Source organism: Streptomyces massasporeus (assembly GCF_014648995.1).
Taxonomy (GTDB): Bacteria; Actinomycetota; Actinomycetes; order Streptomycetales; family Streptomycetaceae; genus Streptomyces; species Streptomyces massasporeus.
On sequence record NZ_BMSE01000012.1, the window covers coordinates 57,555 to 113,456 of the forward strand.

The window sequence follows — 55,902 nt, forward strand, 5'->3', positions numbered from 1 at the left end:
CCCCCGGCTTCACGCTGCTCGGGATGCCCGCCACGCGCTTGCGGAACGCCGTGGGCGGGAGTCCCGTCGGGCAGCCTCGGCACACCACGCGGCGGCGTGCCCCCGGCGACCCGGGGCGTCCCGTGCGCGGGCGTCCCGTCCGGCAGCCGGGGAACGCCCTGCGCGGGAGTCCCGTCCGGGAACCGCGAAACGCCGCGCGCCGGAGTCCCGTCGGCCATCCGGGGAACGCCCTGCGCCGGAGTTCCGTCAGGCAGCCTCGGCACACCGCGGGCCGGAGTCCCGTCCGGCATGCGCGGAACACCCCGTGCCGACGTGCCGTCGGCAAGGCGGGGCACCCCCCGCACGGGCGTGCCGTCGGGCAGGCGCGGGAGGCCCTGGGCCGGTGTGCCGTCCGGGTGCCAGCCGTCGGGCAGACGCGGCATGCCGGGCGGCGGCGTGCCCGGGGGCCGCGTGCCGTCCGTCGGTGCGGGCCGCGGCCCCGGCATCCGGCGCTGGCCCGGCTGCGGCCAGCCGCCCTGCGGTACGCCGGGCGGTGCGGTCCGGGCTCCCCGGCCGGCGTCCGGCGCCTGGCCCGGCCTCGGCCCCTGCGCGGACCCGGCCCGGCCGTCCCGTACTTCTGTTGTGTCCGCGCTGTCGCCCTTGGCGACCGGCCCGCGGCGGCTGTGGCGTCCCACGTCGCGCCTCAGCCCCCCATGCTCTCGTCGGTGCCTTCTCTGTCGACGGCGTCGCCCCCGGCTCCCGCCCGGTCGGCCCATCTCGCGCGCTGCGCGCCCAACTCTCCCGCATCTTGCAGGAGTTCACGAAACGCCATGGCCACGGTCTCGGGATACTCCATCATCGCCACATGACCCGCATCGGGCAACGTCACCAGCCGGGAGTCACGGAAGGCACGGGCCGCCTTCTGGGCCATGCGGAAGCCGACGAGCTGGTCACGGCCGCCGTAGACGAGGAGGGTCGGCGCGAGAACGCGTTCGGCCTGGCGCCACAGCCCCTGCTGGCCGCCGAGCGTGTAGGCGTTGACGATCCCGCGCGCGGAGCGCGCCATCGCGTCCCAGAAGTACGGCAGCCGCAGCCGCCGCTCCATCTCCTGCACGGCGTTGCGGAATCCTTCCGGCGTCACCCTCCCGGGATCCCCGTAACACAGCGCCATCACGCCGCGGACCCGCTGCTCCGCCGTCCACTCCCGGGTGAGCCGCGTGAAGAGCAGGGCGACACCCGGCACCGCCAGCAGCCCCGTGGGCACGGCGGCGCGCTGCACTCGGATTTCCGGCAGAGCGGGCGACACAAGCGTGAGCGTACGGACCAGATCGGGCCGAACCGCGGCGACACGGGTGGTGACGGCGCCGCCGAGCGAGTTCCCGAACAGGTGCACGGGGCCGCGGCCGGAGGCGTCGAGGTAACGGATGACCGCGCGCGCGTGTCCCGTGACGGAGTAGTTGCCGTCGTCCGGTGGCGGGGAGTCGCCGAATCCGGGCAGGTCGAGGGCCTCGCCGTCGACGTCGCCGTCCAGCAGCGCCATCAGCGCCGACCAGTTCTGCGAGGAACCGCCCAGCCCGTGCACGAACAGTGCGGCCGGCAGATCCTCACGCGCGGGTGGCCTCGACCGGACCGTCAGGGTGACCCCGGGCAGCTCGACCGACCGCAGGCGCTCGCCCTCCGCGACCCGGACGGTCCCCACCTTCGGCAGCACATTGGCGGGCGGCACGAACGGCAGCTCGGTCGAAGACATGCGGCAATGTTACGAGACGATCACGCAGTGACTCATGTGTTCGCCTGTGTTCGCCGTCACAGGAATCGGCCAGTTGAGGTGCCGGAAAGGGAGGCACCCGGGCGCGCATGGGTAGCAGTCAACGGGATGAGCACTGCGTCACGTCCCGGACGCGGATCGCATAGCGTCCGGATCGGGTGTCTCCTAGGCTCGTAGGGAGGGCACCCGCGTGTGGCCCCTGCATTCCCAGGGACGTTCGTAGGAAGGGAGCCCAGCATGGCCGTAGACCCCACCGACCCGGAGACGTTCGAGGCCGAGGACGCGCCCGAGGCGCAGGAGTTCGACGTCGAGGCCCCCGAGGTCGACGCGGCCGAGCAGCAGGCGGATCTCGCGCCGGATCGCGACGACCCGCTGACCGGCGTCGACCCGGACCGCGCCAACGAGGCCGATCTGGTGGAGCAGGCCCGGATCGTCTCGCTCGACGAGGACGACTACCGGTGAGGTTCGCCGCCGACGGGCGACGAACAGCTCCATCGAACGGGAAAGGGGCAGCATTTTGCCCGCTCTGACCCTGTTTGAAACTTTCGCAACCGCTTTCGTAACCGTCCGGTCCGTGAAATTCTGCGGTCTCACCGCGCGCACCACGGTTACCGAAAAGTACGATGTCGACGCGGCCAGATCCGCACATGGACGAACATGGGAGGCGGCGTGACAGCCATCGAGCAGACAGAGGCGGTTCGCCCGCGGGGCACTCGCCTGCCGCGCCGTGCCCGACGCAACCAGCTCCTGGGCGCCGCCCAGGAGGTGTTCGTGGCCCAGGGCTACCACGCGGCCGCGATGGACGACATCGCGGAGCGCGCGGGCGTCAGCAAGCCGGTGCTCTACCAGCACTTCCCGGGCAAGCTCGACCTCTATCTCGCGCTGCTGGACCAGCACTGCGAGTCGCTCATCCAGTCCGTACGGAACGCGCTCGCGTCGACGACCGACAACAAGCAGCGCGTCCGGGCGACGATGGACGCCTACTTCGCCTACGTCGAGGACGACGGCGGCGCGTTCCGCCTGGTCTTCGAGTCGGACCTGACCAACGAGCCCGCCGTGCGCGAGCGCGTCGACAAGGTCACGAACGAGTGCGCGGAGGCGATCTGCGACGTCATCGCCGAGGACACCGGCCTGTCGCGCGCGGAGTCGATGCTGCTCGCCTCGGGCATGGGCGGCCTCGCCCAGGTGGTGGCGCGTTCCTGGCTGCACAGCGACCGCAGCGTGCCCCGCGACCAGGCTGTGCAGCTGCTCACCTCGCTGGCGTGGCGCGGCATCGCGGGCTTCCCGCTGCACGGCATGGACCAGCCGCAGCACTGACGGCACTTTGTTCCCGCCCGATGTTCGCTCGTGGCGTTCTCGGGCGGAGCATGTACGTCCCCTCACCGGGCTAATGTGTGCTGCGTACGGCGCGGAAGGTCGCGCACATCACTGACCGTCGGAGGGACATAGCCGTGGAGGTCAAGATCGGCGTGCAGCACGCGCCCCGCGAGATCGTTCTGGAGAGCGGTCAGACTGCCGAGGAGGTCGAGCGCGTGGTCGCCGAGGCGCTGGCCGGTAAGTCGCAGCTGCTGAGCCTCGTGGACGAGCACGGCCGCAAGCTCCTCGTCCCGGCCGACCGTCTCGCGTACGTCGAGATCGGTGAGCCGGCCCCGCGCAAGGTGGGCTTCGGCGCGCTGTAGGCGCATGCGCGGAGCGGGGCGGGACGGCATCGGCCGACCCGCCCCGTTTGCGTGTCTGCCGCGTTTGCGCGGCCGCCTCCGCTCGCATGGCTGCCGCCGTTTGCACGGCTCCCCCCTGTTTGCGTCGCCCTCTCTCGGACACCCCTCCCGCGTAGCCCTCGGCTTCCCCTTGCGGCGCACCGGTTCCTCCACGGATGGAGCACAAGTCGCCCACAGGGGTGGATTGGATTCCGCAGGTCAGGGGTAAGACGGGCTACGACCGATTTGGGCAGGCCGGCCATGTGGGAGGGACCCCGACATGCTCCTGGAAGCGCTGAGTTCCGCGATCCTCGGCCTCGCTCTGGCGTGGGCGGCGACCCAACGCCTGCCGCACCGTCTCCCGGCCCGCCCCATGGTCCTGTCGACCGGCGTCGCCGGTGCCCTCTTCGGGGCCTTCGTCATGCACAGCGCGCTGGACGCGGGGCACGTGCTGCTCGTCCTGCTCGGCGCGACCATCGTCTCCGTGGCCTCGCTGTCGCTGCTGCTGCGCCCCGCGGGAAGACTGCGCCGCCGATCGGCGACCGCGTGACGGGCCGCCGATGGTGGCGCTTGTGACGGTGTGGACCGGCCGGATCGGCCGGACGGCGGAGGACTAGGCGGCCAGCCCCAGTGCGGCCATCCGCTTGGTGTGGGCCTCGGTGATCCGCGAGAACATCTTGCCGACCTCGGCGAGGTCGAAGCCGTCCGCTACACCGCCCACCAGCATGGTCGACAGCGCGTCCCGGTCGGCGACCACCCGCTGGGACTGCGACAGGGCCTCGCCCATCAGCCGCCGCGCCCACAGCGCGAGCCGCCCGCCGACGCGCGGATCGGCGTCGATCGCCGCCCGTACCTTCTCCACGGCGAAGCCGCCGTGCCCCGTGTCGTCGAGCACGGCCAGCACCAGATCGCGGGAGTCGGAGTCCAGCCGGGCGGCGACCTCGCGGTAGAAGTCGCTGGCGATGGAGTCGCCGACGTAGGCCTTGACCAGTCCCTCCAGCCAGTCCGAGGGGGCCGTCTGCTTGTGGAACCCGTCGTACGCGGCGACGAACGGCTCCATCGCCCGCGTCGGCTCCTCCCCGATCTCGGCGAGCCGGTCGCGCAGCCTCTCGAAGTGGTGGAACTCCGCCGACGCCATCTTCGCCAGCTCTGCCTTGTCCGCCAGCGTCGGCGCCAGTTTGGCGTCCTCCGCGAGCCGCTCGAACGCCGCCAGCTCCCCGTACGCGAGCGCACCGAGCAGGTCCACGACCGCGGCGCGGTACTGCGGGTCGGCGGAGGCCGTCGCCCAGTCCCGGGCGGCGACTGAGGTGGGTTCGGCGGCGGCGGTGTCCGAGGCGTTCTCAGGCTTGTCAGAGCTCGTCATGAAGCGCACAATAGCCCGCCCGCCGGGAGGCGTAAGGTCCTGGTCAATCACTGTGACGACGACTACGTGACCGAATCGGCCATCGCATGTGCGCGAATCCGGGGTATGGTGGTAATGCGCCTGCTGGTACGTCGACGTACCTCGACAGGCCGCACGTATGAGGATGCCCGGTCGGTGGCCCGATCGGCTCCGACCCGACAGCCCTCCCCGGCCGTCCGCCACAGTGCGTACGAGACCCGGAGGGGGACACCCTCAGCGGCACGAGCGCTAGAGCGTCGGCGCGGTCCCGTGCTCTACGGTCCGCCCGTAGGCAGCCGACGTCCCCGGCACGGTCTGACACGACCCCGCGCTCGCCTCGCGCCGCCCACACAGAAGAGGCAGCACCCTGACTACGTTCCGAGAGCTCGGAATCCTCCCCGAGACCGCCGAGGCCCTTGAGGCCGTCGGCATCATCACTCCCTTCCCCATCCAGGAGATGACGCTCCCCGTGGCCCTGTCGGGCAAGGACGTCATCGGCCAGGCCAAGACCGGCACCGGCAAGACGCTGGGCTTCGGCCTCCCGCTCCTCGAGCGCGTCACCGTCCCCGCCGACGTCGAGGCCGGACGCGCCGAGCCCGAAGACCTCACCGAAGCCCCGCAGGCGCTCGTCGTCGTCCCCACGCGCGAGCTGTGCACGCAGGTCACCAACGACCTGCTGACCGCGGGCAAGGTGCGCAATGTGCGCGTCCTCGCCATCTACGGCGGCCGGGCCTACGAGCCCCAGGTCGAGGCCCTGAAGAAGGGCGTCGACGTGGTCGTCGGCACCCCGGGCCGGCTGCTCGACCTCGCCGGGCAGAAGAAGCTGAACCTGAAGCACGTCAAGTCGCTGGTCCTCGACGAGGCCGACGAGATGCTCGACCTGGGCTTCCTGCCCGACGTCGAGAAGATCATCAATATGCTGCCGGTGCGGCGCCAGACCATGCTGTTCTCGGCGACCATGCCGGGCGCGGTCATCGGCCTCGCCCGCCGCTACATGTCGCAGCCCACGCACATCAGTGCCACGTCGCCGGACGACGCGGGCGCGACGGTCGCGAACACCAAGCAGTACATCTACCGCGCGCACAACATGGACAAGCCCGAGATGGTCGCGCGCATCCTGCAGGCCGAGGGCCGGGGACTGGCCATGGTCTTCTGCCGCACCAAGCGCACCGCGGCCGACCTCGCCGACCAGCTCAAGCAGCGCGGCTTCGCCTCCGGCGCGGTCCACGGCGACCTCGGCCAGGGCGCCCGTGAGCAGGCGCTGCGGGCGTTCCGCAACGGCAAGGTGGACGTGCTCGTCTGCACCGACGTCGCCGCCCGCGGTATCGACGTCGAGGGCGTGACGCACGTCATCAACTACCAGTCGCCGGAAGAGGAGAAGACGTACCTGCACCGCATCGGCCGTACGGGCCGCGCGGGCGCCAAGGGCATCGCGATCACGCTCGTCGACTGGGACGACATTCCGCGCTGGCAGCTGATCAACAAGGCGCTGGAGCTGGACTTCAACGACCCGCCGGAGACGTACTCCACGTCCCCGCACCTCTACTCCGACCTCGGCATTCCCGAGGGCACCAAGGGCCTCCTGCCGCGCTCGGAGCGCACGCGCGCCGGGCTGGACGCGGAGCAGCTGGAAGACCTGGGCGAGCCGGGCGGCCGCGGGCCGCGCGGGCGCGACGGCCGAGGTGGCCGAGGGGGCCGCAGCGACCGGGACGAGTCCCGCTCGGCCGACCGCGAGCGGTCGTCGCGTACTCCGCGTCGCCGTCGCCGTACGCGCGGCGGGGCCGCGCTGGACGGCGCACCCGAGCCCGCCGGCACCACCGCACCGGACACCACGGCCACCGGCGGTGCCGCCGAGGCGGACACCGTGACGGCTCCGCGCACTCCGCGTCGCCGTCGTCGCACCCGCGGCGGGGCGCAGTCCGAGCAGGCTCAGGTCGCGGCGGTCGAGTCCCCCGCGTCCGAGCAGGCGGAGACCGCCGTCGCCACGGCGGAGGGCACGGCCGCGGAAGCCGTGGAGACGGCTGCGAAGCCGCGTCGGCGCCGTACCCGCCGGTCGGAGACCCCGGCGGTGGCGACCGAGACCGCGGTGACACCTACGGTGCAGACCGAGGCATCCCCGATGACGCCGTCGGCCGTGGAGCCGGCGACCGTCGCGGAACCCCCGACCGCCGAGGAGTCGGCGCTGCCCGAGGCAGCCCCCGCCAAGCCGCGCCGCCGCACCCGCAAGACCGCGGCGTCCGCAGCCGAGGTTGCGGTCGACACGGCCGAGGGGACCACCGAGTCCGCGCCGGAGCCGACCGAGACGAAGCCGCGCCGCACCCGCAAGGCAGCGGCCGCGGTGGAGGACACCGCCGCCGAGACGGTCGAGGCGAAGCCCCGGCGTACGCGCAAGGCGACGGCAGCGGCCGAGACCGCGGTCGACACGGCGGAGGCCACCGAGGCCAAGCCGCGCCGCCGCACCCGCAAGGCCGCCGAGAGCGCCGAGGCCGCCGGCACGGCCGCGGTCGAGGCCGCGGAGGCCAAGCCGCGTCGCACCCGTAAGGCGGCCGCCGCCCCGGCGGAGGCCGCCGTCGACACGGCCGAGGGCACGGAGGCCAAGCCGCGCCGGACACGGAAGACGGCCGCCGCTGCCCCGGACGCGGAGGCCGTGGAGGCCAAGCCGCGCCGGACGCGGAAGACCGCCGCGGCGGCCGAGGCCGCCGCCGACACGGCCGAGGGCACGGAGGCCAAGCCGCGCCGCCGCACCCGCAAGGCCGCCGAGGCCGCCCCTGCCGTCGCCGAGATCCCGGCTCAGACGGTCCAGGAGCCGGAGGCCGCCGAGGCCAAGCCGCGCCGGACACGGAAGACGGCCGCCGCTGCCCCGGACGCGGAGGCCGTGGAGGCCAAGCCGCGCCGGACGCGGAAGACCGCCGCGGCGGCCGAGGCCGCCGCCGACACGGCCGAGGGCACGGAGGCCAAGCCGCGCCGCCGCACCCGCAAGGCCGCCGAGGCCGCCCCTGCCGTCGCCGAGATCCCGGCTCAGGCGGATCAGGAGCCGGAGGCCGCCGCCAAGCCGCGCCGTACGCGCAAGGCGACCACGGCCGCCACGGCTGCCGTTTCGGAGGACGCGGCGGAGGCGAAGCCCAGGGCTCGCCGCACCCGCAAGGCCGCTGCCACCGCGGAGCCCACGGAGGGCTGACCCACCCACCCCTCCGCGACGGCCCGGCTCCCCCTGAGGGGGAGCCGGGCCGTCGGCGTTCCCCCAGGAGACGGTGCCCGACCCCGCCGAGTCGCCTCGGCACGGCGCCGGTGCCGGCCGATGTCGGCCGGGGCGCAAGCCCCGGTCCCGCCCGGGCACAGCTCCAGTCCCCTGCCGAACCCCACCCGGCGCACTACACCGCTTCCCACCGAACCCCACCCGGACACAGGGCCCGACCCCGCCGAACCACCGGAGCACAGCTCCAGAGCGCTCAGGGCAGGCCAGCCACCCCACCCCCACCCCCAACGCCCACCCGCTACCCTCGCCCCGTGACCAGCCACCCCGCCTTCCCCCCGCCCCCGGGCGCCCGTGCCTACCCCCTGCACACCCCACGCGGCCAGTTCGCCGTCGTCGACTCGTCGGCGTCGCCGGAGGGGGGCAGGCAGGAGCGGGGAGTCGTCCTGATGCTGCCCGGATTCACCGGCAGCAAGGAGGACTTCAGGCTGCTCCACGCGCCGCTCGCACAGCGGGGGTACCGGGTCGTCGCCGTGGACGGACGGGGGCAGCACGAGTCGGGCGGCCCGCTGGAGGACGAGTCCGCCTACGCCCAGCGGGAACTCGCGCGGGACGTGCTCGCGCAGGCCGAGGCCCTGGGCGGGCCCGTGCACCTCGTGGGGCATTCGCTCGGCGGGCAGATCGCCCGTGCGGCCGTGCTCCTCGACCACTCCCCGTTCGTCTCGTTCACCCTGGTCTCGTCCGGCCCGGCGGAGATCTCCGTCTCCCAGCAGCAGCGCGTGAAGCTGCTGCGGGACGCGCTCGCCGTGCTGTCGATGGCGGAGGTGTGGGAGGCCATCCAGGCCATGGGACCGCCGGAGGAAGTCGGCGGGCCCGCCCGCGGTCTCGGCGACCAGGACCAGCTGCGCCGCCGCTGGCTGTGCCACAGCCCTGCCCAACTCCTGGCGACCGGACGTCAGTTGTGCACCGAGCCGGACCGCGTGGCCGAACTCTCCGCGATCCCGTTGCCGTTCCACGTCCTGTCGGGCACGCACGACGACACCTGGCCGGTGGCGATCCTGGACGACATGGCCCAGCGGCTGGACGCGCACCGCACGGTCATCAGCGGAGCCGAGCACTCCCCCAACGCCGACCAGCCGCTCCCGACGGCCCACGCCCTCGCCGACTTCTGGGACGGCCTCGGCCGGATGTAGTCACCTGTCCGACGTCCAGACCGGTCCGGTCCGGTCCGGTCTGGACGTCCCAGAGCACTCCGGACCGCTCCCGCCTAGTACTGCGTCCGCAGATGCTCCCAGAAGCCGTCACGCAGCGCCCGTCTGAGATCCGCCTGGCCACGCAGCGAGTACTGCAGCAGGCCCTCCGCCTCCACGAGCAGGTCCTGGTCCACCGACCCGGGCAGGTACGGATGCCCGGGCAGCAGCTCCACCAGCGTGTCCCGGCCGCGTGCCGCCAGCCACTTCGCCGCGATCTGCGCGCCCACGAACCGCACGTCCTCGCGGGTGGGCCGGTTCGCGGTCGTCTCGTAGCCGGGGGCTGTGCGGCGGGAGACGTACGGCTTGAAGAAGTCGAGGTCCAAGGTGCGCTGGCTGTCGACCTCCCACAGGAGGGGTTCGGCCTGGTTGCGGCCCTCCGGCGCCTCGATGCCCCAGAGGTGGACCCGGGCGCCGTACCCCTGGGCCGCCTCCACCGCCGAGACCAGGTCCTCGTCGCCGCCGAGCAGGGCCGCGTCGCTGATGGCGCGGTGCCGGGCGAGGGACTCCAGGTCGGAGCGGATGAGTGAGTCGACGCCCTTCTGCTGGTTGTTGGCGTTGAGGTTGCCGAGGCGCACCTTGACGTCCGGCAGTTCCGCGATGGTCTGCTGCTCGGCCGTGTGGATGCGGCGCCGGGCGCCGTCGTACCAGTAGACGCGCAGCAGCCGGCTGTCCGCGAAGATCGTGCGGGCCCGGTCGATGAGTGCGTCGATCAGGCCTTCGGCGTCCAGGTCGAAGGCGCGGCGGTCCTCCGTGCCGGCGACGAGGCGTCCCGCGGCCGCGTACAGATACCCGGCATCGACGAAGATCGCGTGGGTCGAGGGTGTCTTCGCCACCTCGGCGAGCATGCGCTGGAGCAGCTCGTTGGTGCGGTCGATGCGGGTGTGGAGGGCCGCGAGGTCGTCGTTCATCACCCCCATTGTCCCGGCGGTCACGCTGCGAACACAACTGGTCCCGGTCGGTCCCGTAACGACACTCTTACGACTTAGTAATTAGCCGTTCGAAAAATTTCCTTAGCGTAGGGAATGTTTCACCCCCGCGTCCCTGTTGACCCATATGGAACACCGGGCACGGACCTGGTGGGCCGCACACCCAAGTAGTTCTCCTCAGGAGGATGACCAGACGAAGGGAGAAGCCCTTGCGCTTCGAAATCATGCGACTCGACGACGTCGACGGCACACCTGTGGACTCGACCGTTGTGGACGCCGCCTCCGTCAACCGCATCGTTCAGCAGGCGGCCGCCATAGGGCAGCGCCTCTGGATCCGCCCGGCCGAGACCACGGCCTCATAACGCGCGCAGCTCTCCCACACTTCGCAGCCCCCGCCCGGCATCGGCCGTGCGGGGGCTCCGCTGTTGCGGGAGTCCCTGGTCGGGGGCGTACTGGCTGAGGGGGCACGGCGCGAACCAGAACAGGACGGTGGAGCATGTCGGTGACGGACCGGTCGCACAAGGAGCTGCACCAGCAAGCCGCCGACGAGGCCGCGCGGCGCTACGAGGACTCGGCCGCGGAACGCGAGCGGGTCGAGGGCCGGCTGGCGGCCGGCGTGCGGTTCCCGGACTCCCCGGACGCGCTGGCGGTGCGCGCGGACCGGATCCTCGACCGGGGCGGTCTGTCGCCCTCGGCGGTGGTGGCGGACATCCACCGCGAGGCCATGGACCTGCCGGACGCCAACGAGCGGATCATCGACCTGTCCAACGAGCTCCAGGCCTGGAGCTTCCTGCCGCGCGGGGTCAGGGCCGGAGCCACGGTCGCCCGGATCACCCTGCGTCGCGACGGCCGGGAGCTGCCGCACGGCACCGGCTTCCTGGTCTCGCCGCGGCTGCTGATGACCAACCACCACGTCCTGCCCGACGAGGCCTTCGCCCGCACCTGCTTCGCCGAGTTCAACGCCCAGGTCACGGCCGACAACCTGCCCGACACCGTCGTCCGGACGGAGCTCGACCCCGGGGCGTTCTTCGCCGCGGACCGGCGGCTCGACTTCGCCCTGGTGGCGGTGAAGCCCGCCCAGGACGGCCCCGCCCCGGGCGAGATCTTCGGCTGGAACCGGCTGAGCGTGCAGATCGGCAAGCTGGTGCTCGGCGAGAAGGTGAACATCATCGGCCATCCCTCGGGGCGGCTGAAGGAGATCGCGCTGCGTGACAACGCGGTGCTGGTCCGCCTGGACGACTTCGTCCACTACACGACCGACACCGAACCGGGCAACTCCGGCTCCCCCGTCTTCAACGACCAGTGGGAGGTCGTGGCGCTGCACCACAGCGGCGTGCCGAAGAAGGACGACCAGGGCCGCGTGCTGCGCAAGGACGGCCGGCCCTGGCAGCAGGGCGACGGCGACGACGCCATCGAGTGGGTCGCCAACGAGGGCGTCCGGATCAGCTCGATCCTGAAGCACCTGGCCGGACTGGGCCTCGACCCGGCTCGGCGTGCCCTGCTGGCCGAGATGGGCCCGGACACGGGTCTGGACCAGGCCATGGCCTCCGCACCGGCCGTCCCCGCGGCGGCCCCCGGGGGCCGGCCCGAGCGGACGGGCGCGGTGCCGGGCGTCACCACCCCGCCGGTCCCCGGGGTTCCGGTGACGGTCCCCATGACCGAGAGCGAGACCGGGCCCCAGCGGCCCAGGGTCGGGCTCCGGGCCCGCGGTACGGCTTTCGGCGGCCGTCAGCACCTGGTCTTCCTGCACGGCCGGGACCAGCAGGAGAAGTACCCCGACCTGCTCCGCGTGTCCTGGACGGCCGGCCTGAACCGCGGTCTCACCCTCGCGTCCATGCCCACGCTCGACCCGGAGGACGTGTGGTTCCCGTTCTACGGCACGAGACTGAACGACCTCGTGAGCGGCAGGGAGAGCACGGCGGAGCCCATCGGTCTCGACCGGGTGAGCGCCGCCGCTGCCGCCGAGGTGTTCGCCGCGGAGTCCCCCACGGGCTCCTACGAGCAGCTGCTCTACGAGGCGGCCGCCCGGGCCGGCATGCCCCAGAACGGGCCGGCGGCCACGGAGGGCTTCGGTTCGGGCCTGGTCGGAGCTCTGCACCGGCCGCTGAGCTGGCTGGCCGCCCGGTCCGACCTGGACGAGTGGACCATCGCCACGTTCCTGCGGGACGTCGACCTGTACCTCGGCGACAGCGCCGTGCGGGAGGCGGTGCTGGACACCGTCATGGAGACGATGCCGACCAGCGGCGAGCTGGTGCTGGTCACGCACAGCCTGGGCACGGTCGTGGGCATGGACCTCCTGACCCGGCTCCCGGACGGCCTCGACCCCGTCCTGCTCGTCACCGCGGGCAGCCCGCTCGGCCTGGACGGCGTCAACGAGCGGCTCCTCACCCGAGGCCCGCACCAGCCGCCCCGGGTGCGTGCCTGGGTGAACGTCTGGTGCCCCACCGATGCGGTGGCCATCGGCTGCCCCCTGGAGGACGAACGGTGGGGGAAGCTCACCCAGCCGCCCGTCTCCAACGGCCGCGACCGCGCGCACAAGATCGAGGAGTACCTCGGCCACCCCCAGGCGGCCCAGGAGATCGGCGGCGTCCTGCGGCCCTGACGGGAAGCCTCAGCTCCCCTGGATCACCTGTGTGACGCCGTTGATGATCTGCTGCACGGCGATCGCGGAGAGCATCATGCCGGCGAGGCGGGTCACCAGGACCACACCGCCGTCCTTGATGATCCGGATGATCACCAGCGAGTAGCGCATCACCATCCACAGCACGACGTGGATGGCGAGGATCGCCGTCCACACGGACACCTGCGTGGCGACGCTGTGGGCCTTCTGCACGGCGAGGATGACCGACACGATCGCCCCGGGCCCGGCCAGCAGCGGCATGCCCAGCGGTACGAGGGCGACGTTCACGTCCTTGGTCTGCTTCGGCTCGTCGGTCTTCCCGGTGAGCAGATCCAGCGCGATCAGCAGAAGGAGCAGACCGCCCGCGATCATCAGCGCGGGCACGGACACGTGCAGATAGTTGAGGATCTGGTGCCCGAGAAGCCCGAACACGGTGATCACACCGCCGGCGACACAGACGGCCTGGAAGGCCATCCGCTTCTGCACCTTGCCGGGCCGGCCGGCGGTGAGCGCGAGGAAGATCGGTGTGATCCCGGGGGGATCCATGATGACGAAGAGGGTCAGGAACAGGGAGCCGAAGACGGCGAGGTCGAACATGAGTGAGCCTTGCGGGATTGCTGAAACGCGCGGTGGGCAGCAGCGAGCCGCGACCGCTGTGGGCAGGCGTTCCGCACGGCGGAACGGGGTGGCACGGCCGGCGACGCCGGGTGCCTGACAAGAGATCTGGGGAGAGAAACCTCAGTGAGCCCCGCCGGCCCCCGGCACGGGAAACGCCCCGAAGGCCCGCCGGGTGATCTCCCCGTAGACCTCGGGATCCGTCGTGTACTCCCCGAGCACGCACGTCTTGCGACTGCCGTGGTAGTCCGACGACCCGGTCACGAGGAGCCCGAGCTCCTTGGCCAGCCCTCGCAGCCGCGCCCGGGTGTCCGCGTCGTGGTCCATGTGGTCGACTTCCAGGCCGTCCAGCCCGGCCGCGGCCATCTCGGCGATGGCGGCCTCCGGCACCGTGAGCCCCCGCTTGCTCGCCCCGGGGTGCGCGAACACCGCGACCCCGCCGGCGCCCTTGATCAGCCGGATCGCCTCGAAGGGGTCGGTCTCGTGCTTCTCCACGAAGACCCGGCCTCCGTCGGCGAGCCAGTCCTGCGTGAAGGCGTCGTTCACCGTGGGCACGACACCCAGCTCGACGAGCGCGCTCGCCACGTGCGGGCGTCCGACGGACCCCTCACCGGCGATCCGCGCCACCTGCTCCCACGTCACCGGCACGCCCAGCTCCTGGAGCTTGGCGATCATCCCCTGGGCGCGCGGAACCCGGTCGTCCCGGACCAGCTCCCGCTCGGCGAGCAGCGCCGGCTCCTCGGCGTCGAAGAGGTAGGCCAGCATGTGCATGCTGATCCCGTCGATCCGGCAGGAGAGCTCGGCCCCGGTGACCAGCGTGACGCCCTCGGGCAGCGCGGCGATCGCCTCGGCATGCCCGCGGGTGGTGTCGTGATCGGTGAGTGCGACGACGTCGAGCCCGGTCACAGCGGCTTTCCGCACCAGCTCGGCGGGCGAGTCCGTACCGTCGGAAGCGGTGGAGTGGGTGTGCAGATCGATACGCACGACACGAGCTCCAGACACAGACGGCACGAACAGGGCTGCTCAAGGATAACCGCATTTTCAACGCCCGATGTCATACCTGAATGCGGCAAGCGCCCCCTACACCCCCGCAGGCGCTACGGCTGGAGCAAGCGCGGCGACAACGCCCCACAAGGCACCAGCTCCACCTCCGCCCCCGCCTCCCGGAGATCCGCCAGCACCAGCTCGTCGTACATCAGCAGCCCGGACTGCTCGGGCCACACCACGGCCCACAGCCACATCCCGAGCGCCTCCCCCGCGAACACCGCCCGGTCGTCCGGCGCCCCGGCCACGTGCCACAGCGGTGTGGGACGCCCGGCGGCCAGCACCTTCGCCTGGGGCGGCTTCTCGACGTTCATGTGCGGCCCCGGGTCGGGACCGTCCATGCCGGCGTAGCGCGCCCCGAGCCCGACCCCGAGCTCCTCGGCCACCAGGATCAGTTCACCCATGCCGCCGAGCGGCCCGGGCCCCGTGCAGGCGACGGCGGTCGCACGGCCGCCCGTGCGGTCGTCCCCCGCGCAGGCCACTCCCGTGAACAGCCATCCCACCGGCAACGGCCACGGCATCCACAGCGGCACCTGGGTGCGGTGCACCACGACGTTGAGGGCGTCGACGCTGGGCGGTATCACGGGCTGCACCGGATGAACGGTGCCGTGCACATCGCACTGCCACGAGTCGGAGAAGAGGCCGGGAGCCCTGACCCGGCCACCGCACTTCGGGCAACTGGGTTCGCCCCTCATAGGGCCCCACGGTCCTACCCCCGCCCCGCCGCGTCAAGGACGATCACCCATCCGGACGGAACCCTTCACCACCCCATATTAGATGTAGCTTGCATTAATTAGCTCGTCTAACTTAGTATGTGTATATACCAACTATCTACGTCTCGGGAAAGGGAGCAAGCAATGGACCCCTTCGACGCCGGAGCGGGCGGCCTCCTGAAGCAGCCCAAGTCCGTGTGGGCCACCGCTGGAGCATCGGTCGTCGCCTTCATGGGCATCGGGCTCGTCGACCCGATCCTGCCGTCCATCGCCCAGGGCCTGAACGCCACGGCGAGCCAGGTCTCCCTGCTCTTCACCTCGTACTTCCTCATCACGGCCGTCGCGATGCTGGTCACCGGCTTCGTCTCCAGCCGGTTCGGCGGGAAGAAGACGCTGCTGCTCGGCCTCGCGTTCGTCGTGGTGTTCGCCGGGCTCGCGGGCACCTCCGGATCCGTCGGCGAACTGGTGGGCTTCCGGGCCGGATGGGGCCTCGGCAACGCGCTGTTCGTCTCGACGGCCCTCGCGGTCATCGTCGGTGCCGCGGCCGGCGGCAGTGCCGCGGCGATCCTGCTGTACGAGTCGGCCCTCGGCCTCGGCATGGCCTGCGGCCCGCTGCTGGGCGCCCTGCTCGGCGACGCCAGCTGGCGCTACCCGTTCTTCGGCACGGCGTTCCTGATGGCCGTCGGCTTCCTGTGCATCACGGTGTTCCTGAAGGAGCAGCCGAAGCCGGCCCGCAAGACCTCGCTGCTCGACCCGCTCAAGGCCCTCGGCCACGGCGGCCTCGCCTCCGCGGCGGTCTCGGCGTTCTTCTACAACTACACGTTCTTCACCGTGCTGGCCTTCACGCCGTTCGTGCTGAACATGACCCCGTACAAGTCGGGTGCGGTGTTCTTCGCCTGGGGTGTGCTGCTCGCCGTCTTCTCGGTGATCGTGGCGCCCCGGCTCCAGAAGCGGTTCGGTTCGCTGAAGGTGCTCGGCGGTTCGCTGGTCCTGCTCGCGGCCGACGTCCTGGTGCTCGGCTACGGCTCCCACACGACCGCCGTCGTCTGCACGATCCTGTCCGGTGCCTTCATCGGCGTGAACAACACCGTCTACACCGAGCTGGCCCTCGGCGTCTCGGACGCGCCCCGGCCGGTGGCGAGCGCGGGCTACAACTTCGTGCGCTGGTTCGCCGCGGCGGCCGCTCCGTACTTCGCGCCGAAGATCGAGGAGTGGACCGACATCCACATCCCGTTCGTGGTGGCGGCGCTCACCGCGGTCGCGGGCGCGGTCGTGGTCGTCGTACGGCGCAAGGCCCTCACCTACGAAGCCGAGGAGCTGGAGCCGAAGCACGCGACCGAGGACGGTGTCACCGTGTTCGCCAACTGACGCCGCACAGCCTGGGGTTGGTGAGCTTGCTCACTCCAGCGGGACGGACTTCCGGGACGGATCCCGGAGGTCCGTCCCCTGGTTCAGCCACCGCTCCTGAAGCGCCTGCGCGCCGTGCACCCGCTTCCAGGCAGCCTCGTTCGGGGTCATCGGCAGCAGCGGCAGGAAGCGCACGGGGTCGAGGGGTTCGTCGAGTTCCAGGTCCTCCACCAGGCCGCCCGGCTCGGCGACCAGGACCGAGGTGAACGGGGCGCCGGGCCACAGCGGCTCACCGACGTCGAGGGAGGCGCCGGGGGCCACGACCAGCCCCTCCACCTGCGGAGACGCCGCGAGCACGGCGAGCGGCCGGAGCACCTTGTCGGTGTCGGCGATCCCGGCACGGACCGAGAGCACCAGCTCGGCGCGCGGACCCTTGACCGGGTCGGCGACCACGGACGTGGGGTCCGTCATGGGGTGCGCGGACATGCCGAGCGAGGCGTAGCGGGCGATGCCGCCCTCCTGGAAGCGGAGCACCTCGATGCGGTCCGTGCCGAGAAAGGTGACCGCCGCGCGCGCGTCCGGTTCGCCCAGCGCGGTGCGCAACCGGGCTTCGACCAGAGGAAGAACATCTGCCATGCGGCGAGCATAGAACTCGCCAGTAGCGGGCAAAGCAGCACCTTGACAGTTGTGTCGGCTGCTACTCTTGCCCGGTGGTTCGGGGCAGCACGCAGAAGCGTCGCGATCAAGCCCCGACGCCGAAGGAACTCCCTTACGAGGGACCGGCCGGAGGAGGTGGGGCTGCAATGGATCGAAGTCGACCGTGCAGTAGCACCACGCTCTTCGCGCCGCCGATGTAGCTGCTTCTGTCTCCGGCTGCCACCTCTCGCACTCGCTTCACCGCGGAAGAGCGCTTCGTTTCGCTTTGCCTGATCTGCCTCAGTAGCTGAATCAGTAACGAAACCGGCCACCGCGACGGTGCGGTGCTCCCCGCTTTGTGGACGTGCCAAACATCCGTAGTCACTACGTCCTCATTCCGGGTGGTTCCACCCGTCGCCGGCGCCGTTCGTTGCACGCCCGCGAAGGAGCCCGCCATGTCGATGATCCGCGACCTGCGCGCAGCAGTCGTCCGTCCGTCCCGTGTGTCGCTGCGCAAGGACGGCGGGACGTACGACGCCACCCGCAGCCCCGCGGCCGCCTCGGCCGTCGTCGACTGCGCCGTCTACCGGGACGGCCGCCGCATCGAGACCGAGACCGCCCTGACCCCGCACGAGGCGGTGCGCCTGGTGCGCCGCGACGGGGGCTTCGTGTGGATCGGCCTGCACGAGCCGACGGAGGCCGAATTCTCCGGCATCGCCAGTGAGTTCGGGCTGCACCCGCTGGCCGTGGAGGACGCCGTCCAGGCCCACCAGCGGCCCAAGCTGGAGCGCTACGACGACTCCCTCTTCACGGTCTTCAAGACCATCCACTACGTCGAGCACGACCAGCTCGACGCCAACAGCGAGGTCGTCGAGTCCGGCGAGGTCATGTGCTTCACCGGACGGGACTTCTTCATCACCGTCCGGCACGGCGGACAGGGCTCCCTGCGCGCCCTCAGGCACCGCCTCCAGGACGACCCCGAGCTGCTCGCCAAGGGCCCCTCGGCCGTGCTGCACGCCATCGCGGACCACGTCGTCGACGGGTACATCGCCGTGGCCGACGCAGTACAGGACGACATCGACGAGGTCGAGACCGATGTGTTCTCCCCGGGGCGCAAGGGCTCGCCGCGCGGTTCGGACGCCGGCCGGATCTACCAACTCAAGCGCGAGGTGCTGGAGTTCAAGCGGGCCGTGTCGCCCCTGCTGCGGCCCATGCAGCTGCTGAGCGAGCGGCCCATGCGGCTGATCGACCCGGACATCCAGAAGTACTTCCGGGACGTCGCCGACCACCTGGCCCGCGTCCAGGAGCAGGTCCTCGGCTTCGACGAGCTGCTCAACTCCATCCTCCAGGCCAACCTCGCGCAGGCGTCGGTCGCCCAGAACGAGGACATGCGGAAGATCACCTCCTGGGCCGCGATCATCGCCGTGCCGACGATGGTGTGCGGCGTGTACGGCATGAACTTCGACCACATGCCCGAGCTGCACTGGCGGTACGGCTACCCGGTGATCCTGGGCTTCACGGTCGTCGTCTGTCTCGGCATCCACCGCACCCTGAAGCGGAACGGCTGGCTGTGAGCAGCCGCATTAGGCTGAGTCCCATGACAAGCGAGCTGCTCGACCAGGCCCTCGTCGAGGAGGCCACGAAGAAGTCCGGCCTCGTCTGGGTCCAGGGCCCCGACGGCCCGGCGCGTGCGCTGTGGCACGTGTGGCACGAGGGTGCCGCGTGCCTGGTCGGCGACGGGCCGGGCGAGCAGCCGCTGCCGGGGCTGGCCGACGGCGCCGAGGCGAAGGTGACGGTCCGCAGCAAGGACAAGGGCGGCCGGCTGGTCACCTGGACGGCGCGGGTCGCCGAGCTCGCGCCGGGCTCCGAGGCGTGGGACGCGACGGTCGCCGAACTCAAGGGCAAACGACTGAACGCGCCCGACGGCGAGGCCATGCCCGGGCGCTGGGCCCGCGAGTGCCGGGTGCTGCGCCTGGAGCCGGCCGGGGCGACGACGCCGCTGCCCGACGGCTCCCTGTCCGAGCCGCCCCTGCCGTCCCCGGCGCTCACCCGCCGGCCGGCCCCGGCGGGTCTGCCCCGCCTGCTGCTGAAGAAGCGCAAACGGCGCTGACGGCCTACGACGCCGGCAGCTGCTTGCCGTAGTCCACCGTCTCGTTCCTCTCCGGCTCCCTGAGGGAGAAGTCCTCGCCCCAGCCGGAGAACGTGAGGGTGCCCGCCCCGCCGGCCCGCTCCAGGCGCAGCGGGTACGGCTTGCCCTCGAGGGAGACCTCCAGGGTGCCGCCGGAGCCCTTGTCACCGGTGACCCGGATGGTGCGGACGCCCGCCTCCTCGTCGTGGCCGTCCGTCGCGAGCGTCCCGTGCAGGGTCAGCAGACTGTCGAGGAGGAGACCCTTGTCCGTGAAACCGCTGAACTTCTTGTACGAGGGGTCGCCCTGCGGCACCTTCACGTACTTGCCGCCGAGCTTGGAGGCCGCCGCCGCGTCCCCCTTGCCGCTTCCGCCCTTGCCGTCGCCGTGAGTCCAGAACTCGGCGTCCGCCTTGACGTAGAGCTGATCGCCGATGCGCAGCAGCTTGAAGGTCGCGCCCTCGGAGGTGACCGAACCGTCGCCGCCGTCGTCCTTCAGCCGCACGTCGAGCGCGTAGGTCCGCCCGCCGCTGACGACGTTGCCGTGCATCCGGACCGCCCCGGCGGATTCGGCGGCCGACCGGGTCTTGCCCTGGATCTTGGCGGCGGGGAGCCTGCCGACCCCGTTGGTGCCCTCGTTCGGATCCTCCGCGCAGCCGGTGAGCACCGTTCCCGTCACGAGCAGAGCGCACATCGCGCTCGCGAGTGCGGCACCGCGGCCACGGTTCTGGCGAATCGGAGTCACAGGTGGGGCTGCCTCTCTGACGGGAGACCTGAACGGCGTACCGCAGGGTACCGGGGTCGTACGGGCAGATCGGAGCCAGTCCGTCCGGACCGCCCGCCCGCCGACGCGTCACCGATCGGGACGGGCTAGCCTGAAGCCCACCCGAGCGGGCAATTCGGAAGACACAGGCACAAGGAAAGCCACTCACACAGCCACCACGAACCACCCCGCACGAAAAGGAGCCGCGGCCATGGCAGCGGGCGCCCCCCGGATCTTCGTATCGCACCTTCAAGGTGTCGCCGTTTTCGACCCAGCCGGCGACCAGGTGGGGCGGGTGCGCGATCTGGTCGTCATGCTGCGGGTGGGGCAGCGGCCCCCGAGGCTGCTCGGCCTCGTCGTCGAACTCGCCACCCGCCGCCGTATCTTCCTGCCGATGACCCGGGTCACCGCCATCCAGTCCGGTCAGATCATCACCACCGGCGTGCTCAACGTCCGGCGCTTCGAGCAGCGGCCCACCGAGCGGCTGGTCTTCGGGGAACTGCTGGACCGGCGTGTGACGCTCACCGAGACCGGTGAGGAGGTCACCGTTCTCGACCTGTCGGTGCATCAGCTGCCGGCCCGCCGGGAGTGGGAGATCGACCGGGTCTTCGTCCGCAAGGGCCGCAGGGGCGGTGCCTTCCGGCGTGCCAAGGGCGAGGCGCTGACCGTCGAGTGGACCGCCGTGACCGGCTTCTCCCTGGAGGAGCAGGGGCAGGGCGCCGAGAGCCTGCTCGCCACGTTCGAGCAGCTGCGCCCCGCCGACCTGGCCAACGTCCTGCACCACCTCTCCTCCAAGCGCCGGGCCGAGGTCGCCGCCGCCCTCGACGACGACCGGCTCGCCGACGTACTGGAGGAGCTGCCGGAGGACGACCAGATCGAGATCCTCGGCAAGCTGAAGGAGGAACGCGCCGCCGACGTCCTGGAGGCCATGGACCCGGACGACGCGGCCGACCTGCTGGGCGAACTGCCCACGGACGATCAGGAGCGGCTGCTGAGCCTGATGCAGCCCGGCGACGCGGCCGACATGCGCCGCCTGATGTCGTACGAGGACCGCACGGCGGGCGGTCTGATGACCACCGAGCCGATCGTGCTGCGCCCGGACGCCACCGTCGCCGACGCCCTCGCCCGCGTCCGCAACGCCGACCTCTCCCCCGCCCTGGCCGCCCAGGTCTACGTCTGCCGGCCCCCGGACGACACACCGACCGGCAAGTACCTGGGCACGGTCCACTTCCAGCGCCTGCTGCGCGAACCACCGCCGTCCCTGGTCAGCTCCATCCTGGACAGCGACCTGCAGCCGCTCGACCCCGAGGCGGAGCTGCCCGCCATCGCCGGGTTCTTCGCCACGTACGACATGGTCGCGGCGCCCGTCGTCGACGAGGCCGGCGCGCTGCTGGGCGCGGTGACCGTGGACGACGTGCTCGATCACATGCTCCCGGAGGACTGGCGGGAGACGGAGTTCCACCTGGACGAGGAGGTGGCCACCGATGGCTCCTGAGCGCGAGAGCCTGCGCGACCGCACACCGGCGGGCGCCACGGCCGCCTCCCGGCCCCGCACCACCCGCCTCGACCAGCCGCTGTCGCCCCGGCGCCGGTTCCTGCCCGAGTACGACCCGGAGGCCTTCGGGCGGCTGTCGGAGCGCATCGCGCGCTTCCTGGGCACCGGGCGGTTCATCGTCTGGATGACGGTCGTCATCATCCTGTGGGTGGTGTGGAACATCTTCGCGCCGCACGACCTGCGCTTCGACGAGTACCCGTTCATCTTCCTGACCCTGATGCTGTCCCTCCAGGCCTCCTACGCCGCCCCGCTGATCCTGCTCGCGCAGAACCGGCAGGACGACCGCGACCGGGTCAACCTGGAGCAGGACCGCAAGCAGAACGAGCGGTCGATCGCGGACACCGAGTACCTGACCCGCGAGATCGCCGCCCTGCGCATCGGCCTGGGCGAGGTCGCCACCCGCGACTGGATCCGCTCGGAGCTGCAGGACATGGTCAAGGAAATGGAGGAACGGCAGAGCGGCCACCGGCACGACCCCGTCGTATTCCCGGCGGAACGGTCACGGGGACGTGACGCAGACGACCGCTGAGACGCTTTCCTACGCACCGGTACAGCGCCGTACCATCGTCACTATGGCTACGGAAGACGCGGTGCGCGAGGCACTGGCGACGGTGAACGACCCCGAGATCCACAAGCCCATCACCGAGCTCGGGATGGTCAAGTCGGTGGAGATCGGTGCGGACGGGGCGGTCGCGGTCACCGTGTACCTCACGGTCTCGGGCTGCCCGATGCGGGAGACGATCACGCAGCGCGTGACCGACGCGGTCTCCGCGGTCGAGGGCGTCACCAGTGTCGACGTCACGCTCGACGTGATGAGCGACGAGCAGCGCAAGGAGCTGGCGTCCGCCCTGCGCGGCGGCCAGACCGAGCGTGAGGTCCCCTTCGCCAAGCCGGGCAGCCTGACCCGCGTCTACGCGGTCGCCTCCGGCAAGGGCGGCGTCGGCAAGTCCTCGGTGACGGTCAACCTGGCGGCCGCGATGGCGGCCGACGGTCTCAAGGTCGGTGTCGTCGACGCCGACATCTACGGCCACTCCGTGCCGCGCATGCTGGGCGCCGACGGCCGTCCCACCCAGGTCGAGAACATGATCATGCCGCCGTCGGCGAACGGCGTGAAGGTCATCTCCATCGGCATGTTCACCCCGGGCAACGCCCCCGTCGTCTGGCGCGGCCCGATGCTCCACCGCGCCCTCCAGCAGTTCCTCGCGGACGTCTACTGGGGCGACCTGGACGTGCTGCTGCTGGACCTGCCGCCCGGCACCGGCGACATCGCGATCTCCGTGGCCCAGCTGGTCCCGAACGCAGAGATCCTGGTCGTGACGACCCCGCAGCAGGCGGCGGCCGAGGTCGCCGAGCGCGCGGGCTCCATCGCCGTCCAGACCCACCAGAAGATCGTCGGCGTGGTCGAGAACATGTCCGGCCTGCCCTGCCCGCACTGCGACGAGATGGTCGACGTCTTCGGGACGGGCGGCGGTCAGACGGTCGCCGACGGCCTCACCCGCACGACCGGCGCGAACGTCCCGGTCCTCGGCAGCATCCCGATCGACGTCCGCCTGCGCGAGGGCGGCGACGACGGCAAGCCGGTCGTCCTGTCGGATCCGGACTCCCCGGCGGGCTCGGCCCTGCGCGCGATCGCGGGCAAGCTGGGAGGACGGCAGCGGGGCCTGTCGGGCCTGTCGCTCGGTATCACTCCGAGGAACAAGTTCTGATCTGACGCCGGTGGCCGCAAGCGCCCTTCTTGGGGGCGCGGGGAACTGCGCGAGCAACCACGCACGACCCGCAGCCGCCCGCGCACCAGAACCCCCACGGCGAAGGGGCGCCGAAACTCACGGCGCCCCGAGCAGCTCACGCGTACGCGGCGATGTCCTTCACCACGGCGAAGCCGAGCCCGTACGCACTCATGCCCCTGCCGTACGCCCCGACGTGAACCCCCGACGAGGTGGACCCGGCCAGCACCCACCCGAACTCGGACTCCCGGTAGTGGAACACCGTCGGCACGCCGTCCACGGGAAGCGACAGCGTCGACCAGTCGTCCCCCTCCAGGTCGTCCGCCAGCACCCACGCCGTCTCGGTCTGCTGCTCCAGCCAGTCGTCCCTCAGCGCGTGGTCCATCTGCCCGGGCCACGTGAAGGACAGCAGCCCCACACCGGCGAGCCACGCCGCGGAGGACACGGACGTGGCCTCCAGCAGCCCCGTCCCGTCCGCCGTGCGCCGTGAGGGGTTCGCCGCCACGGTCACCACGACCGCGAACTTCTCCTTGGCCTCCTGATCACCCCCGGCCGCATGCTCATTGCGAATCGTGGGTTCGTCCCCGTGCCCGATCGACCCGTGTTCCACGGCGCCGTCGGCCGTCGTACCCACCTGCATCAGCCGGCGCGGTCCCGTGAAGGCCTCGTCGAGGCCGTACCACGGGAAGGGCGCACGCAGGTAGTCGTCGACCGTACGCCGGGCGAAGGGGGCCTGTTGCCCGCCCTCCGCGGCCGGCGTCTGCGCGACTGCCCGACTCGTCGTCTCCATGTGCCCGGACGCCTCCTCGCTCTAGTCGGACCGGAACGGCCCGCCCCCCTTCGGGCGTACTCGTCACGGTCCGCACAACAACTCGGCAGCATAGCCACACCGCTGCGAGCAGCAGGGAAACCGCCCGGCGCGTGGGCCGCACGGGCGCCCGGTTCAGGCCGTACACAGCCCGACCGGAGTATGAAACGCGTCACGCGCGCGCGGGCGTACGCCCCTGGGCGTGTCGCTCAGGTGGCGTCCGCGTCGAAGGGCGGCCGGTCGTCCGGATCGGGCGTCTCCGGCTTCTTCGTCATGTCGATGCGGCCACCGGACGAACCGGCGGAGCCGGCGGACGACGTGTCGGAGTCACGGCTGTGGACGGCGTCGGTGACCTCGGCCATCTCCTTCTTCAGGTCGAAGCCGTTGCGGATCTCCTTGAGCCCCAGGTCCTCGTTGTCCAGCTGCTTGCGGATGAACGTCTTGGGGTTGAGGTCCTCGAACTCGAAGTCCTTGAACTCCGGGCCGAGTTCCTCCCTGATGTCGTTCTTGGCGCTCTCCGAGAACTCACGGATCTTCCGGATCGTGCGCGTCACGTCCTGGATGACCTTGGGGAGCTTGTCCGGACCGAAGACGAGCACGGCGAGGACGATGAGCGTCACCAGCTCGAGTGGTCCTATGTCATTGAACACCTGAAGCTCCTAGCGATGTCCTCGGTCCTCGGCCCTCGTGGTCGGTGCGGGTCTTGCCGTGGTCCGGGCCGGATCCACGGTACCCGGCGATCCCGTCCGACCGGTACTGTCCCGGGACCTCCGAGTGCGGGAGGTGGGAGCGCTTTCCCGATTGTTTGCCTTGTTGGCCCCTTGTGGGGCCTGTTGGGGCGTGTTGGCGAGTCCCGGGCGTCATGTCTCAGCCACCGGACGATCCGAGGACGAGCGAGACCTTGCGCTCCTTGCCGCCGCGTTCGACGGTCAGCTCCAGGCGGTCGCCGGGGCGGTGCGCCCGGGTCTTGACGATCAGTTCCTCGCCGGAGTGCACCCGTTGGCCGTCGACCTCCGTGATGACGTCACCCGACTTGATCCCGGCCTTGGCGCCCGGGCCGCCCGCGGTGACCGGCGCTCCGCCCTCGCTGCCCTCGGTCGCGACGCGCGCGCCGTCGCCCGAGTAGTCCATGTCCAAGGTGATGCCGATGACCGGGTGGGTCGCCTTCCCGGTGTTGATCAGCTCTTCCGCGACGCGTTTGCCCTGGTTGATGGGTATGGCGAAGCCGAGGCCTATCGAACCGGACCGGCTGCTGTCCTGCGCGGAGCCGCTGTCCGCCGAGCGGATGGCCGAGTTGATGCCGATGACCCGGGCCCGGGCGTCGAGCAGGGGCCCGCCGGAGTTGCCGGGGTTGATGGGCGCGTCGGTCTGCAGCGCGTCGACGTACGACACGTCGCTGCCGTCGCCCTTCTCGCCGCCGGCGGTGATGGGCCGCTGCTTGGCGCTGATGATGCCGGAGGTGACCGTACCGGCCAGGTCGAAGGGGGCGCCGATGGCCACGACCGGGTCGCCGACCTGCACGTTGTCCGAGTTGCCGAGGGGGAGCGGGGTGAGTCCTCTGACGCCCTTCACCTTCACGACGGCGAGGTCGTAGCCGCTGTCCCGGCCGACGACCTCGGCCTGGGCGGTCTGCCCGCCGTTGAAGGTCACGGTGATCTCGCCGCCCGAGCCGCCGGGCTGCACGACGTGGTTGTTGGTGAGGATGTGCCCGCGGGTGTCGAGCACGAAGCCGGTACCGGTGCCCTGCTCGCCGGAGCCGCTGACATGCAGGGTGACCACGCTGGGCAGGGCCCGCCCGGCGATCCCGGCCACACTGTCCGCGTCCCGCGCGGCGGCCTCTCTCCCGGCCTGCGGCAGCTCGACCGTCCCCACACCCCCGTTCCGCTCCAGATACGTCCCTACGACGCCACCGAAGCCCCCGGACACGAGCGCGAGCAGCACGGCTCCGAGCACCAGGGACTTCTTGCCGCGCTTGCGCCGCTGCTCCGTGCTGAGCACGGCGGCGCCGTTCTGCTGGAGAGGGCCGTGTCCCCCTGCGGCAGCGGGAGCCGCCCAGGGGTCGTAGCGCTGCCAGGGGTCGGGGGCAGGGGCGGGTGCCGAGGATTCGGCGTAGACCGGAGCGGCCGGCGGGGGCACGGGGGCGCCGGGCGGCGGCATCTCGGCCGGGTTGGCCGGCAGGGCCGGGTTGGCCGGCACGGCCGGGTTGCCCGACACGGCCGGGTTGCCCGGCACGGCCGGGTTGCCCGACACGGCCGGGTTGCCCGACACGGCCGGGTTGCCCGACACAGCCGGGTTGCCCGACACAGCCGGGTTGCCCGACACAGCCGGGTTGCCCGACACAGCCGGGTTGCCCGACACAGCCGGGTTGCCCGACACAGCCGGGTTGCCCGACACAGCCGGGTTGGCCGGCATGGTCGGCTGCCCCGGTATCGCCACGCCCTGCGCCGGAGCCGCCGGAGTCACCGGAGCCGCCGGGTGCTGGACGGGCGGGGCGGGGGCCCAGGGGCCGGGTTCGCCGTAGGGCGGGGTGCTGTACGGGTCGGGGTCGTGCAGCGGCTTCGGAGCTCCCTCGGCCGGCGCGGCGGGTGAGGCGGAAGGCGCGGCGGAGGCGACCGGGCCATCCTGTTCGGCCTCCCGGGCGGCGGGGATCGAGACGGCGGCCTCCGCAGGTGCCTCGCCGGAGGCGGTCGAGGCGGCGGCAGGCACCGCCTCGGGACGCCTCAGCTCGTAGTCGCCGTCCTCGTCGGTCCGAGCCGCCGGACGGGCCAGCTCGAAGTCGCCGTCACCGTCGGTCGGGTCCGCCGGGGTCGTCGCCGGCTCCTGCGCCCCGCCCGTACCGTCCGGGTCCCCCGAAGGGTCCTGCGGCCGTGGACGGCTCCACCACTTCGCCTTCGTGGGCTTCCCCTCGTTCATGCTCTCCCCACAGCCGCGGCACGGCTCGTCGCGGTGGCCGCAGTTCGTCGAATCGGCGCCCGGCCACACCTCGGCGGCGGGCGACAACCCCCGGATTCAATCAGGTTCGCGGGCCGCTGCGCAGAGGCCGGTCAGCGAGCCGTGCGCGAGGAGGCGGAGGAAGAGGGGGACGAGGTCGGGTCGGGCGGGGGCACGGCGAACAGGGGGGCCGCCATCTCGGGGACCGACGACCACGAGGTCAGGGCGGCCGGTGTCGCCGCTTCGAGCGGTCGTATCAGCGGGGACATGACCGCGGCACCGGCCATCACCGGGGCCGTCAGCGCGTGCAGCGCCTGGTGCCGGGTGGCGGACGGCACTCCGGGCAGGAGCGGGGCGGACACCTCGGTCGGGGCGACCGGGGCGTGGCCGAGCATGTTCTGGCCGTGCACCTGCCCGAGCAGCGGCGCCGTGCGGCGGCGCTGGGATTCGGGCGGGGTCGCGGCGCCGGTGCCCTGGGTCCGCATCGGTGTCACGTTGCTCCCCGTGCCCTGGCCACCGCGGGCCTCCGTGTCGGTCGGGGTGACCGTGGTGACGCCGCCCAGCGCGATCGCGGCCAGGGAGACCGCACCGGCGGCCGCGAACGCGAACCGCAGCCGCGAGGAGGACCGGTCGCCGTCGTGCCGGCCGACGTCGTGGATGCGGAAACCCCTCCCCGAGTGGAGGCCGCTGGGGCCGGAGGGCAGACCGCCGGGGCCGGAGGGGAGGCTCCGGTCTCCCGGAGTGGCGGGCAGCACGGGCAGGTGCGGCCGGGACGGGGCGTACCCGAAGTCGAACCGCTCACCGCGCTTCACGCCGAAGGCGCCGGACGATCCGAACCGTCCGGACAGGCCTCCGGGCAGCCCTCCTCCGCCCGGCGGTGTGACATCACCGTCCGGGCCGCCGCCCGCGGGTAGTCCCTGCAGGCGGGCCAGGAAACTCTCGGACGGGGGCGGCGGGGCCGCCTCCGCGAAGACGTTCTTCAGCCGGCGCTGTGCGTCCACTTCCGCCTTGCACTTCGGGCAGGTGGCCACGTGCGCCAGTACGCGCTCACGCGCGTCATGACCGAGCTCTCCGTCCACCAGGGCGGAGAGTCGGTCTCCCAGATGCTGCTCTGCGAGGTGACCCTCGGAGGCTTTCGGCCGAGATCCGCTCACGCGCTCGCGCCCCCTCCTCCCAGGGCCGGAACACGGGGCACGAAGGAGCGCCGCTCGGCACGCGCCTGCGGGGAGCGGTGCGCGAGTGCCTTGCGCAGCTGCGAGCGCCCACGGTGGATCCGCGAGCGGACCGTGCCGAGCTTGACGCCGAGGGTCGCGGCGATCTCCTCGTACGACAGCCCTTCGATGTCGCACAGGACGACCGCGGCGCGGAACTCGGGGGCGAGGGTGTCGAGGGCCTGCTGGACGTCCGCGTCGAAGTGAGCGTCGTTGAAGACCTGCTGCGGCGTGGGCTCCTTGCTGGGCAGCCGCTCGGCCGCGTCCTCGCCGAGCGCGTCGAAGCGGATGCGCTGCTTGCGGCGGACCATGTCCAGGAACAGGTTCGTGGTGATGCGGTGCAGCCAGCCCTCGAAGGTGCCCGGCGTGTAGGTCGACAGGGAGCGGAAGACACGGACGAAGACCTCCTGCGTGAGGTCCTCCGCGTCGTGCTGGTTGCCGGTCAGACGGTAGGCGAGCCGGTAGACCCGGCCACTGTGCGTGCTGACGATCTCCTCCCACGTGGGCGGAGTCCACGCCTGCCCGTCCGCGTCGGTGGTGAAGGTCGCGGTCTGGGCGAAGTCAGCGGCGTGACTGTGGTCAGCAGCGGTGTCGTTCACGGATGTCGGCCTGCCCGCCGATCCGAGGAAGCGCCGGAGCACTCCTCCGCGATCCACAGGCGCAGCCGCACCTCCCCTGTCAGCTCTGGTGGTGTCCAGTGGAGCCCCTACCATAGCCACCTCGCCCGTTAGGACCGGATAAGCGGTTTTACGAGAATTTGATGTGGGTGGATACCCCTCGTACTGCTGCGTTGGCACTTGCTCGCCGATCCGATCCACCGCCCGCCCCCCGTCCCGACCCGCGCCACTTGCTCATCCCTTTAAACGACCGGTCCCATCTGCGGGTTCCCGTGCCCAACGGATACAGTCACGCCCAGGCATTCACGGGGACAGGAGAGGGTCATTACCGGCAACCGGCAGACGAGCTGGGCGTTCGCCGACGCCTATGTCGCCGAGGACGAAGCGCTGCACTGGGCCCGGGACCGCGCCCGTGAGGCAGGGCTGCGCTCGGTGACGCCCGGCACGGGCGCCGCGCTGCGGTTGCTGGCCGCGTCGGTCGACGCGAAGGCCGTCGCGGAGATCGGGACCGGCTGCGGCGTCTCCGGGATCCACCTCCTGCACGGTATGCGGCCCGACGGCGTCCTGACGACCGTGGACCCCGAGCCCGAGCACCAGCAGTTCGCCCGGCAGGCCTTCCGCGCCTCCGGCTTCGCCAGCAACCGGGCCCGCTTCATCCCGGGCCGCGCCCTGGACGTGCTGCCGCGCCTCGCGGACGCCGGCTACGACCTGGTCTTCTGCGACGGCGACCGCCTGGAGGTCATGGACTACCTCGCTGAATCGTTGCGTCTGCTGCGCACCGGCGGGCTGGTCGTCTTCGAGGGCGCCTTCGCCAACGGCCGGACGGTCGACTCCGGACCGCAGCCCACCGAGGTGCTGCGGCTGCGGGAGCTGCTGCGCGCGGTGCGCGAGAGCCAGGAGCTGGTGCCGTCCCTGCTGCCGGTGGGCGACGGGCTGCTGTGCGCGGTGAAACGCTAGCCGGATCGCTCGTCAGCCGGATCGTGCGTGAGCCGGGCGGGAGCCGGGGCAGGCGAGTGTCGTCGGGGAGAAAACAGCCGCCCCGGCATCACATGTGATGCCGGGGCAACTGAAAGGGTATGGTCGCTTGCGCGTCAGCCGACGACCTTCTTGAGGGCGTCGCCGAGCGCGTCGGCCTCGTCCGGGGTCAGCTCGACGACGAGCCGACCGCCGCCTTCGAGCGGAACGCGCATGACGATGCCCCGCCCCTCCTTGGTCACCTCGAGCGGGCCATCACCCGTTCGCGGCTTCATGGCCGCCATGCTCGTTCCCCTTCCTGAAACCCAGCTCATCGTCAAAGCCGACGGCCCCTGAGAAGGGCACACGTGCGGCCCTTGTGGCAGGACACGCGTCACCGGCATCGAACACATTGCTTCCAAGCCATTATCCCGCATCTCAGGACCCGATGACCAACATCAGTAGGCATCGCTTGGGCAACGCACGCGAGCAAAACCACTCAATTCGGCGATGAGACTGCGATACTCCGCCACCGCACACACGTCCGCCGAACGAATCCGGGCGAGAATTCTTTGACGCAGGTCACACGTCCGGTCCGGTCCCCCGTCGGTGATCTCCGTCATGCTGTCCTGCAGACCCGGTGGCGTACCGGCCGGTACGCCCCCGATCCGCGACTCGGAGGGGATACGCCATGACCGACACCGTGCTCTACGAGGTGAGCGACGGACTCGCGACGATCACGCTGAACCGCCCGGAGGCGATGAACGCGCTGAACGTGGCGGCCAAGGTCGCCCTGCGGGAGGCGGTACGGTCCGCGGCGGAGGACCCGGCCGTGCGGGCGGTGCTGCTGACCGCCGCGGGTGACCGGGCGTTCTGCGTCGGGCAGGACCTCAAGGAGCACATCGGCCTGCTGGCGGCGGACCGGGAGACCGGGTCGGGGCAGACCATGAGCACGGTGCGGGAGCACTACAACCCGATCGTGCGGGCACTGGCCGGGGCGGCGAAGCCGGTCGTCGCGGCGGTGAACGGCGTGGCGGCCGGGGCGGGCTTCGGTTTCGCGCTCGCCGCGGACTACCGGATCGCGGCGGACACGGCGTCGTTCAACACCTCGTTCGCCGGCGTGGCCCTGACCGCGGACTCGGGGATCTCCTGGACCCTGCCGAGGGTCGTCGGACCGGGGCGCGCCACCGACCTGCTGCTCTTCCCGCGGAGCATCAGCGCGCAGGAGGCGTACGGGCTGGGTGTCGTGAACCGGCTGGTGCCCGCCGGTGAGCTGCGGGCGGAGGCCGAGAAGGTGGCGCGGGCGCTGGCCGAGGGGCCGACGGTGGCGCTGGCCGCGCTGAAGGAGTCGGTGGCCTTCGGGCTGACGCACTCCTTGGAGGAGACCCTGGAGAAGGAGGACGAGCTCCAGACCAGGGCGGGCTCCTCCGAGGACCACGCGATCGCGGTCCAGGCCTTCGTCAACAAGGAGAAGCCGAAGTATCTGGGCCGGTGAGCTCGGCGCTCCAGCACCGTCGGGGGCCTGCGGGGCCTATGTCGCTGGTCGCGCCCACGCGGCGGAGCCGCTGATCGACACGGGCCGCGCCCCTACGGGGCGCTTCTGACGACGCAGGTCTCCAGGTGATCGTCCACCAGCCCGCACGCCTGCATCAGCGCGTACGCCGTCGTCGGCCCGACGAACCGCAGGCCCCGCTTCTTCAGCGCCTTGGACAGCGCTGTCGACTCGGGGGTGACCGGCGGGACGTCGGAGAGGGTCTTCGGGACCGGGCGGCCGACGGGGTCGGGGGCGTGGGACCAGATCAGCTCGTCCAGCTCGCCCGGGGCCCACTCGGTCAGCGCACGCGCGTTGGCGAGGGTCGCGTCGATCTTGGCGCGGTTGCGGATGATGCCGGCGTCGGCCAGCAGGCGCTCGCGGTCCTCGTCGGTGAAGGCGGCCACCGAGGCGATCTTGAAGTCGGCGAAGGCGGCGCGGAAGCCGGGGCGGCGGCGCAGGATCGTGATCCAGGACAGGCCGGACTGGAAGGCCTCCAGGCTGAGCCGCTCGAACAGCGCGTCGTCGCCGTGGACCGGGCGGCCCCACTCCTCGTCGTGGTACGCCACGTACTCCGGGGCGGACAGGGCCCAGGGGCAGCGCAGCGCGCCGTCCGGGCCGGCCAGGGCGGTGCCGTCGCTCACGGCCGGTCCTCCGGTCGCTTGTCCATGGACACGTGGTTCTCCCCGGAGGCGTGCACCGGCCCGTGGGCGGCGGCCGACCGGGCACCGGCCAGGGCCGACTCCAGGTCGGCGATGCGGGCGTCGCGCTCGGCGAGCTCGGCGCCCAGGCGGCCGAGGGCGTCGTCGACGTCGGCCATGCGGTAGCCGCGGGCGGCGAGCGGGAAGCGCAGGCCCTCCACGTCCGCACGGTCGACCGGGCGGTCCGGGGGCAGCGGGTCCCGCAGCCGCTCGGGGGCGGCCTCGGGCAGCGGGCCGTTCTCGCCGCCACCCACGACGGCGAGGGTCACCGCGCCGACCACGACGGCGAGCGCGACGACCAGGAACAGGAACATAACCATCGCGGGGCCCCCACGGTCGGATGGATCGGACTCCTCGCGAGTCCACCGAGTCGGATGTTGTCAGGCTCCGATCGTGCCATGCGAGTCCGACAGTTAGGGTCGCAGGCGGCGGAAGACGGGACGTACCAGGAAAGGTCACAGGGGATGCTCAGGCTGGGCAGGCGGGAATTCGGGACGCACGAGCCGGTGATCATGGCGATCGTGAACCGCACCCCGGACTCCTTCTACGACCAGGGCGCCACCTTCCGCGACGAGCCGGCCCTCGCGCGCGTGGAGCAGGCCGTGGCCGAGGGCGCCGCGATCATCGACATCGGCGGGGTCAAGGCGGGGCCGGGCGAGGAGGTCACGGCCGAGGAGGAGGCCCGGCGGACGGTCGGGTTCGTCGCGGAGGTGCGGCGGCGGTTCCCGGACGTGATCATCAGCGTGGACACCTGGCGGGCCGAGGTCGGCGAGGCCGTGTGCGAGGCCGGGGCCGATCTGCTGAACGACGCGTGGGGCGGTGTCGATCCCGGGCTGGCCGAGGTCGCCGCACGCCACGGGGTGGGGCTGGTGTGCACCCACGCCGGCGGGGCGGAGCCGCGGACGCGGCCGCACCGGATCGAGTACGACGACGTCATGGCGGACATCCTGGACGTGACGGTCGGGCTGGCCGAGCGGGCGCTCGCGCTGGGCGTGCCACGGGAGTCGATCATGATCGACCCGGGCCATGACTTCGGGAAGAACACGCGGCACAGCCTGGAGGCGACGCGGCGGCTGGACGAGATGGTCGCCACGGGGTGGCCGGTGCTGGTGTCGCTGTCCAACAAGGACTTCGTCGGGGAGACGCTGGACCGGCCCGTGAAGGAACGGGTCGTGGGGACGCTGGCGACGACGGCGGTGTCCGCGTGGCTGGGGGCGCAGGTGTACCGGGTGCACGAGGTCGCCGAGACGCGGCAGGTGCTGGAGATGGTGGCGACGATCGCGGGGCATCGGGCCCCTGCCGTAGCGCGGCGGGGGCTGGCCTAGCCCGGCTACCAGGGGGCTCCGCCCCCTGGACCCCCGGAAACCTATGCCCACCCGCCGCCCGAATCGGTCAGACAGAAGGCTGGACTCGAAAAGCCCCTCAGCGCCCCGCCTCCTTCGACACCAGCGCCACCGCCTCGTCCACGTCGTCCGTCACGTGGAACAGCAGCAGGTCCTTCTCCGACGCCTTGCCCTGGGCGATCACCGTGTCGCGGAGCCAGTCGACCAGGCCGCCCCAGTAGTCGCTGCCGAAGAGGACGATCGGGAAGCGCGTCACCTTCTGGGTCTGGACCAGCGTGAGGGCCTCGAAGAGCTCGTCGAGGGTGCCGAGGCCGCCGGGCAGGACAACGAAGCCCTGCGCGTACTTGACGAACATCATCTTCCGGACGAAGAAGTAGCGGAAGTTCAGGCCGATGTCGACGTACGGGTTCAGGCCCTGCTCGAACGGCAGCTCGATGCCGAGGCCGACCGAGATGCCCTTCGCCTCGAGGGCACCCTTGTTGGCCGCCTCCATCGCGCCCGGGCCGCCTCCGGTGATGACGGCGAAGCCCGCGTCGACCAGGCCCTGGCCCAGTCGCACGCCCGCTTCGTACTCGGGCGAGTCCGCCGGGGTCCGGGCCGAGCCGAACACACTGATCGCGGGCGGGAGTTCGGCGAGCGTGCCGAAGCCCTCGATGAACTCCGACTGGATGCGCAGCACGCGCCAGGGGTCGGTGTGGACCCAGTCGGAAGGGGCCCGCTCGTCCAGCAGCCGCTGGTCGGTGGTGCTGGCCTGCACCTGGTCCCGCCTCTGGAGGACCGGGCCCAGGCGCTTTTCCTCCGGCGGCTGCTTCTTCCCCTCGGGGTTGCCGGTCGCCATGTGCGCTCCCTCCGTCGTGCCTGTCTTTCCACCTCAGCGTAGATCTACGCGGGTTACGAACGAGGGACGTGAGCATGTCCGCGATGAAGCGCCGTAAACCCGTCGGCGTGCCGGTGGGGTCAGGCGGTCAGCCAGTTCCGCAGGCGCTCCTCGCCCGCGAGGACCTTGGCGATCTCCACTCGCTCGTCCCGCTTGTGCGCCAAGTGGGGATTGCCGGGGCCGTAGTTGACCGCCGGAACGCCGAGCGCCGAGAAGCGGGAGACGTCCGTCCAGCCGTACTTCGGCATCGGGGTGCCGCCGACCGCCTCGATGAACGCCTTGGCCGCGGGGTGGGACAGACCGGGCATCGCCGCGCCGCTGTGGTCGACGACCTCGAACTCCTCCACCCCGCAGTCCGCGAAGACCTCACGGACGTGGGCGATCGCCTCCTCGGGCGTGCGGTCGGGCGCGTAGCGGAAGTTGACGGTGACGACACACTCGTCGGGGATGACGTTGCCGGCCACTCCCCCGCCGATACCGACCGCGTTCAGGCCCTCGCGGTACTCCAGGCCGTCGATGACCGGCCAGCGGGGTTCGTAGGAGGCCAGGCGGGCGAGGATCGGGGCGGCGGCGTGGATCGCGTTGGAGCCCATCCAGCCGCGTGCCGAGTGGGCCCGCTCGCCCGTGGTCTTCAGCAGGACCCGCAGCGTGCCCTGGCAGCCGCCCTCGACCTGGCCGTCCGACGGCTCCAGGAGCACCGCGAAGTCGCCCTCCAGCCACTCGGGGTGCGTCTCGGAAACGTGCTTGAGGCCGTTCAGCTCCGCGGCGACCTCCTCGTTGTCGTAGAAGACAAAGGTCAGGTCGCGGTTGGGGGCGGGGACCGTGGCCGCGATGCGCAGCTGGACCGCGACGCCGGACTTCATGTCGCAGGTGCCACAGCCCCACAGGACGCCGTCCTCGTCGAGCCTGGAGGGGACGTTGTCCGCTACGGGGACGGTGTCGATGTGGCCGGCCAGGATCACCCGCTCCGCGAGGCCGAGATTCGTGCGGGCCACGACGTTGTTGCCGTACCGGTCGACCGTCAGATGGGGCAGCGCGCGCAGCGCGGTCTCGATCGCGTCCGCGAGCGGCTTCTCGCTGCCGCTCTCGGAACGGAAGTCGACGAGCCGGGCGGTGAGCTCCGCGGCGTCCAGCGTGAGGTCAAGCGAGGTGTCGGCCATGCCGTCGACCCTAACGCGCCAGGACGCGGCCTCACTGTCCACACCCGGCTCATGCCACTCCGTACTCTCCAGTACCTTGTACGGCGTGCCAGAGCCGTCCTCTCCCAAGCGTCGTGGCCGCCTCTTCCGATGCGGAGCCGCCTTCATGGCCCTGCTCGCGGTCGCCGGTTACCTCGTCGTGCAGTACATCACCGGCGGCTCGGGTGGACCGGGCTGCAAGGTGGTCTCCGGCAAGGGCGACGGAGCGTCGTACGAGTTCACGCCCGAGCAGGCGGTGAACGCGGCGACGATCACCGCCGTGGGGACCGCGCGCGGGCTGCCCGAGCGGGCCGTGACCATCGCGCTGGCGACCGCGCTTCAGGAATCCGCCCTGCGCAACATCAAGCACGGCGACCGGGACTCCCTCGGCCTGTTCCAGCAGCGGCCCTCGCAGGGCTGGGGAACGCCGAAGGAGATCATGGACCCGACGTACTCGGCCGGTGAGTTCTACGACCACCTGGTCAAGGTGCCCGGCTACACCCGGCTGCCGCTCACCGTCGCCGCGCAGCGCGTGCAGCGCAGCGGTTTCCCGCAGGCCTACGCCAAGCACGAGCCGGACGCCGCGCTGCTCGCCTCGGCCCTCACCGGGCAGTCGGCGGCCACGCTGACCTGCGAGGGCCGTCCGGCCGCGACCCGGGCCTCGGGTCCGGACGGGGTGCGGGCCGCGCTCGTGCGGGACTTCGGGCGGGATGTGCTGGAGCCGGCCGGCGCCGAGGTGGGCGGCGGTGCGTCGACCGCCACGCCCGCGCCGTCCCCGAGCGCCGGGGACGGGGCCGGCGGGCGGACCGTGACCCTGCCGGTGACCGCGGACACCAGCGCGGCGGGCAGGCGGAGCCTGGACCGGCGGGGCTGGCAGCTGGCGCACTGGGCCGTGGCCAACGCCTCCGAGCTGCACATCGCGCGGGTCGTCTACGCGGGGCGGGAGTGGGTCGCCGGAAATACCGTAGGCGAATGGCGCATCGCCGCGGAGAAGGGCACCGCGGGTGCGGAACGCCACGCGGACGCCGTCCGTATTGTCACGATGCGCTAGATCGTTCACGGGTACGGGAACTCACCCTGAGGGGTTACCCGCGCGGCTCGGCTCCGTCAGGGTGCGCCGGTTTCGTGCCACCACCCGGGAACTCCGGGAAACCCTTGGGCGCACAGGGCTGGAAGGATTCGGCGGGCCTTCCGGCGGGGGTCTTGTTACCCGTTTGTCCGTAACTGATTATGCGACGCATTACCAACTCTTTACGTTGCGGCGCCGCAACCTTCGCGGGTTTCAAGCGGTAGTCACTGCGTCCGAGCCGGGCGATCACAGCCAGTCGATCAACTCCCGGTGCCGGTCGGACACTTCACGAACCTCTGTTCTCTCCGTCGAAGGAGCACCATGTCCCTCCCCCTGACCCGCCGGATCGCCCGTGCCGCGCTGATCGTCGCTGCGGGAGCGGCTGCCGGGGTCGGTGCGGCCGGTTCCGCCAGTGCGGCCCCCGAGCTGCCGGCCAATCCGAACCTCGGCGGGCTGACCGCCCTGGACGGGGCGAACATCGGCAAGACCGTCGACGGCGCGGCGACGGACGTCACCAAGTCCGCGGGTGACACCGGCAGCAAGACCGTCAAGAAGGCGGTGCCGGCCGCGGGCAAGCTCGGCGGCAAGACGGTCAAGAAGGCAACGCCCGTCGCACAGAAGGCGGCCGGTGAGGCGGCGGGCTCCGCCGGGCAGCTCGTCGGTGAGGCCACTGGTTCGGCCCAGGGCGGTCTGCCGACGGGCTCCCTGGCGAAGGGTGGCGTACCGTCCACGGGCACCCTGCCGACGAAGGGCCTGCCGGTCGGCTGACGCCGAGTCCGACGGCTGAAGGGGCCCAGGGAAGCATCCCTGGGCCCCTTCGGCGTGTGCTCACCGCGGCGGCGGTCACAGACGTCGTACAGCCGCCGCCACCCTCTCGTCCGTGGCCGTCAGCGCCACGCGCACGAACTGCGCGCCCGCCGGGCCGTAGAAGTCGCCGGGGGCCACGAGGATGCCGCGCTTGGCGAGGTGGTCCACCGTGTCCCAGCAGGACTCGCCCCGGGTGGCCCACAGGTAGAGGCTGGCCTCGCTGTGCTCGATGCGGAAGCCGTGGGTGACCAGGGCCTCGCGCAGCAGCTCGCGGCGGGACACGTAGCGCTCGCGCTGGACGCGCACGTGGTCGTCGTCGCCGAGGGCCGCGATCACCGCCGCCTGCGTCGGAGCCGACGTCATCATGCCGCCGTGCTTGCGGATCTCCAGGAGCGGGCCGAGGACCGCCGGGTCACCGGCCAGGAAGGCCGCGCGGTAGCCGGCGAGGTTGGAGCGCTTGGAGAGGGAGTGGACGGCGACGATGCCGTCGTACGAGCCGCCGTTGACGTCCGGGTGCAGCACCGAGACCGGGTCGGCCTCCCAGCCCAGCTCCAGGTAGCACTCGTCGGAGAAGAGCAGGATGCCGTGCGAGCGGGCCCAGGCGACGATCCGGGTCAGCTCCTCCTTGGAGAGGACCTTGCCCGTGGGGTTCGACGGGGAGTTCAGCCAGAGGAGCTTCAGACCCTCGGGGTCCAGCTCCGTCGGGTCGTCGTAGGCCTCGTGGTCGGCGCGTGCCAGGCGGGCGCCGACCTCGTACGTCGGGTAGGCCAGGCGCGGGTAGGCCACCCGGTCGCCGGGGCCGAGGCCCAGCTGGGTGGGGAGCCAGGCCACGAGCTCCTTGGAGCCGACGATCGGCAGCACGTGGCGGTGGGTGACCTCCCGGGCGCCGAGGCGGCGCTGGACCCAGCCGGTGATCGCGTCGCGCAGCTCGGGCGTGCCCCAGACGGTCGGATAACCCGGCGAGTCGGCCGCGGCCACCAGCGCTTTCTGGATCAGCTCGGGCACCGGGTCGACCGGGGTGCCGACGGACAGGTCGACGATGCCGTCCGGATGTGCGGCGGCCGTGGCCTTGTACGGGGTCAGCTTGTCCCAGGGGAAGGCGGGGAGGCGGTCGGAGACTGCGGACACGGGTTCGGGCTCACTTTCTGGCACGTACGAGCCGGTCACGGCAAACGCCTCGGCCCCGTACGGCGATCAGCGGGCTGATCGGGCCGTACGGGACCGAGGCGGCACGGAGTGCGGGCCGCTCTTACTGGTTCTGCGGCGGCAGCGCGGCGACGAAGGGGTGGTCGCGCTCGATCAGCCCCAGCTTGCTGGCTCCGCCGGGCGAACCGAGCTCGTCGAAGAACTCGACGTTCGCCTTGTAGTAGTCCTTCCACTCCTCGGGAGTGTCGTCCTCGTAGAAGATCGCCTCGACCGGGCAGACCGGCTCACAGGCACCACAGTCGACGCATTCGTCCGGGTGGATGTACAAGGACCGCTGGCCCTCGTAGATGCAGTCGACCGGGCACTCCTCGATGCACGCCTTGTCCTTGACGTCGACACAAGGCTGCGCGATGACGTAGGTCACGCTGTCGTTCCTCCTCGATAGGGCGCTGGCGGGCCTCCTCAGGCTCCGCCGCCTGGCGCGCGGGAGCGCGGCGTCGTCGATGCCCGCCCCTAGTATCTCCGTTCCTGGGCATGATCCGAACAGGAGGGGTGAACTGACCTGTGGAAATCTCTGCCGCCGGGCGACTCGAGGTCCGTATCACCACTGCTGACGTGGGCAAACGGGTCTCCGTGCGGAGCTTGATCGAACATCATGCTCCGGGTGAGAAGTTCACCGACACGGTCGGTGTTCTCACATCATGGGACAACGGTGTGCTGCTGATCACACGCAAGAGTGGCGAGAGCGTCCGTATCGCGGAATCGACGCTGGTCGCGGGCAAGACCGTGCCGGCCGCACCGGCGCGTCGCCGCGGTCCCGCCGCCTCCTACGAGGAGCTGGCGCGAGTCGCCGCGCGGGCCTGGCGGCCCGTGGAGAGCGAGCGGCTCGGCGGGTGGGAGCTGCGGGCCGCGTCCGGGTTCACGCGGCGGGCCAACTCGGTGCTGCCGCTGGACGCGCCGGACGCGCCGCTCGACGAGGCCCTGGACGCCGTGCGGCGGTGGTACGGCGAGCGCGGACTGCCCGCCTACGTCCAGACCGCGACGGGTGCCGAGGGCACGCAGGAGCTGCTCTGCGCCGAGCTGGAGCAGCGGGGCTGGGTGCGGGAGGTGACCGCCGAGCTGTGGGTCGGGCCGCTGGCGCCGATCGCCGACCGGGGTGATCCGGCGGGGGTCGTGCTGTCCCGGCAGGCCGATGAGGGATGGCTGGCCCGGTACCAGCGCAAGGGCGTGAGCGAGGTGGCGATCCGCGTTCTGGAGAGCGGGCCCTCCGTGTGGTTCGCGACCGTGCCCGGGGAGAGCGCGCAGGCGCCTCCCGCCGCCATCGGGCGGTGTGTCGTCGACGGGCGGTGGGCCGGCTTCGCCGCCGTCGAGGTCGACCCGGCGCTGCGGCGCCGAGGGCTCGCCACGGCCGTGATGGCCGCGCTGGCCCGGCAGGCGCTCGACGAGGGCGCGTCGGCCGCGTGGCTCCAGGTCGAGGCCGAGAACGCGGCAGCGCGGGCGCTGTACGCCGGGATGGGCTTCGCCGCGCACCACGCCTACCACCACTACCGGGCGCCGGAGGGCGCCGCAGCGGCCGGTAACCGATCGTCGTGAGAGGGCACGAGCCAGTCATGCGTCCCCCGTTTCCCCCGCCCCCCGAGCGCTCCGCCGAGCTGCGGCGGCGGTTCGCCGAAGAGGCCCGGTCCGAGCGGCCCGATCTGTCGACGCTGTGCCTGCTGGTGGGCGCGGAGGCGGACGGGGAGCTGGACGAGGCCGGCCTGGACGCCGCGCAGGTCGAGCTGGACCGGCTGGCCGGGCTGCTGCCGTACCGGCCCGGCGGGCCGCGGGCGTGGGCGGTCGCCCTAGGGGAGCTGCTCGGTGAGCGCATGGGGTTCCACGGCAGCCCCGCCGACTACCAGCGGCTGGAGTCCTCGCTGCTGCACGAGGTGCTGGTGCGGCGCAGGGGGCTGCCGATCCTGTTGTCCGTGGTGTGGCTGGAGGTGGCCCGGCGGGCCGGAGCCCCGGTGTACGGGGTGGCCCTGCCGGGGCACTTCGTGGTCGGGTTCGGGCCCGACGAGGGGCAGGTGCTCGCGGACCCGTTCGACGGCGGGCGGGTGCTGACGGGGGCGGACGCGGAGTTGCTGGTGGCCGGGGCGACGGGGTCGGGGATCGATCCGTCGATGCTGCGGCCGGCGGATCCGCTGGATGTGGTGCTGCGGATCCTGAACAACGTGCGGGCGTGGGCGGCGGCGCGTCCGGAGCGGTCGGACGTGGCGTTGTGGGCGGTCGAGTTGTCGTTGCTGCTGCCGTCGCATCCGGCCCGGTTGCGGTACGAGCGGGCGCAGTTGCTGGTGCAGCGGGGGGAGTTCGTGGCCGGGGCCGAGGAGTTGGAGGCCTACGCGGAGGTGGTGAAGGCCGTGGACGAGGCCGCGGCCGAGCGGGTGCGGGGGGAGGCTTTCGCGGCCAGGGCGATGCTCAACTGACGCCTTCTCGCCATGCGGGGCTCGTGTGGCCTCGCGTGTGCGGGTGCGTGGGACTGCCTCGCGCAGTCCCACGCGCCCCTGAAAGCTTCACAACCAGCCCTTTTCCCGTGCCACCCGGACCGCCTCTGCTCGGTTTCTCACCGCCAGCTTCTGGATGGCTGTGCTGAGGTAGTTGCGGACGGTGCCCTGGGAGAGGTGCAGGGCCGTGGCCAGTTCGGCGTTGGTGGAGCCGTCGGCGGCGGCCCGCAGGACCTCTCGCTCCCGGTCCGTCAGCGGGTTGGCACCTTCCGCCAGGGCCGCTGCCGCCAGGGTCGGGTCGATGACGCGTTCGCCGGTGAGGACCGTGCGGATCGCCTCGGCGAGCTGTGCGGCCGGGGCGTCCTTGACCAGGAAGGCGTCGGCGCCGGACTCCATGGCGCTGCGCAGGTAGCCGGGGCGGCCGAAGGTGGTGAGGATGACCAGCTTCACCGCCGGGAGCTCCGCGTGCAGGCGGGCCGCGGCCTCTATGCCCGTGGCGCCGGGCATCTCGATGTCCAGAAGGGCCACGTCCACGGCGTGTGCGCGGGCCGCCTGAAGGACCTCGTCGCCGCGGGCCACCTGGGCGACGACCTCGATGTCCTCCTCCAGGCCGAGCAGGGCGGCCAGGGCCTCGCGGACCATCGACTGGTCCTCGGCGAGCAGGACCTTGATCGTGCGGCTCATGCCGGGGATCCTACGTCCGCCGGTCCGGCCGTCGGCACGCGGGCGACCAGGCGGAAGCCGGACTTGAGCGGGCCCGCCTCCAGGGTGCCGCCGGCCTTGGTGAGGCGTTCGGTGAGGCCCGCGAGACCGTTGCCCTGGCCGGTGCCCGCGCCGCCCGAGCCGTTGTCCTCGACGGTGAGTTCCAGCACCGGGCCGTCCAGGGTCTGGCGGCGCAGCAGCTCGACCGTGCAGCGGCGGGCGCCGCTGTGCCGTACGACGTTGGTGACCGCCTCGCGCAGCGCCCAGGCGAGGGCCGACTCGCTCTCCTCGGGCACGCCGTCGAGGTCGGGTTCGCCGGGGAGCGCTGCGCTGACGCCGGCCGCGGTCAGGGCGACCCGGGCACCGGCGAGTTCGGCGTGCAGGCGGGGGCGGCGGTAGCCGGTGACGGCCTCGCGTACGTCGACGAGGGCCTGGCGGCTGACCTGTTCGATGTCGGCGACCTGCTGGGCCGCCTCGTCGGGCCGGCCGGGCAGCATCCGCCCGGCCAGCTCGCTCTTGAGGGTGATCAGGGACAGGGAGTGGCCGAGCAGGTCGTGCAGGTCCCTGGCCAGCCGCAGGCGCTCCTCGTTGGCGGCCAGCTGGGCGACGGTGGCGCGGGCCTCGCGCAGGGCGATGGTCGTGCGGACGAGTTCGCGTACGCCCGTCATCGCGAAGCCGCCGAGCAGGGCCGGGATGAGCAGTCCGGCCAGGTAGGAGTGCCCGTCCGGCACGGCGGACGCCACGGCGGTCAGCAGCGCGCAGGCGCCCGGGATCGTCCAGCGGGCCATGCGCAGCGGCAGGGCCGCGCCGGACGCGATCGAGACGTACACGAACAGCACCAGCCACTCGCGGCCCAGGGTGAGGGCGAGGAGCGCGGACTGGGCCGCGAGGACGCCGAGCGAACCGAGCACCAGGCCGTTGCGCTCGCCGCGGCCGGTGCGGAAGACCAGCACCATGTACCAGGCCACGAACGCGGCCAGGCCGAGCCAGCCGAGGATCCGCACGCCCGTGCTGTGCCCGCCGTGCAGCAGGTCGGAGACGGGTGCGCCGAGGTAGACCAGCCAGATGCCGGTCCACAGCGACTTCACGACCCGCTGCCTGCGGTTGACCGGGCGCTGCCCGATGCCGAACCCGACGCCGCTCACGCCTTCAGGGTGTCCTTCCGGTACAGCCAGGCCGCGCCGCCCGCGAACAGGACGAACGACACCACGAGGACGGCGAGGTCCTGGACGTGCGGGGCCCGGCTCTGCTCGATGGCCTGTCCCAGGGCAGCGTACGCGTGCGTGGGCAGCCACTTCGCGATGTCCTGGAGCCAGTCCGGGAAGGTCGTCGTGGGCATCCACAGACCGCCGAGCATGGACAGGCCGAAGTAGGTGATCATCGTGATCGGGCGGACCGCGTCACCGGTGGCCAGGTAGCCGATGGCGACGCCGAGCGCGGCGAAGACGAGGCTGCCTGCCCAGATCGCGCCGGTGAGCGCGAGCCACTGCCAGGCGTCCAGGCGGACGTCCTTCACGGCCGCCGCGACGGCGAAGACGATGACGATGGACGGCAGGCTGACGACGGCGGCGCTCGCGGTCTTGGCGAGGACGTACCCGCGGCCCGGGAGCGTGGTCAGGCGCAGTTGCCGCACCCAGCCGCCCTCGCGCTCCTTGGCGATGCGCTCGCTGTTGCCCATGAGGACGGCCGTGAGGGCGCCGAAGGACGCCATGGAGACCATCATGTAGGTCGGCAGGGTCAGGCCGCTGCCGGGGACCTTCGTGGTGCTGTCGGCGTTGCCCGCGGTGATCAGGAACAGCACCGACGGGTAGATCACGGAGAAGAACAGGAACTTGCGGTTGCGCAGGGCGCGGGCGAGTTCCAGTTTGATCAGGCTGTTCACTTCGACTTCGCCTCCTCGGCGGTGGTGATGGCGACGAAGGCCTGCTCCAGGCCGAGCCCGGCCACTTCGAGGTTGCGGGGGTAGACGCCGAGGCCGTACAGGGCGTGGACGGTGGCGTCGGCGTCGGCGGACTGGATGCGCACGGTCCGGCCGGAGATGTCGATCCCGGTCAGGAACGGCAGGGCGCGCAGGGCGGGTTCGTCGAGGGCGCCCTCCACGTCGAAGGAGACCCGGCGGGCGCCCGCCCTGGCCTTGATCTCGGCGGCCGTGCCGTCGGCGAGGAGCCGGCCGCGGTGCAGCACGAGGACCCGGTCGGCGACGGCGTCCGCCTCTTCGAGGTAGTGGGTGGCGAAGAGGACGGTCCGGCCCTGCTCGGCCTGCTCGCGCATGGTGGCCCAGAAGGCCTGGCGGGTGGTGACGTCCATCCCGGTGGTGGGCTCGTCCAGCACGATGAGGTCGCTGTCGCCGGCGGTGGCGAGGGCGAAGCGGACGCGCTGGGCCTGGCCGCCGGAGAGCTTGTTGACCTTGCGGTCGGCGATCTGCGCGATGCCCGCCCGGGAGAGCACCTCGGAGGGCCGGTACGGCTTCGGGTGCAGGTCGCAGGCGAGCCGGACGAGTTCGGCGACCGTGACCTCGTCCATGAGGCCGCCGCTCTGCAGCATGGCGCCCACGCGCCCGGCGACGATGGCGTCCCGGGGACTGGTGCCGAAGAGCCGGACCGTACCGCTGTCGGGCTTCTTGAGACCGAGGAGCAGGTCGAGGGTGGTGGACTTGCCGGCCCCGTTGGGACCGAGCAGTGCCACGGTCTGCCCGGGGCTGAGGTCGAGGGTCAGTCCGTCCACGGCCCGGACGGCGTCGTACGCCTTGCTCACCTGGTCGAACGCGACCACCGAGGCTGTCGTTGTCATACGGACATCGTGGCTTCGGGGGTGCCGGCGGGGGCAGTGTCGGGCGTCCGGAGTGCCGCATGACGGTTGTCATGTGTGCGGGGTGACGTCGAGAGCCCCCGCCCTCATCGGGCGGAGGCTCTCGTGCGGCGGGTGGCCGGAGGTCAGTTCGGCTTGGTGTCGATGACTCCGACGCGTTCCGCGGGCGTCTTGCCGCGCAGGGCCTTGCGCAGCGCCGTGACGACGTCCTGCGGGAGGACGTCCCGCTTGCCGCCGGCACCCTCGATCTGCACGCCCTCGAAGGTCTTGCCGTACGCCTCCTGGAGCGCCTTGAGGTTGTAGGTGTCCACGAGTTTGCCGTCGACGGCCTTGAAGCTGAGGATCTTCGGCAGGGACAGCGCGCCGAACGGAATGCTGTGCGCCGCGTCGGTCTGCACGATGGCCTTGGCCGACATCGCGGGCTGCGCGAAGTCCTTCAGGACCCGGTCGACCTCGGCGTTCGAGACCGTCGGCTGGCGGGTGGTGGTCGGGAGGTTCACCGTGCCGGCCGTGCCGGTCTCCACCTGGGTGCGGTAGGCCTCCTCCACCGCCGCCGTCGACTTGGTGAGGTCGACGCCCTTGCCGGTCTTGCCGTACACGGGGACGGCCTTGCCGCCCTTGAACTCGATCGTGCCGTCGGTCGTCGCACCGGAGCCGCCCGCGGCGGCCTCCAGGGAGGCGTGCAGCTTCTCCTCGTCGACGGGCATGACCGGGGTGACGACACGGTGGTTGCCGAACAGGGAGCCGATCACGGAGACCGGGTTGTAGTCGCTCTTGGCCGCCGCGTCGGCCGTGGCGTCCATGTCGAACTGCAGGCCCGCGTTGTCCGGGTCGAGGGCGACGGTCTTGCCGCCCAGCGACAGCTTCAGCTCCTTGCCGGCGTTCTTGTCGAAGGCTTCGTCGAGCTTCCTGACCGCGCCGTCGCGGGTGGTGCCGCCGATGTCGACGCCGAGCACGGTGGTGCCCTTGGGCACGTCGGTGCGGTTCATCAGCAGCCCGGCGCCGTAGACGCCACCGGCGAGGACGACCACGCCGACGGCCAGCAGCACGAGCTTGTTGCGGCCCTTCTTCTTCGGCGCCTTGGAGGAACTCGCGGGGGGCGGCGACACCGGCTCGGGCAGCTTCGGCGCCGCGTGGGGCACCGGGCCGTCACCGGGTGCGCCCGGGCCGAAGGGCGAGGCAGCGCCGGACGGTACGACGGGGATGCCGCTGGTGACCGTGTGCCCGGAGACGTTGTCGTGCCGGGGGCCGTAGCCCTGGCCGTCCGGCGGTTCGGGGGCCGGCTTCTGCGGGGTCAGGATGGCGGTGTCGTCGCTCATGCCGCCGCCGGGGCCGGGGCCTGCGGCGCCCGGAGCGGGGGTACCGCCCTGGGCACCCGGGCCGCCGGGGCCGCCGCCTATGGCTCCGGGGCCTCCCGGCCGACCGGGGGCGTTGAAGGCGCCGGGGGCGCCGGGACGACCGGGGTCGTTGAAGGCGCCGGGGGCGCCGGGACGACCGGGGTCGTTGAAGGCCTCGGGGGCGCCGGGCCTGCCCGGGTCGCCGAAGCCGTCAGGGCCGCTACGGCCACCGGGGCCGCCGGGTGCGTTGAAGGCACCGGGGCCGGCCGGGCCGCCCGGCTCGTTGTCGAAGCCGCCGGGGCCGCCGGGGCCGCCCGGGCCTCCCGGCGCGTTGAAGCCGCCCGGCCTCCCGGGACCGCCCTGCTCGTCGAAGCCCGCGCCGGCCGGCGGCACCATCGGGCCGTCACCGGTGACCGGTCCGCCCGTCGGGCCGGCCGGGCCCCGGGAGCCGGGGCCCGGCGTGCCGAAGCCGTCCGCGGCGCTCGGGCCACCGGGCTGACCGCCGTAACCGGCCTGCCCGCTTTGCCCGTTCTGCCCGTCGCGGCCGCTGTCCGAGAAGTACGGCAGGTCGTCGCGGCGCGGTTCGCCGCCGCCGGGGGCGGGACGCGAGCCGTTGCCCAGCGGGCCCGCCGCCAGGGCCTCGGTGACGTCGAAGGAGCCGGTGCCGCCGCCGTGCCCGGGCGCGACGGGGCCGCCGGTCGCACCGCCCGGGAGCCCGGCACCGTTCGTACCGCCGGACCGGGAGCCGCCCGGCGCGCCCATGGAGCCGACCACGCCTCCGGGCCGCCCGGCACCCGGCCGCGCACCGCCGGACGCGCCGGCTGCGGGTCCGCCCGCGCCGGAGCCGCCTGATGCCGGACGCGAACCGCCCGGCAGCCCGGCCCCGTTGGTGGAGCCGCTGCCCGGACCGCCCTTGCCTCCGCCCGACTTGCGGGGGGCGAACCAGTCGCTGGCCGGCTTGTCGTCGCCCTGCTGTGCGGGCTCGGCGGGGGGCTCGACCGTGCCCGGGCCCGCGCCCGTGGACGGGGCGGCGCCCGGCGCCGTCGACGCCTCACCGTGCGTGTCGGTGCCGGCCGGGCCCTCCGCCTCCGCGACGGGCTTGCGCACCACCACGGGCGGAATGGGCCGCGACCCGGGGATGTTGATCCGGATCCGGGTCGTCAGCGTGGTCTCGGTCTTGCGTTCCTCCGGCCGCGTGGCGGAACGGCCCGCGTCCGTACCCGCGTCGGAGACCGTCGGGGTCCCGTACGGCGGCGTACCCGACGGGTAGGCGGCTCCACCGCGCCCGTTGGGCCCGGAGGACGGAGTGTCAGTTTCACGACTCAAGGCAGGTTCTCCCGGTTGGCTCCGCCGCCCGACACAACCTCACGCGGGCAGCTCGGCGGCGCGCACCACCATACTGGCCACTTCTCGCCCGTATCCCGTGACCGCCGGGAAACCCACACCGGATCCCCCAGGCCACGTCCCGGCGAAGTGGTACGTCACTTGGCAAGTCGGACGGGACCGCCGTCCGGTTGCCGCCCCGGGGCGAGGGTGGCGCAGATCACAGCCACGGCGATGCCCCCGAGCAGGAAGAGATAGGAGCCGCTCCCCGCGGCGAAGAGGAAGTCGCCCTCGGGGCGGCTGGCGGTGAGCAGGACGACCGCGAGCATCCAGCCGGCGGCGGCCGAGACGCCCCCGGCCCGGCCGCGCAGGACGCGTGTGGCACCGAGGACGGCTCCGGCCTCACCGGCCAGGGCGAGCAGCAGCCCGCCCGGGAACCACCCGGGCTGCACCAGGGCCCCGGCCACGCCGACCAGGGCGCCGAGCACGAAGAATCCCAGGCAGGCGCCGACGCGTCCGGCGGTGGGCGGGCGCATCGGCTGGGCGAGCATCGACGTCCGGTCGCTCATGAGGCCTCCCCGACACCGGCGAAGAGGTCCGTCTCCGGTTCCCCGGAGCCCCGCTCGCCCCGCACCAGTTCGTAGTACTCGGTGGTGAGGATCGGCTGGGCGAGTTCGTTGGACAGCACGAAGTACGGCTCGGCCACGGTGATCTGGGTGGCGTGGGCGCGCATCGCGGCGGCCTTGGCGGCGGCGTGGGCGGTGCCGTCGACCACGGTGGTGATCCGCTCCTCGGGCACGACACCCGGGACGTCGTCGACCTCGGCCGCCTTGGTGAAGGGCGTGCCGGGCAGGTCCTCCCGGAGCCGCGCGAAGGACGCCTCCACAACGGGCCGGGGGACCCGGTTCCAGTAGACCTTGGGGACGGGCACACCGGCGTCGGCGGACAGTTCCGCGGCGCGCATGGCGACCCGGTGGGCCTGGATGTGGTCGGGGTGGCCGTAGCCGCCGTGGTCGTCGTAGGTGACGAGGACCTGGGGGCGAACCTCGCGGATCACCTCGACGAGGTGTGCGGCGGCCTCGTCGACGTCGGCCTGCCAGAAGCAGCCGGGGTCGTCGTTGTCGGGCAGGCCCATCATCCCGGAGTCGCTGTAGCGCCCGGCGCCGCCGAGCAGGCGGACGTCCCGGACGCCGAGCTCGGCCATGGCGGCGGTGAGCTCACGGCGGCGGTGCTGACCCAGGGCGGCGCCCGTCAGGTGCGCGAGCCCGGGCGGGATGACCTCGCCGCGCTCGCCGAGGGTGCAGGTGACCAGGGTGACGTGGGCACCCTCGGCCGCGTACCTGGCCATGGTCGCGCCGTTGTTGATCGACTCGTCGTCCGGGTGCGCGTGCACCAGCAGCAGACGCCGGTCGGGCAGTTCCGTCATGGGACCAGCCTACGAGGTCCCACGCCGGTCAGAACTTGATGCTGCCGATCATGCCCGCGATGTTCGTCGTCAGCTCGTTGATCGTGGGAGCGACGGTCGACGAGGCGAGGTAGAAGCCGAGCAGCATGCAGACGATCGCATGCCCCGCCTTCAGTCCCGACTTCTTGACGAGCAGGAAGACGATGATCGCCAGCAGCACCACCGCCGAAATCGAGAGTGCCACGGCGGCTCACCTCCAAAGATCCACAAGGGCGCGGGGGGTCGGACTATGGGGGCATCAAATCCGTACAGCAGCCAGCGGGTTCATACCCACTATGCGACATTGATCATAACTATCCCTCTGCGCGCATCGATCGGCGCACGGCCGCACAAGGGGGCGCATGGCCAATATGGTCAGGGCATGACGACCGAGCCTCACTCCTTCCCCCGGCGGCACGCCCGTACCCAGCGCTTCACCCTCGGCGCGCCGCGTTCGTTCACCGTGGCGCCCGACGGTTCGCGTGTCGTGTTCCTGCGCTCAGGTTCCGGTACGGACCGGGCGAATTCGCTCTGGGTCCTCGACACGGAGGAGGGCGGGGAGCGCGTCGCCGCCGACCCGCGCGCCCTGCTGGGCGGCGCCTCGGAGGACCTCTCGCCCGAGGAGCGGGCCCGGCGCGAGCGCAGCCGCGAGGGCGGGGCCGGCATCGTCGGGTACGCCACCGACACAGCGGTCGAACTGGCCTCTTTCGCCTTGTCAGGGCGGCTTTTCGCGGCCGAGTTGCGGGCCGGGACGGCGCGTGAACTGCCCGCGCCGGGGCCGGTGATCGACCCGCGCCCGTCGCCCGACGGGCGGCACGTCGCGTACGTCGCGCAGGGGGCTCTGCGGGTGGTGGGCGCCGAGGGGGAGGGCGACCGGGCGCTCGCCGAGCCGGAGTCGGAGAATGTCTCATACGGACTGGCCGAGTTCATCGCGGCCGAGGAGATGGGGCGCTCCCGGGGCTTCTGGTGGGCTCCGGAGTCGGACCGGCTGCTCGCGGCGCGGGTGGACGACACGCCGGTGCGGCGGTGGTGGATCGCCGACCCCGCGCATCCGGAACGGGAGCCGCAGCGTGTGCCGTACCCGGCGGCGGGCACGGGCAACGCGGAGGTGCGGCTGTTCGTGATCGGCCTGGACGGGCCGCGCACGGAGGTCGCCTGGGACCGGAAGCGCTACCCGTACCTGGCGCATGTCCACTGGTCAGCGGCGGGCGCGCCGCTGCTGCTCGTACAGGCGCGCGACCAGCGCAGTCAGCTGATCCTGGCCGTGGACCCGGACACCGGTGCGACGCGGATGGTGCACGCCGACGAAGATCGAACATGGCTTGATCTTTTCCCCGGGGTGCCGTGCTGGAGCCCGTCCGGTCAGCTGGTGCGGATCGCGGACGAGGGCGGTGCGCGGGTCCTGGCGGTCGGGGAACGGCCGCTCACGGGAGCGCAGTTGCATGTCCGGGCCGTGCTGGACGTCTCCGAGCACGACGTGCTGGTCTCGGCGTCCGCGGGCGCGGAGGCGGCCGGGGAGGCGGAGACGGGCCAGGTGCATGTGCACCGGGTGAACGAGCTGGGTGTGGAGCGGGTGTCGCAGGAGCCGGGCGTGCACGCGGCGGTGCGGGCCGGGGCGGTGACGGTTCTGGTCTCGGCGACGCTGAATCGGCCAGGTTCTCTGGTGCAGGTCCTGCGCGACGGAAAACCGACCAGGACTGTCCCGTCGTACGCCGAAGATCCCGGTATGTCCCCCCGCGTGACGCTTACCGAGGGGGGCGCACGTCGTGTCCCGTGCGCCGTGCTTATGCCTCGGGACTACGACGGTGACACCCCGCTGCCGGTGCTCATGGACCCGTACGGCGGCCCGCACGGCCAGCGAGTGGTCGCGGCCCACAACGCGCACCTCACCTCGCAGTGGTTCGCGGACCAGGGCTTCGCGGTCGTGGTCGCGGACGGCCGCGGCACCCCGGGCCGCTCCCCCGCCTGGGAGAAGGCGATCCACCACGACTTCACGCTGTCGCTGGACGATCAGGTGGAGGCGCTGGAGGACCTCGCGAAGCGCCACCCCCTGGACCTGTCCCGGGTGGCGATCCGCGGCTGGTCCTTCGGCGGCTGGCTGGCGGGCCTGGCGGTGCTGCGCCGCCCTGACGTCTTCCACGCGGGCATCGCGGGCGCGCCGGTGACCGACTGGAGCCTGTACGACACCCACTACACGGAGCGCTACCTGGGCACCCCGGCGGAGCACCCGGAGTCGTACGCGAAGAGCTCTCTGGTCACTCCCGACGGACTGTCCTCCCCCGCCGAGCCGCACCGCCCGCTGATGATCGTGCACGGCCTCGCCGACGACAACGTCGTGGTCGCCCACGCCCTGCGCCTGTCCTCGGCCCTGCTGGCCGCCGGCCGCCCGCACGAGGTGCTGCCGCTGTCCGGCGTCACCCACATCACCCCGCAGGAACAGGTCGCCGAGAACCTGCTCCTCCTCCAGGTCGACTTCCTGAAGCGCTCCCTGGGCATCACGACCGCCTGAACACGGCGACGGGCCGGAACGCCTCACAGCGCCCCGGCCCGCTTACGGCACCCGCACGGCCGTACGCCGATCAGCCTGACGCGTCCGTATATCGGAACCGGGTCGGCGAAGTTGCCTGCGTGTTAACGCAGTTGGCGGGGGTTTGCGGGGGTGTGTGCCTCGGACGCCACGAGTTCCACCTCGAAACCGTCGGTGTTCGAGAGATAGGCCGCGTAGTGGTCGGGGCCGCCGGCGTGCGGGTAGCGGTCCGCGAAGAGCGGCCTCCAGCCGTGCGCGGGAGCCTCGGCGGCCAGAGCGTCGACCCGCACCGGTGGCCCCGCGTGGAACGCGAGGTGGTTGAGCCCCGGCCGCATGCGGTCGTGCCCGGCCGCGCTCATCGCCGGCGACTGCTCGACGACCAGGTACGTCGGGCCGAGCCGCCAGCTGCGGCCGTGTTCCCACTCCTGGTACGGGTGGCAGCCGAGGCGGCCGAGGAGCCAGCCCCATGCGCGGATCGCGCGCGGCAGGTCGGGAACCCACAGTTCGATGTGATGCAGCATTCAGGATCCTCGAACGCCGGTTCCCGGCACCCCGTTGAAGGGATGCCGGGAACCGGTGCGGACGTCGCAACGGCGGGTCAGGCCGCGTGGACCACGTCCTTCTCCTCTGCGAAGTGGCAGGCCGACTCGTGGGCCGCCGGGGTGTCCGAGCCCTGGAAGCGCTCGGGGATGGCCAGGAGGGGGACCTCCTGGGCGCACTTGTCCTGGGCCTTCCAGCAGCGGGTGCGGAAGCGGCAGCCCGAGGGCGGGTTGGCCGGGGACGGGACGTCGCCGGTGAGGATGATCCGCTCGCGGCCCTCGCGGGCCGCCGGGTCGGGGACCGGGACGGCCGACAGCAGCGCCTGGGTGTAGGGGTGCGTCGGGTGGTCGTAGATCTCCGTGTCCGAGCCGATCTCGGCCATCTTGCCGAGGTACATCACACCCACGCGGTCCGAGATGTGCCGGACGATCGACAGGTCGTGCGCGATGAAGAGATACGAGAGGTTGAACTCGTTCTGCAGCTTCTCCATCAGGTTGATGACCTGTGCCTGGACGGACACGTCCAGTGCGGAGACCGGCTCGTCGCAGATGATGATCTCGGGGTTGAGGGCCAGGCCGCGGGCGATGCCGATGCGCTGGCGCTGACCGCCCGAGAACTGGTGCGGGTAGCGGTTGATGTACTCGGGGTTGAGGCCCACGACGTCCAGGAGCTCCTGGACCTTGCGGCGGCGGTCACCCTTCGGCGCCACCTCGGAGTGGATCTCGAAGGTCTCCCCGATGATGTCGCCCACCGTCATACGGGGGTTGAGCGAGGTGTACGGGTCCTGGAACACCATCTGGATGTTCCGGCGGACCGCCTTCAGCGCACGCCCGGACAGCTTGGTGATGTCCTGGCCCTTGTAGAAGATCTCGCCCGCGGTCGCCTTCTCCAGCATCATCAGCAGCTTGGCGACCGTGGACTTGCCACAGCCGGACTCGCCCACGATGCCGAGCGTCTCGCCCTGGTAGAGGTCGAAGGAGACCCCGTCCACGGCCTTGACCGCGCCGATCTGACGCTTGAACAGGATGCCCTGGGTCAGCGGGAAGTGCTTGACCAGGTTGCGCACCTGCAGGATCGGCTCACCGCGCTCGACCGGCGCCTCGATGGCGGCCACGGCCTCCGCATCGGTGGCGGCCTCGATCGTCTCGACCTCGGTGACGTTGGGGGTGGCGTCCATGGACTCGTCCGTCTTGTCCAGCTCAGCCATGGATCGTCTCCTTCCAGAAGTGGCACGCGCTGCCGCGGCCGGGCAGCTCGCCGCCGTCGCGCTCGGTGACCGGGTGCAGCAGCGGGACGTCCGTGCGGCAGATGTCCTGTGCCTGCGGGCACCGCGGGTTGAAGGCGCAACCGGACGGGATACGCGTCAGGTTGGGCGGCAGGCCCTTGATCGCGTACAGGTCCTGGCCCTTCTGGTCCAGGCGCGGGATCGACTCGAGCAGACCCTTGGTGTAGGGGTGCGCAGGCCGCTTGTACAGCTCGTGCACGGGCGCGGTCTCCACGATCCGGCCCGCGTACATCACGGCGATCTTGTCCGCGACGTCGGCGACCACGCCGAGGTCGTGGGTGATCAGGATCAGGCCCATGTTGTACTCGCGCTGGAGCTCCGCGAGCAGGTCCATCACCTGGGCCTGGACCGTCACGTCGAGGGCCGTCGTCGGCTCGTCGGCGATGATCAGGTCCGGCTCCAGGGCGAGCGCCATCGCGATCATGATGCGCTGGCGCATACCGCCGGAGAACTGGTGCGGGTAGTCGCCGACGCGCTCCTTGGCGGCCGGGATCTTCACGCGGTCCATCAGCTCGATGGCCTTGGCCTTGGCGTCCTTCTTGCTCAGGCCCTGGTGGACGCGGAACATCTCGCCGAGCTGGTAGCCGACGGACAGCACCGGGTTCAGCGCGGACAGCGCGTCCTGGAAGATCATGGCGATCTTCCTGCCGCGGACCTTGCGCCGGGCGTCGTTGGACATGGTGAGCATGTCCTCGCCGCGGTACAGGATCTGCCCCTTGGGGATCCGCCCGGGCGGCATGTCGAGGATGCCCATGATGGCCTGGGCGGTCACCGACTTGCCGGAGCCGGACTCGCCGAGCACGGCGAGGGTCTCGCCGGAGCTCACGGTGTAGTTGACGCCGTTGACGGCCTTGGCCACACCGTCACGGGTGTGGAACTCGACGTGCAGGTCGCGCACTTCGAGCAGGGGAACGTCACCCTCGGCCGCGCCGCGCGGCTCGGGGACGTTCCGGGTCTTGTCGATGGTGGTCACGTACGCCCTCCTCAGCGCAGCTTCGGGTCAAGGGCGTCGCGCACCGCGTCGCCGAGCATGATGAACGCGAAGACCGTGAGGCTGAGCATGCCCGCCGGGAACAGCAGCGTGTGCGGGTTGTCCCGGATCACCTTGCTGCCCTCGGAGATGTCGATGCCCCACGAGATCGTCGGGTCGCTGAGGCCGAGGCCGAGGAACGACAGCGTCGCCTCAGCCGAGATGTAACCGCCGAGGGCGATCGTGGCCACGACGATGGTCGGCGCGACGGCGTTCGGCATCACGTGGCGGAACAGGATCCGCGTGGTGCCGGCGCCGAGCGCCCGGGCCGCCGTCACGTAGTCCGCCTGCTTGGCCGTGATCACCGAGCTGCGCATGACGCGGGCGATCGAGGTCCAGCCGAGGAAGGCCAGGGCCAGGATGACCACGTAGACCTTGCGCTCGGTGAAGGCGTTCAGGACGACCATGGTGCCGAGCAGGAACGGCAGGCCGAAGAAGATGTCGACGATCCGGGAGATCACCGAGTCGATCCAGCCGCCGAAGTAGCCGGCCAGCATGCCGAGCAGTCCGCCGAGCAGCGTGACGGCCGCGGTGACGCAGACGCCGACGAGGATCGAGGCACGGGTGCCGTGGATGACACGCGAGTAGATCGAGCGGCCCTGCTGGTCGTAGCCGAACCAGTCGGGCTGGAAGAAGTGCCCCAGCTCCGGCTTGCCCAGGTAGTGGTGGACCAGATCGCCGTCACGCGGGTCGACGCTGGTGAACATGCCGGGGAACGCGGCGATCACCAGCAGCAGGACCAGCAGCACCGAGGAGATCCAGAACATGGGCCGGTGCCGCAGGTCGTACCAGGCGTCGCCCCACAGGGAGCGGGGTTTCTCGCTCTTCTGCGTGCTCTCCTTGCCGGGTGCGTCGACGGCCGGCGGGGCGATGGCGTCCACGGCCGCGGCGTCGGTGGTCTGGGCCTTGGTCACGTCAGGCATACCGGATCCTCGGGTCCAGGACCGCGTACAGCAGGTCGATGAGCAGGTTGATCAGGAGGATGACGAGGACGAGGACCGTCACCACACCCGTGACCGTCGAGCCCTCGCTCGTCTGGATCGCCCTGTAGAGGAGGTTGCCGACACCCTGGATGTTGAAGATGCCCTCGGTGATGACCGCGCCGCCGATGAAGCCGCCGACGTCGGTGCCGACGAAGGTGACGACGGGGATCAGCGAGTTGCGCAGCAGGTGGACACCGATGATGCGGCGCCGGGGCAGGCCCTTGGCGAGCGCGGTGCGGATGTAGTCGGCCCGCAGGTTCTCGGCGAAGGTCGTCCGGGTCAGCCGGGCCACATAGGCCATCGACAGCATGGCCAGGACGAACGCCGGCAGGAACAACTGCGAGTAGCTCGTGGAGTCCTGGACGTTGGGCGGCAGCCAGCCGAGTTCGTCGGCGAAGATGAACCGGGCGATGAAGCCCAGCACGAACACCGGGATGGAGATCACCGTCAGGGTGAAGACCAGCACGCCGGTGTCGGCGGCCTTACCGGCCCGCAGACCGGCCCACGCGCCCAGGCCGACACCGATGATGATCTCGATGGTGATGGCGAGCAGCGTCAGCCGCAGGGTCACCGGGAAGGCCTCGGCCATCAGGTCGGCGACCGGACGTCCGGCGAGGTTGCTGCCGAAGTCTCCCTTGAGGAGATTCAGCATGTAGTGGAAGTACTGCTCGAGGACGGGCTTGTCGAAGCCGTACTCGCGCTTGATCTGCGCGATCTGTGCGGGATCGGGAGCCTTGTCCCCGTAGATGGCCCGGACCGGGTCGCCCGGCAGAATGTGGACCATCAGGAAGATCAACAGAGTTGTCCCGATGAAGATCGGGATCATCTGGAGCAGTCGCCTGGCGGCGTAGCGCCCCATCTTGCGCCTCCATGCCGTGAGGGGTCGGCGAGGCCTGCGCACTCATCTACCGCAGGTGAGGGGGGTGAGGTG

General features: G+C 71.8%; 56 protein-coding genes (1 of these 56 cut by a window edge). 22 read left to right on the top strand and 34 right to left on the bottom strand.

Annotated elements, in window-relative coordinates:
* Both IE153_RS24875 and IE153_RS24880 read right to left on the bottom strand, forming a co-directional pair.
* Positions 1–674 carry the 5' end (the start) of a DUF3152 domain-containing protein gene (locus IE153_RS24875; RefSeq protein WP_189592051.1) on the bottom strand. The gene continues 1,075 nt to the left of window position 1, outside the view, so only the first 674 of its 1,749 coding nucleotides appear in the window; its start codon is at positions 672–674; its stop codon lies off the left edge, out of view.
* Between the two features lie 8 nt (positions 675–682).
* Complete coding sequence (locus tag IE153_RS24880; protein ID WP_189592052.1) at positions 683–1,729, bottom strand: alpha/beta fold hydrolase; 1,047 nt, start codon at positions 1,727–1,729, stop codon at positions 683–685.
* A 255-nt stretch (positions 1,730–1,984) separates the two neighbouring features.
* Between IE153_RS24880 and IE153_RS24885 the strand changes: the two genes are divergently transcribed.
* The 4 genes from IE153_RS24885 to IE153_RS24900 all read left to right on the top strand — a co-directional run bounded on the left by IE153_RS24885 (position 1,985) and on the right by IE153_RS24900 (position 3,994).
* Entirely contained in the window at positions 1,985–2,209 is a 225-nt protein-coding gene (locus IE153_RS24885; protein ID WP_031110091.1) for an Rv3202a family protein, read from the top strand.
* A 207-nt stretch (positions 2,210–2,416) separates the two neighbouring features.
* The gene (locus IE153_RS24890) at positions 2,417–3,064 is read left to right on the top strand and encodes a TetR/AcrR family transcriptional regulator (RefSeq protein ID WP_031110090.1); all 648 of its coding nucleotides are present in this window, start codon (positions 2,417–2,419) and stop codon (positions 3,062–3,064) included.
* Positions 3,065–3,198: 134 nt separating this feature from the next.
* Entirely contained in the window at positions 3,199–3,426 is a 228-nt protein-coding gene (locus IE153_RS24895) for a DUF3107 domain-containing protein (protein WP_030854792.1), read from the top strand.
* A gap of 298 nt (positions 3,427–3,724) precedes the next feature.
* A complete protein-coding gene (locus IE153_RS24900; RefSeq protein ID WP_189592053.1) occupies positions 3,725–3,994 on the top strand; it encodes a hypothetical protein in 270 nt (89 codons plus the stop codon).
* Between the two features lie 63 nt (positions 3,995–4,057).
* On the opposite strand, the gene IE153_RS24905 is transcribed toward IE153_RS24900, so the two are convergent.
* On the bottom strand, positions 4,058–4,807 hold the full coding sequence (locus IE153_RS24905) for a ferritin-like fold-containing protein (protein ID WP_031110087.1): 750 nt from the start codon (positions 4,805–4,807) through the stop codon (positions 4,058–4,060).
* Positions 4,808–5,282: 475 nt separating this feature from the next.
* Between IE153_RS24905 and IE153_RS24910 the strand changes: the two genes are divergently transcribed.
* Both IE153_RS24910 and IE153_RS24915 read left to right on the top strand, forming a co-directional pair.
* A complete protein-coding gene (locus IE153_RS24910) occupies positions 5,283–8,003 on the top strand; it encodes a DEAD/DEAH box helicase (RefSeq protein WP_189592054.1) in 2,721 nt (906 codons plus the stop codon).
* A 329-nt stretch (positions 8,004–8,332) separates the two neighbouring features.
* Positions 8,333–9,211, top strand: a complete 879-nt coding sequence (locus tag IE153_RS24915; protein ID WP_189592055.1) for an alpha/beta fold hydrolase — start codon at positions 8,333–8,335, stop codon at positions 9,209–9,211.
* Positions 9,212–9,285: 74 nt separating this feature from the next.
* On the opposite strand, the gene IE153_RS24920 is transcribed toward IE153_RS24915, so the two are convergent.
* The gene (locus tag IE153_RS24920) at positions 9,286–10,179 is read right to left on the bottom strand and encodes an NYN domain-containing protein (protein WP_185014104.1); all 894 of its coding nucleotides are present in this window, start codon (positions 10,177–10,179) and stop codon (positions 9,286–9,288) included.
* Between the two features lie 227 nt (positions 10,180–10,406).
* Between IE153_RS24920 and IE153_RS24925 the strand changes: the two genes are divergently transcribed.
* Together IE153_RS24925 and IE153_RS24930 are read left to right on the top strand one after the other, a co-directional pair.
* A complete protein-coding gene (locus tag IE153_RS24925; RefSeq protein ID WP_003992775.1) occupies positions 10,407–10,559 on the top strand; it encodes a DUF8834 family protein in 153 nt (50 codons plus the stop codon).
* Between the two features lie 134 nt (positions 10,560–10,693).
* A complete protein-coding gene (locus tag IE153_RS24930; RefSeq protein WP_189592056.1) occupies positions 10,694–12,799 on the top strand; it encodes a trypsin-like serine peptidase in 2,106 nt (701 codons plus the stop codon).
* Between the two features lie 9 nt (positions 12,800–12,808).
* Here the strand turns inward: IE153_RS24930 and IE153_RS24935 are convergent, their stop codons facing one another.
* The 3 genes from IE153_RS24935 to IE153_RS24945 form a co-directional block, all read right to left on the bottom strand.
* Positions 12,809–13,414, bottom strand: a complete 606-nt coding sequence (locus IE153_RS24935) for a MarC family protein (protein WP_189592057.1) — start codon at positions 13,412–13,414, stop codon at positions 12,809–12,811.
* Positions 13,415–13,555: 141 nt separating this feature from the next.
* Positions 13,556–14,416, bottom strand: coding sequence for a PHP domain-containing protein (locus IE153_RS24940; protein WP_189592058.1), 861 nt, complete (start codon positions 14,414–14,416; stop codon positions 13,556–13,558).
* 113 nt (positions 14,417–14,529) lie between these two features.
* Positions 14,530–15,171, bottom strand: coding sequence for a DUF6758 family protein (locus IE153_RS24945; RefSeq protein WP_189592059.1), 642 nt, complete (start codon positions 15,169–15,171; stop codon positions 14,530–14,532).
* Positions 15,172–15,333: 162 nt separating this feature from the next.
* Between IE153_RS24945 and IE153_RS24950 the strand changes: the two genes are divergently transcribed.
* Complete coding sequence (locus tag IE153_RS24950) at positions 15,334–16,557, top strand: MFS transporter (protein WP_189592060.1); 1,224 nt, start codon at positions 15,334–15,336, stop codon at positions 16,555–16,557.
* A 30-nt stretch (positions 16,558–16,587) separates the two neighbouring features.
* Here the strand turns inward: IE153_RS24950 and IE153_RS24955 are convergent, their stop codons facing one another.
* Positions 16,588–17,172, bottom strand: a complete 585-nt coding sequence (locus IE153_RS24955; protein WP_189592061.1) for a suppressor of fused domain protein — start codon at positions 17,170–17,172, stop codon at positions 16,588–16,590.
* Positions 17,173–17,627: 455 nt separating this feature from the next.
* On the opposite strand from IE153_RS24955, the gene IE153_RS24960 reads away from it, so the two are divergent.
* Both IE153_RS24960 and IE153_RS24965 read left to right on the top strand, forming a co-directional pair.
* Positions 17,628–18,746 (top strand): magnesium and cobalt transport protein CorA, encoded by a 1,119-nt coding sequence (locus tag IE153_RS24960; protein WP_189592062.1) that lies wholly within the window; start codon positions 17,628–17,630, stop codon positions 18,744–18,746.
* A 23-nt stretch (positions 18,747–18,769) separates the two neighbouring features.
* Positions 18,770–19,282, top strand: a complete 513-nt coding sequence (locus tag IE153_RS24965) for a hypothetical protein (protein ID WP_189592063.1) — start codon at positions 18,770–18,772, stop codon at positions 19,280–19,282.
* Between the two features lie 4 nt (positions 19,283–19,286).
* Here IE153_RS24965 and IE153_RS24970 read toward each other — a convergent pair whose 3' ends face one another.
* Positions 19,287–20,042 (bottom strand): hypothetical protein, encoded by a 756-nt coding sequence (locus IE153_RS24970; protein WP_189592064.1) that lies wholly within the window; start codon positions 20,040–20,042, stop codon positions 19,287–19,289.
* A gap of 229 nt (positions 20,043–20,271) precedes the next feature.
* Between IE153_RS24970 and IE153_RS24975 the strand changes: the two genes are divergently transcribed.
* From IE153_RS24975 to IE153_RS24985, 3 genes are read left to right on the top strand one after another with little or no spacing between them, the layout of a single operon-like run.
* On the top strand, positions 20,272–21,555 hold the full coding sequence (locus tag IE153_RS24975; RefSeq protein ID WP_031105848.1) for a magnesium transporter MgtE N-terminal domain-containing protein: 1,284 nt from the start codon (positions 20,272–20,274) through the stop codon (positions 21,553–21,555).
* Entirely contained in the window at positions 21,545–22,144 is a 600-nt protein-coding gene (locus tag IE153_RS24980) for a DUF1003 domain-containing protein (RefSeq protein WP_189592065.1), read from the top strand. Before IE153_RS24975 ends, IE153_RS24980 begins: the two co-directional genes overlap by 11 nt.
* Before the next feature lie 43 nt (positions 22,145–22,187).
* A complete protein-coding gene (locus IE153_RS24985; RefSeq protein ID WP_097220091.1) occupies positions 22,188–23,321 on the top strand; it encodes an Mrp/NBP35 family ATP-binding protein in 1,134 nt (377 codons plus the stop codon).
* A 136-nt stretch (positions 23,322–23,457) separates the two neighbouring features.
* Here the strand turns inward: IE153_RS24985 and IE153_RS24990 are convergent, their stop codons facing one another.
* The 5 genes from IE153_RS24990 to sigE all read right to left on the bottom strand — a co-directional run bounded on the left by IE153_RS24990 (position 23,458) and on the right by sigE (position 28,930).
* Entirely contained in the window at positions 23,458–24,129 is a 672-nt protein-coding gene (locus IE153_RS24990; protein ID WP_189592066.1) for a hypothetical protein, read from the bottom strand.
* A 227-nt stretch (positions 24,130–24,356) separates the two neighbouring features.
* Positions 24,357–24,797, bottom strand: a complete 441-nt coding sequence (locus tag IE153_RS24995; RefSeq protein ID WP_189592067.1) for a sec-independent translocase — start codon at positions 24,795–24,797, stop codon at positions 24,357–24,359.
* A gap of 217 nt (positions 24,798–25,014) precedes the next feature.
* Positions 25,015–27,060 (bottom strand): S1C family serine protease, encoded by a 2,046-nt coding sequence (locus tag IE153_RS25000; protein ID WP_189592068.1) that lies wholly within the window; start codon positions 27,058–27,060, stop codon positions 25,015–25,017.
* 131 nt (positions 27,061–27,191) lie between these two features.
* A complete protein-coding gene (locus IE153_RS25005; protein WP_189592069.1) occupies positions 27,192–28,232 on the bottom strand; it encodes an anti-sigma factor family protein in 1,041 nt (346 codons plus the stop codon).
* Positions 28,229–28,930: an RNA polymerase sigma factor SigE gene (gene sigE, locus IE153_RS25010; protein ID WP_189592188.1), complete on the bottom strand. Its 702-nt coding sequence runs from the start codon at positions 28,928–28,930 to the stop codon at positions 28,229–28,231. Before sigE ends, IE153_RS25005 begins: the two co-directional genes overlap by 4 nt.
* 234 nt (positions 28,931–29,164) lie before the next feature.
* On the opposite strand from sigE, the gene IE153_RS25015 reads away from it, so the two are divergent.
* Positions 29,165–29,863, top strand: coding sequence for an O-methyltransferase (locus IE153_RS25015; protein WP_269783204.1), 699 nt, complete (start codon positions 29,165–29,167; stop codon positions 29,861–29,863).
* A 134-nt stretch (positions 29,864–29,997) separates the two neighbouring features.
* Here the strand turns inward: IE153_RS25015 and IE153_RS25020 are convergent, their stop codons facing one another.
* Positions 29,998–30,165, bottom strand: coding sequence for a DUF3117 domain-containing protein (locus IE153_RS25020; RefSeq protein WP_003966491.1), 168 nt, complete (start codon positions 30,163–30,165; stop codon positions 29,998–30,000).
* A 386-nt stretch (positions 30,166–30,551) separates the two neighbouring features.
* On the opposite strand from IE153_RS25020, the gene chcB reads away from it, so the two are divergent.
* Entirely contained in the window at positions 30,552–31,355 is an 804-nt protein-coding gene (gene chcB / locus IE153_RS25025) for a 2-cyclohexenylcarbonyl CoA isomerase (protein ID WP_189592070.1), read from the top strand.
* A 92-nt stretch (positions 31,356–31,447) separates the two neighbouring features.
* Here the strand turns inward: chcB and IE153_RS25030 are convergent, their stop codons facing one another.
* Both IE153_RS25030 and IE153_RS25035 read right to left on the bottom strand, forming a co-directional pair.
* Positions 31,448–32,035 (bottom strand): DNA-3-methyladenine glycosylase I, encoded by a 588-nt coding sequence (locus IE153_RS25030; RefSeq protein WP_189592071.1) that lies wholly within the window; start codon positions 32,033–32,035, stop codon positions 31,448–31,450.
* A complete protein-coding gene (locus IE153_RS25035; RefSeq protein ID WP_189592072.1) occupies positions 32,032–32,412 on the bottom strand; it encodes a DivIVA domain-containing protein in 381 nt (126 codons plus the stop codon). The genes IE153_RS25030 and IE153_RS25035 overlap by 4 nt, the downstream gene beginning before the upstream one ends.
* A gap of 144 nt (positions 32,413–32,556) precedes the next feature.
* On the opposite strand from IE153_RS25035, the gene folP reads away from it, so the two are divergent.
* Complete coding sequence (folP, locus tag IE153_RS25040; RefSeq protein WP_189592073.1) at positions 32,557–33,417, top strand: dihydropteroate synthase; 861 nt, start codon at positions 32,557–32,559, stop codon at positions 33,415–33,417.
* Between the two features lie 97 nt (positions 33,418–33,514).
* Here the strand turns inward: folP and IE153_RS25045 are convergent, their stop codons facing one another.
* On the bottom strand, positions 33,515–34,273 hold the full coding sequence (locus tag IE153_RS25045; RefSeq protein WP_189592074.1) for an LOG family protein: 759 nt from the start codon (positions 34,271–34,273) through the stop codon (positions 33,515–33,517).
* Positions 34,274–34,392: 119 nt separating this feature from the next.
* A complete protein-coding gene (gene dapE / locus IE153_RS25050) occupies positions 34,393–35,472 on the bottom strand; it encodes a succinyl-diaminopimelate desuccinylase (RefSeq protein WP_189592075.1) in 1,080 nt (359 codons plus the stop codon).
* 85 nt (positions 35,473–35,557) lie between these two features.
* Between dapE and IE153_RS25055 the strand changes: the two genes are divergently transcribed.
* A complete protein-coding gene (locus IE153_RS25055; RefSeq protein ID WP_189592076.1) occupies positions 35,558–36,541 on the top strand; it encodes a VldE C-terminal domain-containing protein in 984 nt (327 codons plus the stop codon).
* A gap of 339 nt (positions 36,542–36,880) precedes the next feature.
* Positions 36,881–37,327, top strand: coding sequence for an ATP-binding protein (locus tag IE153_RS25060; protein WP_189592077.1), 447 nt, complete (start codon positions 36,881–36,883; stop codon positions 37,325–37,327).
* 75 nt (positions 37,328–37,402) lie between these two features.
* Here the strand turns inward: IE153_RS25060 and IE153_RS25065 are convergent, their stop codons facing one another.
* Together IE153_RS25065 and fdxA are read right to left on the bottom strand one after the other, a co-directional pair.
* On the bottom strand, positions 37,403–38,494 hold the full coding sequence (locus IE153_RS25065; RefSeq protein ID WP_189592078.1) for a bifunctional succinyldiaminopimelate transaminase/glutamate-prephenate aminotransferase: 1,092 nt from the start codon (positions 38,492–38,494) through the stop codon (positions 37,403–37,405).
* A gap of 121 nt (positions 38,495–38,615) precedes the next feature.
* Positions 38,616–38,936 (bottom strand): ferredoxin, encoded by a 321-nt coding sequence (gene fdxA, locus IE153_RS25070; protein WP_003973842.1) that lies wholly within the window; start codon positions 38,934–38,936, stop codon positions 38,616–38,618.
* Between the two features lie 140 nt (positions 38,937–39,076).
* Here fdxA and IE153_RS25075 point away from each other — a divergent pair, with 140 nt between their 5' ends.
* Together IE153_RS25075 and IE153_RS25080 are read left to right on the top strand one after the other, a co-directional pair.
* On the top strand, positions 39,077–40,105 hold the full coding sequence (locus IE153_RS25075; RefSeq protein WP_189592079.1) for a GNAT family N-acetyltransferase: 1,029 nt from the start codon (positions 39,077–39,079) through the stop codon (positions 40,103–40,105).
* A gap of 17 nt (positions 40,106–40,122) precedes the next feature.
* Positions 40,123–40,974: a transglutaminase family protein gene (locus tag IE153_RS25080; RefSeq protein ID WP_189592080.1), complete on the top strand. Its 852-nt coding sequence runs from the start codon at positions 40,123–40,125 to the stop codon at positions 40,972–40,974.
* Positions 40,975–41,061: 87 nt separating this feature from the next.
* Here the strand turns inward: IE153_RS25080 and IE153_RS25085 are convergent, their stop codons facing one another.
* From IE153_RS25085 to IE153_RS25120, 8 genes are all read right to left on the bottom strand, one after another.
* Positions 41,062–41,676, bottom strand: a complete 615-nt coding sequence (locus tag IE153_RS25085; protein WP_189592081.1) for a response regulator transcription factor — start codon at positions 41,674–41,676, stop codon at positions 41,062–41,064.
* Entirely contained in the window at positions 41,673–42,839 is a 1,167-nt protein-coding gene (locus tag IE153_RS25090) for a sensor histidine kinase (protein WP_189592082.1), read from the bottom strand. The genes IE153_RS25085 and IE153_RS25090 overlap by 4 nt, the downstream gene beginning before the upstream one ends.
* Entirely contained in the window at positions 42,836–43,576 is a 741-nt protein-coding gene (locus IE153_RS25095) for an ABC transporter permease (protein WP_189592083.1), read from the bottom strand. The genes IE153_RS25090 and IE153_RS25095 overlap by 4 nt, the downstream gene beginning before the upstream one ends.
* Positions 43,573–44,484 carry an ABC transporter ATP-binding protein gene (locus tag IE153_RS25100; protein ID WP_189592084.1) on the bottom strand — a complete coding sequence of 304 codons (912 nt, stop codon included), beginning with the start codon at positions 44,482–44,484 and terminating at the stop codon, positions 43,573–43,575. The genes IE153_RS25095 and IE153_RS25100 overlap by 4 nt, the downstream gene beginning before the upstream one ends.
* A 143-nt stretch (positions 44,485–44,627) precedes the next feature.
* Positions 44,628–47,165, bottom strand: a complete 2,538-nt coding sequence (locus IE153_RS25105) for a hypothetical protein (protein WP_189592085.1) — start codon at positions 47,163–47,165, stop codon at positions 44,628–44,630.
* Between the two features lie 155 nt (positions 47,166–47,320).
* On the bottom strand, positions 47,321–47,731 hold the full coding sequence (locus IE153_RS25110; RefSeq protein WP_189592086.1) for a DUF6113 family protein: 411 nt from the start codon (positions 47,729–47,731) through the stop codon (positions 47,321–47,323).
* Positions 47,728–48,588, bottom strand: a complete 861-nt coding sequence (gene mshB / locus IE153_RS25115; RefSeq protein WP_189592087.1) for an N-acetyl-1-D-myo-inositol-2-amino-2-deoxy-alpha-D-glucopyranoside deacetylase — start codon at positions 48,586–48,588, stop codon at positions 47,728–47,730. The genes IE153_RS25110 and mshB overlap by 4 nt, the downstream gene beginning before the upstream one ends.
* 28 nt (positions 48,589–48,616) lie before the next feature.
* Complete coding sequence (locus IE153_RS25120; RefSeq protein ID WP_031103282.1) at positions 48,617–48,811, bottom strand: hypothetical protein; 195 nt, start codon at positions 48,809–48,811, stop codon at positions 48,617–48,619.
* 177 nt (positions 48,812–48,988) lie between these two features.
* Here IE153_RS25120 and IE153_RS25125 point away from each other — a divergent pair, with 177 nt between their 5' ends.
* On the top strand, positions 48,989–51,115 hold the full coding sequence (locus IE153_RS25125) for a S9 family peptidase (protein WP_189592088.1): 2,127 nt from the start codon (positions 48,989–48,991) through the stop codon (positions 51,113–51,115).
* A 122-nt stretch (positions 51,116–51,237) separates the two neighbouring features.
* On the opposite strand, the gene IE153_RS25130 is transcribed toward IE153_RS25125, so the two are convergent.
* The 5 genes from IE153_RS25130 to IE153_RS25150 all read right to left on the bottom strand — a co-directional run bounded on the left by IE153_RS25130 (position 51,238) and on the right by IE153_RS25150 (position 55,830).
* Positions 51,238–51,654, bottom strand: a complete 417-nt coding sequence (locus IE153_RS25130) for a VOC family protein (RefSeq protein WP_189592089.1) — start codon at positions 51,652–51,654, stop codon at positions 51,238–51,240.
* Positions 51,655–51,731: 77 nt separating this feature from the next.
* The gene (locus IE153_RS25135) at positions 51,732–52,880 is read right to left on the bottom strand and encodes an ABC transporter ATP-binding protein (protein ID WP_189592090.1); all 1,149 of its coding nucleotides are present in this window, start codon (positions 52,878–52,880) and stop codon (positions 51,732–51,734) included.
* Positions 52,873–53,931 carry an ABC transporter ATP-binding protein gene (locus IE153_RS25140; protein WP_031103285.1) on the bottom strand — a complete coding sequence of 353 codons (1,059 nt, stop codon included), beginning with the start codon at positions 53,929–53,931 and terminating at the stop codon, positions 52,873–52,875. Before IE153_RS25140 ends, IE153_RS25135 begins: the two co-directional genes overlap by 8 nt.
* 11 nt (positions 53,932–53,942) lie before the next feature.
* Complete coding sequence (locus tag IE153_RS25145; RefSeq protein ID WP_189592091.1) at positions 53,943–54,911, bottom strand: ABC transporter permease; 969 nt, start codon at positions 54,909–54,911, stop codon at positions 53,943–53,945.
* Positions 54,904–55,830, bottom strand: a complete 927-nt coding sequence (locus IE153_RS25150; RefSeq protein WP_142159922.1) for an ABC transporter permease — start codon at positions 55,828–55,830, stop codon at positions 54,904–54,906. The genes IE153_RS25145 and IE153_RS25150 overlap by 8 nt, the downstream gene beginning before the upstream one ends.
* Positions 55,831–55,902: the final 72 nt, after the last annotated feature.

What these genes read in the sequence shown, in the direction of transcription:
- IE153_RS24945 (WP_189592059.1), bottom strand. Translation starts at nt 15,171, where the DNA reads ATGAGGGGCGAACCCAGTTGCCCGAAGTGCGGTGGCCGGGTCAGGGCT.
- IE153_RS24980 (WP_189592065.1), top strand. Translation starts at nt 21,545, where the DNA reads ATGGCTCCTGAGCGCGAGAGCCTGCGCGACCGCACACCGGCGGGCGCC.
- IE153_RS25000 (WP_189592068.1), bottom strand. Translation starts at nt 27,060, where the DNA reads ATGAACGAGGGGAAGCCCACGAAGGCGAAGTGGTGGAGCCGTCCACGG.
- IE153_RS25145 (WP_189592091.1), bottom strand. Translation starts at nt 54,911, where the DNA reads ATGCCTGACGTGACCAAGGCCCAGACCACCGACGCCGCGGCCGTGGAC.
- IE153_RS25035 (WP_189592072.1), bottom strand. Translation starts at nt 32,412, where the DNA reads ATGGTTATGTTCCTGTTCCTGGTCGTCGCGCTCGCCGTCGTGGTCGGC.
- IE153_RS25125 (WP_189592088.1), top strand. Translation starts at nt 48,989, where the DNA reads ATGACGACCGAGCCTCACTCCTTCCCCCGGCGGCACGCCCGTACCCAG.
- IE153_RS25130 (WP_189592089.1), bottom strand. Translation starts at nt 51,654, where the DNA reads ATGCTGCATCACATCGAACTGTGGGTTCCCGACCTGCCGCGCGCGATC.
- IE153_RS24900 (WP_189592053.1), top strand. Translation starts at nt 3,725, where the DNA reads ATGCTCCTGGAAGCGCTGAGTTCCGCGATCCTCGGCCTCGCTCTGGCG.
- IE153_RS25045 (WP_189592074.1), bottom strand. Translation starts at nt 34,273, where the DNA reads ATGGCGACCGGCAACCCCGAGGGGAAGAAGCAGCCGCCGGAGGAAAAG.
- IE153_RS25020 (WP_003966491.1), bottom strand. Translation starts at nt 30,165, where the DNA reads ATGGCGGCCATGAAGCCGCGAACGGGTGATGGCCCGCTCGAGGTGACC.
- mshB (WP_189592087.1), bottom strand. Translation starts at nt 48,588, where the DNA reads ATGACGGAACTGCCCGACCGGCGTCTGCTGCTGGTGCACGCGCACCCG.
- IE153_RS25150 (WP_142159922.1), bottom strand. Translation starts at nt 55,830, where the DNA reads ATGGGGCGCTACGCCGCCAGGCGACTGCTCCAGATGATCCCGATCTTC.
- IE153_RS24930 (WP_189592056.1), top strand. Translation starts at nt 10,694, where the DNA reads ATGTCGGTGACGGACCGGTCGCACAAGGAGCTGCACCAGCAAGCCGCC.
- IE153_RS24985 (WP_097220091.1), top strand. Translation starts at nt 22,188, where the DNA reads ATGGCTACGGAAGACGCGGTGCGCGAGGCACTGGCGACGGTGAACGAC.
- folP (WP_189592073.1), top strand. Translation starts at nt 32,557, where the DNA reads ATGCTCAGGCTGGGCAGGCGGGAATTCGGGACGCACGAGCCGGTGATC.
- IE153_RS25135 (WP_189592090.1), bottom strand. Translation starts at nt 52,880, where the DNA reads ATGGCTGAGCTGGACAAGACGGACGAGTCCATGGACGCCACCCCCAAC.
- IE153_RS24920 (WP_185014104.1), bottom strand. Translation starts at nt 10,179, where the DNA reads ATGAACGACGACCTCGCGGCCCTCCACACCCGCATCGACCGCACCAAC.
- IE153_RS24885 (WP_031110091.1), top strand. Translation starts at nt 1,985, where the DNA reads ATGGCCGTAGACCCCACCGACCCGGAGACGTTCGAGGCCGAGGACGCG.
- IE153_RS24950 (WP_189592060.1), top strand. Translation starts at nt 15,334, where the DNA reads ATGGACCCCTTCGACGCCGGAGCGGGCGGCCTCCTGAAGCAGCCCAAG.
- IE153_RS24965 (WP_189592063.1), top strand. Translation starts at nt 18,770, where the DNA reads ATGACAAGCGAGCTGCTCGACCAGGCCCTCGTCGAGGAGGCCACGAAG.
- chcB (WP_189592070.1), top strand. Translation starts at nt 30,552, where the DNA reads ATGACCGACACCGTGCTCTACGAGGTGAGCGACGGACTCGCGACGATC.
- IE153_RS25060 (WP_189592077.1), top strand. Translation starts at nt 36,881, where the DNA reads ATGTCCCTCCCCCTGACCCGCCGGATCGCCCGTGCCGCGCTGATCGTC.
- IE153_RS24905 (WP_031110087.1), bottom strand. Translation starts at nt 4,807, where the DNA reads ATGACGAGCTCTGACAAGCCTGAGAACGCCTCGGACACCGCCGCCGCC.
- IE153_RS25110 (WP_189592086.1), bottom strand. Translation starts at nt 47,731, where the DNA reads ATGAGCGACCGGACGTCGATGCTCGCCCAGCCGATGCGCCCGCCCACC.
- IE153_RS24910 (WP_189592054.1), top strand. Translation starts at nt 5,283, where the DNA reads ATGACGCTCCCCGTGGCCCTGTCGGGCAAGGACGTCATCGGCCAGGCC.
- IE153_RS24880 (WP_189592052.1), bottom strand. Translation starts at nt 1,729, where the DNA reads ATGTCTTCGACCGAGCTGCCGTTCGTGCCGCCCGCCAATGTGCTGCCG.
- dapE (WP_189592075.1), bottom strand. Translation starts at nt 35,472, where the DNA reads ATGGCCGACACCTCGCTTGACCTCACGCTGGACGCCGCGGAGCTCACC.
- IE153_RS25100 (WP_189592084.1), bottom strand. Translation starts at nt 44,484, where the DNA reads ATGACAACGACAGCCTCGGTGGTCGCGTTCGACCAGGTGAGCAAGGCG.
- IE153_RS24975 (WP_031105848.1), top strand. Translation starts at nt 20,272, where the DNA reads ATGGCAGCGGGCGCCCCCCGGATCTTCGTATCGCACCTTCAAGGTGTC.
- IE153_RS24960 (WP_189592062.1), top strand. Translation starts at nt 17,628, where the DNA reads ATGTCGATGATCCGCGACCTGCGCGCAGCAGTCGTCCGTCCGTCCCGT.
- IE153_RS24935 (WP_189592057.1), bottom strand. Translation starts at nt 13,414, where the DNA reads ATGTTCGACCTCGCCGTCTTCGGCTCCCTGTTCCTGACCCTCTTCGTC.
- IE153_RS24990 (WP_189592066.1), bottom strand. Translation starts at nt 24,129, where the DNA reads ATGGAGACGACGAGTCGGGCAGTCGCGCAGACGCCGGCCGCGGAGGGC.
- IE153_RS25085 (WP_189592081.1), bottom strand. Translation starts at nt 41,676, where the DNA reads ATGAGCCGCACGATCAAGGTCCTGCTCGCCGAGGACCAGTCGATGGTC.
- IE153_RS24955 (WP_189592061.1), bottom strand. Translation starts at nt 17,172, where the DNA reads ATGGCAGATGTTCTTCCTCTGGTCGAAGCCCGGTTGCGCACCGCGCTG.
- IE153_RS25080 (WP_189592080.1), top strand. Translation starts at nt 40,123, where the DNA reads ATGCGTCCCCCGTTTCCCCCGCCCCCCGAGCGCTCCGCCGAGCTGCGG.